Source organism: Pseudonocardia terrae, from assembly GCF_021343995.1.
GTDB lineage: Bacteria > Actinomycetota > Actinomycetes > Mycobacteriales > Pseudonocardiaceae > Pseudonocardia > Pseudonocardia terrae.
This window is the reverse complement of record NZ_JAJTTE010000001.1, coordinates 1-57,142: the sequence shown is the minus strand read 5'-3', so window position 1 is coordinate 57,142 and position 57,142 is coordinate 1. Positions and strand designations below refer to the sequence as shown.

The 57,142-nt window shown below is 72.6% G+C and carries 51 protein-coding genes, 1 tRNA gene and 2 pseudogenes (1 of these 54 cut by a window edge); 24 read left to right on the top strand and 30 right to left on the bottom strand.

Annotated features, from left to right (window positions below):
• A protein-coding gene (locus LWC33_RS00275) for an SDR family NAD(P)-dependent oxidoreductase (RefSeq protein WP_233302063.1) crosses the window boundary here: on the bottom strand, window positions 1–345 show its beginning. It extends 459 nt beyond the left edge of the window; only the first 345 of its 804 coding nucleotides appear in the window; its start codon is at window positions 343–345; the stop codon falls past the left edge of the window.
• Window positions 346–547: 202 nt separating this feature from the next.
• On the opposite strand from LWC33_RS00275, the gene LWC33_RS00270 reads away from it, so the two are divergent.
• The gene (locus tag LWC33_RS00270) at window positions 548–1,906 is read left to right on the top strand and encodes a metal-dependent hydrolase family protein (RefSeq protein WP_233302062.1); all 1,359 of its coding nucleotides are present in this window, start codon (window positions 548–550) and stop codon (window positions 1,904–1,906) included.
• Entirely contained in the window at window positions 1,899–2,894 is a 996-nt protein-coding gene (locus tag LWC33_RS00265; protein ID WP_233302061.1) for an amidohydrolase family protein, read from the top strand. Before LWC33_RS00270 ends, LWC33_RS00265 begins: the two co-directional genes overlap by 8 nt.
• 62 nt (window positions 2,895–2,956) lie before the next feature.
• On the opposite strand, the gene LWC33_RS00260 is transcribed toward LWC33_RS00265, so the two are convergent.
• The 7 genes from LWC33_RS00260 to LWC33_RS00230 all read right to left on the bottom strand — a co-directional run bounded on the left by LWC33_RS00260 (window position 2,957) and on the right by LWC33_RS00230 (window position 10,076).
• On the bottom strand, window positions 2,957–4,261 hold the full coding sequence (locus LWC33_RS00260; RefSeq protein ID WP_233302060.1) for an MFS transporter: 1,305 nt from the start codon (window positions 4,259–4,261) through the stop codon (window positions 2,957–2,959).
• 107 nt (window positions 4,262–4,368) lie between these two features.
• Complete coding sequence (locus LWC33_RS00255) at window positions 4,369–5,115, bottom strand: SDR family oxidoreductase (protein WP_233302059.1); 747 nt, start codon at window positions 5,113–5,115, stop codon at window positions 4,369–4,371.
• 23 nt (window positions 5,116–5,138) lie between these two features.
• Window positions 5,139–5,363, bottom strand: a complete 225-nt coding sequence (locus LWC33_RS00250) for a ferredoxin (RefSeq protein ID WP_233302058.1) — start codon at window positions 5,361–5,363, stop codon at window positions 5,139–5,141.
• Window positions 5,360–6,583: a cytochrome P450 gene (locus LWC33_RS00245; RefSeq protein WP_233302057.1), complete on the bottom strand. Its 1,224-nt coding sequence runs from the start codon at window positions 6,581–6,583 to the stop codon at window positions 5,360–5,362. Before LWC33_RS00245 ends, LWC33_RS00250 begins: the two co-directional genes overlap by 4 nt.
• Window positions 6,580–7,593: a Gfo/Idh/MocA family protein gene (locus tag LWC33_RS00240; protein ID WP_233302056.1), complete on the bottom strand. Its 1,014-nt coding sequence runs from the start codon at window positions 7,591–7,593 to the stop codon at window positions 6,580–6,582. Before LWC33_RS00240 ends, LWC33_RS00245 begins: the two co-directional genes overlap by 4 nt.
• Window positions 7,590–8,612: an LLM class flavin-dependent oxidoreductase gene (locus tag LWC33_RS00235; RefSeq protein WP_233302055.1), complete on the bottom strand. Its 1,023-nt coding sequence runs from the start codon at window positions 8,610–8,612 to the stop codon at window positions 7,590–7,592. Before LWC33_RS00235 ends, LWC33_RS00240 begins: the two co-directional genes overlap by 4 nt.
• A 9-nt stretch (window positions 8,613–8,621) precedes the next feature.
• On the bottom strand, window positions 8,622–10,076 hold the full coding sequence (locus tag LWC33_RS00230) for an FAD-dependent oxidoreductase (RefSeq protein WP_233302054.1): 1,455 nt from the start codon (window positions 10,074–10,076) through the stop codon (window positions 8,622–8,624).
• A 665-nt stretch (window positions 10,077–10,741) separates the two neighbouring features.
• Between LWC33_RS00230 and LWC33_RS00225 the strand changes: the two genes are divergently transcribed.
• Genes LWC33_RS00225 through LWC33_RS00210 form a run of 4 tightly spaced genes read left to right on the top strand, consistent with a single transcriptional unit; the run spans window position 10,742 to window position 13,807 of the window.
• Window positions 10,742–11,959, top strand: coding sequence for a cytochrome P450 (locus tag LWC33_RS00225; RefSeq protein WP_233302053.1), 1,218 nt, complete (start codon window positions 10,742–10,744; stop codon window positions 11,957–11,959).
• On the top strand, window positions 11,956–12,357 hold the full coding sequence (locus LWC33_RS00220) for a nuclear transport factor 2 family protein (protein WP_233302052.1): 402 nt from the start codon (window positions 11,956–11,958) through the stop codon (window positions 12,355–12,357). Before LWC33_RS00225 ends, LWC33_RS00220 begins: the two co-directional genes overlap by 4 nt.
• Window positions 12,354–13,331: an LLM class flavin-dependent oxidoreductase gene (locus LWC33_RS00215; protein WP_233302051.1), complete on the top strand. Its 978-nt coding sequence runs from the start codon at window positions 12,354–12,356 to the stop codon at window positions 13,329–13,331. Before LWC33_RS00220 ends, LWC33_RS00215 begins: the two co-directional genes overlap by 4 nt.
• Window positions 13,328–13,807, top strand: a complete 480-nt coding sequence (locus LWC33_RS00210; RefSeq protein ID WP_233302050.1) for a nuclear transport factor 2 family protein — start codon at window positions 13,328–13,330, stop codon at window positions 13,805–13,807. Before LWC33_RS00215 ends, LWC33_RS00210 begins: the two co-directional genes overlap by 4 nt.
• Before the next feature lie 26 nt (window positions 13,808–13,833).
• Here the strand turns inward: LWC33_RS00210 and LWC33_RS00205 are convergent, their stop codons facing one another.
• Window positions 13,834–14,643 carry an FAD-binding protein gene (locus tag LWC33_RS00205; protein WP_308190871.1) on the bottom strand — a complete coding sequence of 270 codons (810 nt, stop codon included), beginning with the start codon at window positions 14,641–14,643 and terminating at the stop codon, window positions 13,834–13,836.
• Window positions 14,644–14,903: 260 nt separating this feature from the next.
• Here LWC33_RS00205 and LWC33_RS00195 point away from each other — a divergent pair, with 260 nt between their 5' ends.
• The 5 genes from LWC33_RS00195 to LWC33_RS00175 all read left to right on the top strand — a co-directional run bounded on the left by LWC33_RS00195 (window position 14,904) and on the right by LWC33_RS00175 (window position 20,582).
• On the top strand, window positions 14,904–17,219 hold the full coding sequence (locus LWC33_RS00195) for a xanthine dehydrogenase family protein molybdopterin-binding subunit (RefSeq protein WP_233302049.1): 2,316 nt from the start codon (window positions 14,904–14,906) through the stop codon (window positions 17,217–17,219).
• Window position 17,220: 1 nt separating this feature from the next.
• Entirely contained in the window at window positions 17,221–17,796 is a 576-nt protein-coding gene (locus LWC33_RS00190) for a (2Fe-2S)-binding protein (RefSeq protein WP_233302048.1), read from the top strand.
• A gap of 58 nt (window positions 17,797–17,854) precedes the next feature.
• Entirely contained in the window at window positions 17,855–18,697 is an 843-nt protein-coding gene (locus LWC33_RS00185; protein ID WP_233302047.1) for an SDR family NAD(P)-dependent oxidoreductase, read from the top strand.
• Between the two features lie 92 nt (window positions 18,698–18,789).
• Window positions 18,790–20,070 carry a cytochrome P450 gene (locus LWC33_RS00180; protein ID WP_233302046.1) on the top strand — a complete coding sequence of 427 codons (1,281 nt, stop codon included), beginning with the start codon at window positions 18,790–18,792 and terminating at the stop codon, window positions 20,068–20,070.
• The gene (locus LWC33_RS00175) at window positions 20,067–20,582 is read left to right on the top strand and encodes a nuclear transport factor 2 family protein (protein WP_233302045.1); all 516 of its coding nucleotides are present in this window, start codon (window positions 20,067–20,069) and stop codon (window positions 20,580–20,582) included. The genes LWC33_RS00180 and LWC33_RS00175 overlap by 4 nt, the downstream gene beginning before the upstream one ends.
• Window positions 20,583–20,597: 15 nt before the next feature.
• Here LWC33_RS00175 and LWC33_RS00170 read toward each other — a convergent pair whose 3' ends face one another.
• Together LWC33_RS00170 and LWC33_RS35690 are read right to left on the bottom strand one after the other, a co-directional pair.
• Window positions 20,598–22,337 carry a helix-turn-helix domain-containing protein gene (locus tag LWC33_RS00170; protein ID WP_233302044.1) on the bottom strand — a complete coding sequence of 580 codons (1,740 nt, stop codon included), beginning with the start codon at window positions 22,335–22,337 and terminating at the stop codon, window positions 20,598–20,600.
• A gap of 339 nt (window positions 22,338–22,676) precedes the next feature.
• Window positions 22,677–23,876, bottom strand: a complete 1,200-nt coding sequence (locus tag LWC33_RS35690; protein WP_233302043.1) for a cytochrome P450 — start codon at window positions 23,874–23,876, stop codon at window positions 22,677–22,679.
• A gap of 130 nt (window positions 23,877–24,006) precedes the next feature.
• Here LWC33_RS35690 and LWC33_RS00160 point away from each other — a divergent pair, with 130 nt between their 5' ends.
• The 4 genes from LWC33_RS00160 (at window position 24,007) to LWC33_RS00145 (ending at window position 28,644) form a co-directional block, all read left to right on the top strand.
• Window positions 24,007–25,134, top strand: a complete 1,128-nt coding sequence (locus LWC33_RS00160) for an Rv3169 family protein (protein WP_233302042.1) — start codon at window positions 24,007–24,009, stop codon at window positions 25,132–25,134.
• The gene (locus LWC33_RS35685; RefSeq protein WP_233302041.1) at window positions 25,131–26,192 is read left to right on the top strand and encodes an aminoglycoside phosphotransferase family protein; all 1,062 of its coding nucleotides are present in this window, start codon (window positions 25,131–25,133) and stop codon (window positions 26,190–26,192) included. Before LWC33_RS00160 ends, LWC33_RS35685 begins: the two co-directional genes overlap by 4 nt.
• Window positions 26,193–26,363: 171 nt before the next feature.
• Window positions 26,364–27,614, top strand: coding sequence for a glucuronyl esterase domain-containing protein (locus LWC33_RS00150; protein ID WP_233302040.1), 1,251 nt, complete (start codon window positions 26,364–26,366; stop codon window positions 27,612–27,614).
• A 106-nt stretch (window positions 27,615–27,720) separates the two neighbouring features.
• Complete coding sequence (locus LWC33_RS00145) at window positions 27,721–28,644, top strand: alkaline phosphatase family protein (protein ID WP_233302039.1); 924 nt, start codon at window positions 27,721–27,723, stop codon at window positions 28,642–28,644.
• A 32-nt stretch (window positions 28,645–28,676) separates the two neighbouring features.
• Here the strand turns inward: LWC33_RS00145 and LWC33_RS00140 are convergent, their stop codons facing one another.
• The gene (locus LWC33_RS00140) at window positions 28,677–29,330 is read right to left on the bottom strand and encodes a DedA family protein (protein WP_233302038.1); all 654 of its coding nucleotides are present in this window, start codon (window positions 29,328–29,330) and stop codon (window positions 28,677–28,679) included.
• Between the two features lie 135 nt (window positions 29,331–29,465).
• Window positions 29,466–31,739 carry a transglycosylase domain-containing protein gene (locus LWC33_RS00135; protein ID WP_233302037.1) on the bottom strand — a complete coding sequence of 758 codons (2,274 nt, stop codon included), beginning with the start codon at window positions 31,737–31,739 and terminating at the stop codon, window positions 29,466–29,468.
• 339 nt (window positions 31,740–32,078) lie between these two features.
• Here LWC33_RS00135 and LWC33_RS00130 point away from each other — a divergent pair, with 339 nt between their 5' ends.
• Window positions 32,079–33,338, top strand: a complete 1,260-nt coding sequence (locus LWC33_RS00130) for a phosphatidylserine decarboxylase family protein (protein ID WP_233302036.1) — start codon at window positions 32,079–32,081, stop codon at window positions 33,336–33,338.
• Window positions 33,339–33,462: 124 nt separating this feature from the next.
• Here the strand turns inward: LWC33_RS00130 and LWC33_RS00125 are convergent, their stop codons facing one another.
• The 3 genes from LWC33_RS00125 to LWC33_RS00115 form a co-directional block, all read right to left on the bottom strand.
• Window positions 33,463–33,981: a hypothetical protein gene (locus tag LWC33_RS00125; protein ID WP_233302035.1), complete on the bottom strand. Its 519-nt coding sequence runs from the start codon at window positions 33,979–33,981 to the stop codon at window positions 33,463–33,465.
• A 308-nt stretch (window positions 33,982–34,289) separates the two neighbouring features.
• Window positions 34,290–36,755, bottom strand: coding sequence for an APC family permease (locus LWC33_RS00120; RefSeq protein WP_233302242.1), 2,466 nt, complete (start codon window positions 36,753–36,755; stop codon window positions 34,290–34,292).
• A 78-nt stretch (window positions 36,756–36,833) separates the two neighbouring features.
• Window positions 36,834–37,616 carry a DUF4118 domain-containing protein gene (locus LWC33_RS00115; protein WP_233302034.1) on the bottom strand — a complete coding sequence of 261 codons (783 nt, stop codon included), beginning with the start codon at window positions 37,614–37,616 and terminating at the stop codon, window positions 36,834–36,836.
• Between the two features lie 269 nt (window positions 37,617–37,885).
• Between LWC33_RS00115 and LWC33_RS00110 the strand changes: the two genes are divergently transcribed.
• Window positions 37,886–38,965 carry a magnesium transporter CorA family protein gene (locus tag LWC33_RS00110; RefSeq protein ID WP_233302033.1) on the top strand — a complete coding sequence of 360 codons (1,080 nt, stop codon included), beginning with the start codon at window positions 37,886–37,888 and terminating at the stop codon, window positions 38,963–38,965.
• 1,484 nt (window positions 38,966–40,449) lie between these two features.
• Here the strand turns inward: LWC33_RS00110 and LWC33_RS00105 are convergent.
• On the bottom strand, window positions 40,450–40,884 hold the full coding sequence (locus LWC33_RS00105; protein WP_233302032.1) for a MarR family winged helix-turn-helix transcriptional regulator: 435 nt from the start codon (window positions 40,882–40,884) through the stop codon (window positions 40,450–40,452).
• A gap of 73 nt (window positions 40,885–40,957) precedes the next feature.
• On the opposite strand from LWC33_RS00105, the gene LWC33_RS00100 reads away from it, so the two are divergent.
• The 6 genes and pseudogenes from LWC33_RS00100 to LWC33_RS00075 form a co-directional block, all read left to right on the top strand.
• A complete protein-coding gene (locus LWC33_RS00100; RefSeq protein ID WP_233302031.1) occupies window positions 40,958–41,599 on the top strand; it encodes a maleylpyruvate isomerase family mycothiol-dependent enzyme in 642 nt (213 codons plus the stop codon).
• A gap of 385 nt (window positions 41,600–41,984) precedes the next feature.
• Window positions 41,985–42,590 (top strand): hypothetical protein, encoded by a 606-nt coding sequence (locus LWC33_RS00095; protein ID WP_233302030.1) that lies wholly within the window; start codon window positions 41,985–41,987, stop codon window positions 42,588–42,590.
• A 70-nt stretch (window positions 42,591–42,660) separates the two neighbouring features.
• Window positions 42,661–42,843: a hypothetical protein gene (locus LWC33_RS00090; protein ID WP_233302029.1), complete on the top strand. Its 183-nt coding sequence runs from the start codon at window positions 42,661–42,663 to the stop codon at window positions 42,841–42,843.
• Between the two features lie 160 nt (window positions 42,844–43,003).
• A complete protein-coding gene (locus LWC33_RS00085) occupies window positions 43,004–43,351 on the top strand; it encodes a hypothetical protein (protein WP_233302028.1) in 348 nt (115 codons plus the stop codon).
• Window positions 43,352–43,707: 356 nt separating this feature from the next.
• Window positions 43,708–45,078: pseudogene (locus LWC33_RS00080) on the top strand (Lon-like protease helical domain-containing protein); the annotation flags it as partial.
• A gap of 83 nt (window positions 45,079–45,161) precedes the next feature.
• Window positions 45,162–46,398, top strand: a pseudogene (locus LWC33_RS00075) (cytochrome c oxidase subunit I); the annotation flags it as partial.
• A 372-nt stretch (window positions 46,399–46,770) separates the two neighbouring features.
• Here the strand turns inward: LWC33_RS00075 and LWC33_RS00070 are convergent.
• The 5 genes from LWC33_RS00070 to LWC33_RS00050 form a co-directional block, all read right to left on the bottom strand.
• A complete protein-coding gene (locus tag LWC33_RS00070) occupies window positions 46,771–47,166 on the bottom strand; it encodes a DUF302 domain-containing protein (protein ID WP_233302027.1) in 396 nt (131 codons plus the stop codon).
• Between the two features lie 38 nt (window positions 47,167–47,204).
• Window positions 47,205–47,471: a metal-sensitive transcriptional regulator gene (locus tag LWC33_RS00065; protein WP_233302026.1), complete on the bottom strand. Its 267-nt coding sequence runs from the start codon at window positions 47,469–47,471 to the stop codon at window positions 47,205–47,207.
• An 80-nt stretch (window positions 47,472–47,551) separates the two neighbouring features.
• Entirely contained in the window at window positions 47,552–48,460 is a 909-nt protein-coding gene (locus LWC33_RS00060) for a universal stress protein (protein ID WP_233302025.1), read from the bottom strand.
• Between the two features lie 374 nt (window positions 48,461–48,834).
• Window positions 48,835–49,116, bottom strand: coding sequence for a hypothetical protein (locus LWC33_RS00055; protein ID WP_233302024.1), 282 nt, complete (start codon window positions 49,114–49,116; stop codon window positions 48,835–48,837).
• 87 nt (window positions 49,117–49,203) lie between these two features.
• Window positions 49,204–49,680: a DUF1214 domain-containing protein gene (locus tag LWC33_RS00050; RefSeq protein ID WP_233302023.1), complete on the bottom strand. Its 477-nt coding sequence runs from the start codon at window positions 49,678–49,680 to the stop codon at window positions 49,204–49,206.
• 134 nt (window positions 49,681–49,814) lie between these two features.
• Here LWC33_RS00050 and LWC33_RS00045 point away from each other — a divergent pair, with 134 nt between their 5' ends.
• Window positions 49,815–50,150, top strand: coding sequence for a hypothetical protein (locus tag LWC33_RS00045; protein WP_233302022.1), 336 nt, complete (start codon window positions 49,815–49,817; stop codon window positions 50,148–50,150).
• Window positions 50,151–50,598: 448 nt separating this feature from the next.
• Here the strand turns inward: LWC33_RS00045 and LWC33_RS00040 are convergent.
• The 8 genes from LWC33_RS00040 to LWC33_RS00005 form a co-directional block, all read right to left on the bottom strand.
• Window positions 50,599–50,672 (bottom strand) — tRNA-Pro (locus LWC33_RS00040).
• Between the two features lie 404 nt (window positions 50,673–51,076).
• Window positions 51,077–52,279 carry a sensor histidine kinase gene (locus LWC33_RS00035; protein WP_233302021.1) on the bottom strand — a complete coding sequence of 401 codons (1,203 nt, stop codon included), beginning with the start codon at window positions 52,277–52,279 and terminating at the stop codon, window positions 51,077–51,079.
• Window positions 52,280–52,945 carry a response regulator gene (locus LWC33_RS00030; RefSeq protein WP_233302020.1) on the bottom strand — a complete coding sequence of 222 codons (666 nt, stop codon included), beginning with the start codon at window positions 52,943–52,945 and terminating at the stop codon, window positions 52,280–52,282.
• Window positions 52,946–53,003: 58 nt separating this feature from the next.
• Window positions 53,004–54,458, bottom strand: coding sequence for a ribosome biogenesis GTPase Der (gene der / locus LWC33_RS00025; RefSeq protein WP_233302019.1), 1,455 nt, complete (start codon window positions 54,456–54,458; stop codon window positions 53,004–53,006).
• On the bottom strand, window positions 54,458–55,135 hold the full coding sequence (locus LWC33_RS00020) for a lysophospholipid acyltransferase family protein (RefSeq protein WP_233302018.1): 678 nt from the start codon (window positions 55,133–55,135) through the stop codon (window positions 54,458–54,460). The genes der and LWC33_RS00020 overlap by 1 nt, the downstream gene beginning before the upstream one ends.
• Window positions 55,132–55,806, bottom strand: a complete 675-nt coding sequence (gene cmk, locus LWC33_RS00015; RefSeq protein WP_233302241.1) for a (d)CMP kinase — start codon at window positions 55,804–55,806, stop codon at window positions 55,132–55,134. Before cmk ends, LWC33_RS00020 begins: the two co-directional genes overlap by 4 nt.
• Window positions 55,807–56,011: 205 nt before the next feature.
• Window positions 56,012–56,374 carry a chorismate mutase gene (gene aroH / locus LWC33_RS00010; RefSeq protein WP_233302017.1) on the bottom strand — a complete coding sequence of 121 codons (363 nt, stop codon included), beginning with the start codon at window positions 56,372–56,374 and terminating at the stop codon, window positions 56,012–56,014.
• 9 nt (window positions 56,375–56,383) lie between these two features.
• Window positions 56,384–57,118, bottom strand: a complete 735-nt coding sequence (locus LWC33_RS00005) for a pseudouridine synthase (RefSeq protein WP_233302240.1) — start codon at window positions 57,116–57,118, stop codon at window positions 56,384–56,386.
• Window positions 57,119–57,142 lie beyond the last annotated feature (24 nt).

Below are 57,142 nucleotides of genomic sequence, written 5' to 3'. Positions count from 1 at the left end.
GGCCCGGCCGACCAGGAAGGTGCCGGTCAGGTTCACGTCGACCGCCGCGCGCCAGTCGGCGGCCGCGAGCGTGAGCAGCGGGCCGAACCGGGCGATGCCGGCGTTGTTGACCAGCAGGGCCGGCGCCTCCGGCAGCGCGGCGACGGCCGCGGCGACAGACTCCTCGTCCGCGACGTCGACGACGGTCGTGACGCAGGCCGGACCGAGGTCGGCAGCCAGCGCCTCGAGTCCGGTGGTGTCGACGTCCCAGGCCGCGACCCGGTACCCCTCCTTGACCGCGTGTCGGCTGATGACGGCACCGATCCCGTTGCCCGCCCCGGTGACCACGGCCCATCCACGCGTCACGGCACACTTCCCCTCGTCGGACGTCCGCCCCGGGGCCACGCGGCCCCGGTGCGGCGTTGGTTCACTGACGACGCTAGCCCCCACCCCGCCCGTCCGTCCATGATTCCGGCCCGGAAGGGCCGCTGCGCGCATAGTCGTCATACTTCTGACGGCGTAGGGTGCAGAGCGTCCCACCGACACGACGACGTTCCTGGGAGGTCCCGTGGGCGGCAGCATCCTGATCAGCGGCGGCACGCTCATCGACGGCACCGGCGCGGCGGCGCGTCCCGGCGAGGCCGTCCTCGTGCGCGACGGCCGGGTCACGGCCCTCGGCGCGCAGGCCCTGGCCGACGCCGAGGCGAGCGGGGTCGACGAGCGCATCGACGCGACCGGGAAGACCGTCATGCCCGGCCTGATCGACGCCCACACGCACCTGACCTTCGGCGAGCCCACCGGGAACGACGAGCTCTTCAATCACCGGACCGAGGCCTACAGCTCGATGCTCTCGGCCTACAACGCGCGCAAGGTGCTGCGCGCCGGCGTGACCAGCGTGCTCGACGCGGACTGCCTGTGGAACATCGGCTGCGAGCTCCGCGACGCGATCGAGGCCGGGATCGTCGAGGGCCCGCGGATGCGCGCGGGCGGCCAGGCCCTGATGACCATGCTGGGCGGCACGGCCGGCCGGATGATCAAGGACGAGGGCCGCACCGGCTACGCCACGGTGGTCACCGGCCGGGACGTGATGGTCAACGAGATCCGCCGGCAGATCAAGTACGGCGTCGACTGGATCAAGATCATGGTCACGGGGCTCATCCCGTCGATGAAGGGCCCCGAGGTCAAGGTCTGGAACCTCGACGAGCTGCGCACCGTCTGCGACACCGCGCACGAGCTCAACACCAAGGTCGTGGCGCACTGCCGCAACTCCGACTCCACGCGGGACGCGGCGCGGGCCGGCGTCGACCTCATCTACCACGCCTCCTACCTCGACGACGAGGCGATCGAGGCCGTCATCGAGGCGGGCGCGGCCATGTGTCCGACCTTCACGCTGCTCGGCAACCTCGCCGACTACGGCGAGAAGGTCGGCACCGCGCCCGAGCTGCTCGACGTCTTCCGGGCCGAGATCGAGGTGACGGCGAAGCAGCTCACGAAGGCGCACGCCGCGGGCGTCACGTTCCTGACCGGCTCGGAGACCGGCTTCGCCGTGACGCCGGTCGGCGAGTGGCACGCCCGCGAGCTGGAGATGTTCGTCGAGTACATGGGCATGACGCCGATGGAGGCGATCGTGGCCGCCACCCGCAACGGCGCCTTCGCCATGCGGATGGACGACGTCGGGACGCTCGAGCACGGCAAGATCGCCGACGTCCTGGTGGTCGACGGGGACCCGCTCGCCGACGTGCGCATCCTGCAGGACAAGCAGAAGATCGTCGAGGTGGTCAAGGCCGGGAAGCGGATCGACCTCTCGACGCCGATCCCCGAGCACAGGCCCCGCTCGTCGGACCAGGTGCGCTTCCTCGCGGCCTGCCCGCTCACCCGCTCGCTGGCCCTCACCGAGGAGCAGATCGAGCGGATGTCGCATGTCTGAGCCGTCCCCGCCGGTCGTCGACGTCCATGCCCACGCCGTCCTCGCGATGGCGGAGGGCGCGGCCGGGGAGGCCGGGCCGGAGCTGGGCACCTCCCCGGACGGCACGCCGTTCTACCGCGTCGGGGACTACGTCCTGCACGGCGTGCGGTACGCTGGCAGCCCGTTCATGGACGTCGACGTCCGGCTGGCGGCGATGGACGCCGCCGGGATCGACCTGCAGGTCCTGTCCCCCAACCCGATCACGTACTTCACCGGGTTGCCGGCCGCCGACGCGACCGCCTACGCGCGCCGGCACAACGACGCCCTGGCCGAGCTGGTGGGCAAGCACCCCGGCCGGCTCCTGGCGACCGCGCAGCTCCCGGTGCAGGACATCGCGGCCTCGGTGGCCGAGGCCCGCCGCGCCGTGCGCGACCTGGGCATGGTCGGGCTGTACATCGACACGGACCCGGCGGGACGCACGCTCGACGACCCGGCGCTCGACCCGCTGTACGAGGCGGTCGTGGACCTGGACGTCCCGCTGTTCGTGCACCCGTCGCCGTTGGGCAGCAACGGTCCCGCGGACGACCCCCGCCTGCGCCGCTTCGACCTGGACCTGATGCTCGGCTTCGCCTACGACGAGACGCTCGCCGTGGCCGCGCTCGTGTTCGGTGGGGTGCTGGACCGCCATCCCGGACTCGACGTCTGCCTGTCGCACGGCGGGGGCGCCGCGGCGTTCCTCTCCGGGCGCTTCGCCCGGGCCGTCGAGAAGCGGGCGTGGGTGGGCCGGGCGCTGCGCGACAACGGCTTCGACCACTACTACCGGCGGATCTGGTTCGACACGCACGTCCACGACGAGCAGTCCCTGCAGCTGCTCGTGGACCACGCGGGCGCCGACCGCCTGGTCTTCGGCACCAACTTCGCCGGCTGGGACTCGGGCGGGGCGGACCACCCGGGCGGCGCCCTCGCGGAGACCCTCGCGAGCAACGCCGCCCGGCTGCTGCGCCTTTGAGCACTATGGAGCCATAACGCCGATTCGAGGTCTCGGATCGAGCGTTATGGCTCCATGACGCATCAGGTGGTGCGCAGCGGACGGCGCGCGGTCTCCTTCGTGAACCACACGGCGGGAAGCGAGATCACCGCCAGGATCATCACGTAGACCGCGCCGACCATGCTGCTGCCGGTGACGCCGCCGAGCCAGGTCAGCAGGTACGGCGCGGAGCCGCCGAACAGCGCCACGGACAGGTTGTACGTGATGCCGTGCCCGCTGACCCGCACCCTGGTCGGGAACATCTCGGTGAGCGTCGAGTTGGTGACGGCGGCGTAGCCGCCCGCGACCAGCCCGAACACCACCAGGCCCACCGAGATCAGCCCGAACGAGCCGGAGGTCATCAGCAGGAACGCCGGGTAGGACAGCACCAGGAGCCCGGTCCCGCTGATCAGCAGCACCGGGCGCCGCCCGACCTGGTCCGACCACCAGGAGCCGGCCACCTCGGCCAGCAGGCACGCGGCGAGCGCGATGAGCGAGGGGGCGAAGGCCTCGTACCCGGTGAGCTTCAGGCTCTTCGTCGCGAACGTCGGCAGGTAGCCGACGATCATGTAGAAGGACGCCGCGTTGACCGCGATCAGCAGGAACGACTTCACCAGCAGCCGGACGTTCTCCCGGCCGGAGAGCGCCGCGCCGACCGGGTTCGCCTCCCGTGCACGCTCCTCCTTCAGCGCCAGGAAGTGCGGGGTCTCGTCGAGCCGGCGGCGGATGTAGAGGCCGATGATGCCCATCGGCAGCGCGAGCAGCAGCGGCAGGCGCCAGCCCCAGGCCTGCATCTGCTCCGTCGAGAGGGTGAGCAGCAGGATGCCGGGGAACAGGCTGCCCAGCAGGGTGCCGACGACCGAGCCGACCGAGATCAGCCCGACGTAGAGCCCGCGGCGGTGCAGCGGCGAGTGCTCGGCGATGAACGAGACCGCGCCGGAGATCTCGCCGCCGGCGGAGACGCCCTGCAGGAAGCGCAACACGATCAGCAGCACGGGCGCCGCGACGCCGATGGTCGCGTAGCCGGGCAGGACGCCCATCAGCGTCGTGGCGATCGACATCAGCAGGACGGTCAGGGCGAGCGTCCGCTTGCGGCCGATCCGGTCGCCGAGCGCGCCCCACACGAACCCGCCGAGGGGTCGGGCGAAGAAGGCCACGGCGAACACCGCGAGCGAGGACAGCAGCCCGGTGGTCGGGTCGGCCGCCGGGAAGAACACCGCGGCGAGGGTGGCGGCGAGGACTGCGTAGGCGGAGAACTCGTAGAACTCCACGAAGGAGCCCACCGTTCCGCCGAGGACGGTCCGTTGCACGGCGCGGGTGGTGGTGGGATCGGGGACGGTGGCGGTCACAGGTGCTCCGGAAGACGTCGTCGTCGATGGCGGGGGCACCCGCCGGATCCGACGTTAGAGAGCTGACGACTAGTCCGTCAACGGCTTCCGCGCCCGGCCCCCGGTGATCAGAGCAACGCCTGGTACGCCCCGCCGTCCAGCGGCACCGTGGCCCCGGTCAGGTAGCCCGCGTGGACCGAGCAGAGGAACGCGACGACGGCGCCGAGCTCGGCCGGCTGCCCGAGCCGGCCGGCCGGGACGCCGGCCAGGGCCTCGCCGAGAGCCGGGGAGTCGCCCTCGCCGTAGAGGCTGCGCACCCGCGCCGTCTCGTGCAGGCCCGGCAGGACGGAGTTGACCGTGACACCGTCGGCCGCGATCTCGCGGGCCAGCGTGCGCAGGAAGCCGGTCGCCCCGGCCCGGGCGGCGTTCGACGGGGCGAGGTTCGGGTACGGCTGCCGCACCCCGAGCGAGGTGATCGCGACGATCCGGCCCCAGCCCCGCGCCCGCATGCCGGGCACGGCGGTCTGGCACATCGCGATCACGGCGAGCAGGCTGCGGTGCACACCGGCCCGGTAGTCCGACAGCGAGGCCGACATCGCCGTGCCGGGGGCGGGTCCGGGGCCGTTGACGACCAGGATGTCCGGCTCACCCGCACGCCGGACGAACTCCTCCGCCCCCTCCGGCCCGGAGAGGTCGGCGACGAGCCACTGCGTGTCGGCGCCCAGCTTGCGCGCCGCGGCCTCGGCCCGGCCGGCGTCCGAGCCGCAGATCGTGACCCGCGCGCCCTCGGCGACGAGCGCGGCCGCGCTCGCGAAGCCCAGCCCGGCCGTCCCGGCGGCGACGGCCGCCCGCTTCCCCGTGATCCCCAGATCCATGGGCCGAGCCTGTCAGATGTCGATCAGAAGATGTCGATCTCCTCGCCGGTGTCCGCGTCGTGCACCGTCAGGGCGCCAGACGGACAGGCGCGGGCGAGGTCGAGGGCACGCTCGTCGCCCGGTTCCGGGGCGCCCGTGACCGGTGTGGCGATCTCCTCGTCGTCGAAGCGGAAGAGGTCGGGAGCGTCGGCGACGCACTTCCCCGAGCTCATGCAGACCTCGCGGTCGACGTCGATGCGGTAGCTCATGTGCCCTCCCCCAACAGGACCGGATAGGTGGCCCAGTACGGCCGCGCGGTGGCCGTGTCGCGCTGCGGCGGGTGGCCGGGGTCGCGACGCACCCCGGCCCGGAACATCCGCTGCACCGCGCCGGTGACCAGGCCGAACAGGTGCTCGTCCGGGTCCGTGCCCGGACGGGCGACGACGCCCGCGGCCAGGTCCTGCCCGATGCAGACGTGCATGCCCGCGGCGAAGCTCAGCCCGAAGGGCGCCACCCCGGGCGGCGGGACGCGGTGCGGGCGGAACTCGGCGGCGTCGGGCCCGAAGAGCTCGGGGTCCCGGTTGAGGGCCTGCAGGTCGATGACGACCGTGGCCCCCTCGGGGATCTCGACGCCGGAGCGCAGCCGCACGGGCGCGAGCGCGCGGCGCATGCCCGTGGGGCTGGACGGGTTCAGCCGCACGGTCTCGTGCACGGCGCGCTGCACGAACAGCGCGTCGTCGCGGGCCGCCTCCGCGTCCTCGGGGTGCTCCTCGAGCCAGCCCAGCAGGTGGTCGATCGTCCGCACGAACGCGGTCGCGCTCGTGTGCGCACCGGCGAGCAGGAAGAACGCGATCTCGCGACGGATGACCTGCCACGGCAGGTCGAGCTCGTCGGCGTGCCGGAGCAGGGTGGTCAGGACGTCGCGTGGGACGTCGACCTCCTCCCCCGCGGCCTCCCGCGCCAGCAGGGCGCGCCGGCGCTCCGCCGAGGGGGCGAGGAACTCCGCGTCCCAGTCCTCGAGGGCCTGCGCGACCGCGGCGCGCAGCGCCTCCCGGTCCCCGGTCGCGTGGACCATCGTGGCGCCCTCGATGAAGCGGGCGTTGTAGTCGTAGAGCCGGGTGGTCTCCTCGGTGGTGCCCCGCGGCCGGTCGATGCCGGCGGTGAGCGCGGCGAGGTTGAGCATCAGCTCGTGCCCGAGGTGGACGAGGTCGACGCCGCCCGCGGCCAGGTACCGCGCCAGGGTCTCCTCGGTGACCTGCGGGAACAGCTCACGCTCGTAGCGCTCGAACACCTCCCGGCGGAACATCCGGTTCTCCACCCGGCGCCGGTTGCGGTGCTCCTGGCCGTGCAGGTTCACGAGCACGCCGGACATGACGACCTCGCCGGCGTCGTACAGCGCCTGGCGGAGGTCCTTGCTCCGGTACGCGTCGTGCGCGTCGGCGAAGGTGCTGAGGACGATCGGTGCGGCCTCGCGGGCGGTGGTGGTCACGATCTCTCCTCGACGGCGGCGGCGACGCGGAGCGCGGCGAGCCCGTCCGCGAACGTGGGCAGGTCGGCGTGGTCGCCGGTGGCGACGGCCCGGATCAGGGTGGCGAAGGGATCGGTGGCGCCCCCGGTCGGCGGGACCAGCTCGTGCGGCGCGCCGGCGGCGCCGTCGCCGATCCGGGCCCCGGTGAGGCGGACCGGGAAGTGGCCGGTGTGCCCGGCCGCCTCGGCCCGCAACATCCCCTCCGAGCCGTGGACGACCATCCGGAAACCGGCGCCGAAGTGGGCCACCCAGGAGCTGTGGACGGAGACGACCGCGCCCTCCGCCGTCCGGGCGGTGAACGCGGCACTGTCCACGCTGGTCGCGCGCACCCCACCGGGCCACTCGGGTTCCCGGGTCGCGACGGTGCCGCGGACGTCGGAGAGCTCCCCGAAGGTCCATCGCAGCAGGTCGGTGGTGTGCAGCCCGTGCACGCGCAGCGAGCTCGCGCCGTACCGCGGGTCGGCGCACCACCCCGACCCCGCGACCGCCGCGGGCTGGGTGAACGTCGGGTAGAACGCCTGGACGGAGACGTTGTCCACCCGTCCGACGAAGCCGTCGCGCACGAGCCGGCGCAGCTCGGCGAGCCCCGGGCGGAACCGGGACTGCATGTCGACCACGGCGACTCGGTTCCCCACGGCGGCGGCCATCGCCTCGCCGTCGGCCACGGTCGGGGCGAGCGGCGCCTCGCACAGCACGTGCTTCCCGGCCGCGAGCGCCGCGAGGACCATCTCGCGGTGCAGGCTCGGCCGCGTCGCGACGTCGACGAGGTCCACCTCGGGGTCCGCGCACAGCGCCTCGAACCCGACGTGCGCGCGGATGCCGAACTTCTCCGCGACGGCGTCCGCCGTCTCGCGGTGCGCGGTCGCCACCGCCACCAGCTCGACGACGCCCTCCGCCGCGAGCTCGGCGTAGACGGGCAGGTGGGTGCCCTGGGCGTAGCTCGCCCCGACCACCCCGATCCGCAGGGTCACGCCGGCACCGCCTCCGCGTCGTCCTGCAGGGCGGGCAGCACCTCTGCCCCGAACAGCTCCATCGCCTCCAGGACGGCGGCGTGGTCCGGCCCCGTCGGGTACCGGAAGATCATCAGGAAGTCGTCGACGCCCGCCTCCTCGCGGAACCGGCCGATCGTCTGCACGCACTCCTCGGGGGTGCCGAACACGAACCGGTCCCGGACGAACTCCTCGAGGGTGATCTCCGCGGACGACGTGACCCCGGGCAGGTCCGTGATGGCGCCGTAGTCGAACAGCGTGCGCGCCATGGCGAGCGCGGTGTCGCCGAACTTCTCCAGCGCGGCCTCCCGCGAGGTGTACGGCCAGCAGAACCGGATCGAGGTGACGTGCGGGGTGCGGCCCGCGGCCTCGGCGGCGGCGCGGTAGTCCGCGGCCATGCCGGCCATGGTCGGCAGCGACATCAGGGCGTTGGTGATCCAGCCGTCGGCGAGCCTGCCCGCGCGGCGCAGCCCGCCCGGCGTCCAGGCGGCGAGGTGCAGGGGCACACCCTCGGGGCGGACCGGGCGCGGGATGACCGACACGTCGTCGAAGGAGTAGATCTCGTCGGCGAACGAGAACCGCTCCTGGGTGTGCGCGGCGCGCAGGATCCGGACGGTCTCGTCGAACCGCTGGGCCCGGTCCTCCCAGCTCACGCCGACCGTCGAGTAGTCGACGGGCATGTACCCGACGCCCAGCCCGAGCCATGCGCGCCCGCCGGAGAGCTGGTCGAGCATCGCGGAGTCCTGCGCGAGCTCGACGGGGTTGTAGAGCGGCGCGATCGCGATCGCCGTCCCGACGCGGACCCGCCGGGTGCGGGCGGCGATCGCGTACGAAAGGTGCAGCGGCGAGCCGAAGTACTCGTCGGAGTACTTGTGCTCGGTGGTGAGCGCGGCCGAGAAGCCGAGCCGGTCGGCGGCCTCGGCCTGTTCGAGGATCTCCCCCAGCACGGTGTGCGGGTCGCCCGTGACCAGGCCCTGCGTGAACAGCACTCCGACGGACATCGACGTCTCCTAGGCGCGGGTCGCGGACGGGTCGAGGTGGACCAGCTCGATGCGGGTGTCGAGCATGCTCGGCATCCCGGCGTGCAGCACCGTGCCGTGGTCCGACCGGTCGTCGGCGCCCCGCGCGGCGGCCCGCCCGGCCACCCGGCCGAGGGTCAGCCCGCCGCAGATGTGGATGCCGCCGAGGTCGGAGACCGGGTTCAGGCCGCCGACGCAGTCCCCCGCGGCGAACAGGCCCGGGATCGCCGCGCCGAACACGTCGACCACCTGCATGTCCCGGGTGACCCGGAAACCGCCGCAGCAGAAGTTGACGCCCTCGACCATCGGCACGGCCGTGAAGGGCCCGGTCGCGCAGCGGCGCCGGCCCGGCGGGAGGACGACGCGGCCGTGGTCGGGGTCGACCGTCGCGTCGGTGTCGAGGAAGGCGTTCCAGCGGTCGACGGTGGCCTGCAGGGCCTCGGCGGGGACGCCGATCAGCGCCGCGAGCTCCGCGAGCGTGGCCGCCTGCACCGGGGGCTCGGGCATCTGCCCGATCAGCCCCTCCTTCTCCCGCGCGACCACGTCGTCGACGACGTACCAGGCCCGGCGGCCGGGCTGGGCGTGCAGCCGCTCGACCCGCTCCTCGTAGGGACCCGCCTCGTCGTGGAAGCGCTCGCCGGCCTCGTTGACGGCGATCGCGTCCTCCACCACGGACGACGACACGATCACCAGGGGCGGCACGAAGGTCATGTTCATCAGGTCGCCCCCGACCGCCTGGCCGAGCAGGTGCCCGGTGCCGCGGCAGGTGTCGATGCCGAGGTACGGCGCGCGGGCGACGAACCCGGGCTGGTAGCGGCGGCGCAGCTCGGGATTGGACTGGTAGCCGCCGGTGGCCAGCACAACCCCGCGCCGGGCGGTGAGCAGGTACTCGGTGTCCGCGGAGTCCGCGGAGTGCGCGCGCACCCCGGTCACCCGGCCGTCCTCCGTGACCAGCCGGTCGGCGAGCGTCCCGTAGAGCGTGGTGGCCCGCTCGAAGTCCGGCACGAACGCCCGCCCGAGCATCCAGGTGTCCTCGACCGCGGCCATCCGGTCGACGGTGTGCTGCTTGGGCCGCGGGATGAACCGGCTGAACCGCACACCGCGCTCGGTGAGCAGGCGGTAGGTCTCGGCGCTCTCCCGCGCGAACAGCCGGACGAGGTCCTCGTCGCACTCCACGCCGAACTGGTCCTCGGCGGCCTCGACCATCGCACGGGCGTCGGCGACGAAGGTCTCCTCCGAGTCGACGATCCCCTGCTCGGCCTGCATGTCCGAGCCGACGAACGCCAGGTACCCGGTGGACCAGACGGCGTTGCCGCCGATGTGCGGCATGGCCTCGACGGCCACGACCTCCACCCCGGCGGCCACGGCGGCGGACACGGCGGCCATGCCGGCGGGCCCGGTGCCGAGCACCACGACGTCCGCCTCGATGTGTACGGGTCCGGCCACGGTGCCGCCTTTCTCGAGGTCCCCGGGGACGGTCCGACCCTGTCGTGCGCTCCGGGCGGCGTCAAGACCCTAACGACGCCAGAACCGGAAGGTCCGCCTCGTAGACCGTCACGGCGTCGAACCCCTACCGCTCGCGCAGCTCCGCTAGCCGCTCGGCGACGGCGGCGCGGGACCCGATCAGGGCGTGCGGCGAGGCGAGCAGCTGCTCCGGGGTGAGGGCGAGGCCGAGCGCGGCAATCCGCCGGCGACCGGCGTCGAGCGGGTCTGCGGTGATCTCGGCCCAGTAGGGGTCAGCACCCGCTTCCCGCCGCCCCGACCATCAGGCGGCCGAGTCGTCGGCGCGGGCACGATCCGCAACCCGCGAACCGCGGACCCGGGACCGTCGCAGCACGGCCGGCTGCCGGAAGTCGTTGTTGAGCACCAGCGTTGACCTGCGCCGCCGCGGCCAACGCGACGAGCGGGCTGACCCGGGGAGCGGTCGAAGTGGTCCGAGACCTGGAGGCTGGTGAGGCCGGCGTCGTCGACCCGGCGGACGGGGTCGCGCCACTGCGCGGCGGACCTGACCGGTTCCCTCATCAGCACGCCGAGCTCCACGGGGTCCCCCTCGCACGTCTCCGGTGCTAGCGTCGTTAGGACTATCACGCCGAGGTGAACCGGGGACACCGATGGAGACGATCACGCTCGACGGCTACGCCGACGTGCGGGAGGCCTACCGCCAGCACGACCTGGAGCAGGCCCTGTACGACGCGGGCGGCGTGGTCATGGCCGACAGCCTGCTCGTGCTCCACGGTGCCGACCACCGCAAGCGGCGCCGGGTGGAGAACCGGCTCTTCCGCCGCGGCACCTTCCGGTATTGGGAGCAGGCGTTCCTGCGCGACGTCGTCCGGGACACCCTCGCGCCCTTCGCCGCCGCGGGCCGGGCGGACCTGCTGGAGGTGGGCTACCGCACGATCATGAACCTCACGGCGATGGTGGCCGGGCTGGACAAGCCCACCGGCAGCGCCGCCGAGGTGAACGCCGCGGTCGACGCGCTCTACCGCTTCGCGAAGAAGTTCTCCGAGGGCGCCACGATCGTCCACACCACCCGCGATCCCGAGGAGGTCCGGGCCGAGGTCGCCGCGGCGCTGGAGGAGTTCGACACGGTCTTCCTCCAGCCGTCGATCGAGCGGCGGGAGGCCCTGCTCGCCCGGCTGGTCGCCGGCGAGATCACCGAGGACGACCTGCCGCGGGACGTGCTCACCGCGCTGCTGCGCAACTGGGACGAGCTGGGGATCGACCGGGACGTCCTGCGCCGCGAGTGTGCCTTCTACCTGCAGGCGGGCTCGCACTCCACGGCCGACGCCTTCACCCACGCCGCCGACGACTTCTTCGCCTGGGCCCGGCGCGAGCCCGAGGCGGCCGACAAGGCGCGGCAGGACCCCGCGCTGCTGCAACGCTGCGTCTACGAGACCCTGCGGCTGCACCCCGCGAGCCCGGTCGCGCAGCGCCGCGCGCTGGCCCCGATCTCGCTGCGGGGCGGCCGGGAGATCCCGGAGGGCGCGTTCGTCGTCCTCGACATCGCCGCCGCCAACCGCGACCCCGCAGTGTTCGAGCGCCCGGACGTCTACGACCCGCTGCGCGAGGTCCCCGCGGACGTCCCGCGGTGGGGGCACGCGTTCGGCGGCGGGATGCACGCCTGCATCGGCACCGAGCTGGCGGGCGGGGTCCCCGCCCCGGAGGGGCACCCGGTCAGCGAGTCCGAGCGGGTGCTCGGCACCGTCACCCTGATGCTGGAGGCGCTGCTCACGGCGGGTGGCCGCCCGGATCCGGACGCCGCCCCGCAGCGGGACCCGCACTCCGCGCGCGACCATTTCGCGTCGTACCCGGTGGTCTTCGAGGGATGAGCGGGCCGGGCGGGACGAGCGCGCGGGCGGCGGTCGAGCGGTTCCTGGCGGCGGTCGGCGCGGGCGACGCCGCGGCCGCCGCGGCGTGCTTCGCCCCCGACGCCACCTACGCGAACATGCCCCATCCGCCGGTCCGCGGGCCGGAGGGCGTGCGCGGGCTGCTCGCGCCGATCCTCGACCGCTCCGAGTACGTGGAGTGGGAGATCGTCACGGCGAGCTTCGCCGAGGACCGGGCGTGGCTGGAACGGGTGGACCGGTTCCGGATCGACGGGCGCGAGTACGCCATCGAGTGCAACGGCGTGGTGGAGGTCGACCCGGGGACGGGCCTGATCACCGCCTTCCGCGACTACGTCGACCTGCAGGTCTGGCGCGGGCGGCTCGGGGACGTCCTCGGATGAGCCTGCGGGTCGGCGTCGGGCTGTGGACCGGCCAGGGCGCCGACAGCCGACAGAGCTACGGCGAGGTCGCCGACGTGGCGGTGGCGGCCGAGGCGGCCGGCTTCGACTCGTTCTGGGTGACCGAGCACCACGGCCTCCCCGACGGCTACCTCCCCTCCCCGCTCACCGTGCTCGCGGCGCTCGCGCCCGTGACGAGCCGGATCACGCTCGGCACCGGCGTCGTGCTGGCGCCGCTGCACCACCCGCTCCGCCTCGCCGAGGACGCCGCGGTGGTCGACCTGCTCAGCGGCGGGCGGCTCGTCCTCGGCCTGGGGCTGGGTTACGCCGAGCACGAGTACCGGGCCTTCGGCGTGGACCCGCGGACCCGGGGCGCCCGGTTGGAGGCGCTGGTCGGCGCCCTGCGCACGGCCTGGACGGGAGCGAGCTTCTCCTGCCCCGTCCTCGGGCTCGACGACGTCCGGGTCACCCCGACGCCGAGCCGGCGGATCCCGATCTGGCTCGGCGGGTACGCGGCCGCCGCGGTCGCCCGCGCGGGGCGGATCGCCGACGGCCACCTCGTCGGCCGGGGCGAGCCCGGGATCGTCGAGGCGGCGTCGGCGCAGCTCGGGGCCCCGCGTGCCGGGTTCACCCGCGCCGTCAACGTCACCTGTGTGCTCGACGCCCCCGGCGGCGGCGCCGGCTCGGCCCGCGCCGCCTTCGCCGTGCAGCAGCAGGCGTACGAGGCGATCCAGACGGGCCGCACGGTCTACTCGCGCACGGTCGCCGTCGGCGCCGACGTCGACGCGTACATCCAGGTCAAGGGGAACGTCGACGAGGTCGTCGCCGGGCTGCGCGGGGTCCTGGCGGGGTTGCGGGACTGGCCGGAGGTCCATCTCGTCCTGCGCCTGCTGTTCCCGGAGCCGGTGGCGGTCCAGCGGGAACGGCTGGCGACCTTCGGCAGGGAGGTCCTGCCGCGACTCCGGGAGGGCACGTGAGAACCGGGGACCCGATGGGACTCGAGGACAGGGCCGCCGTCGCGGACGTGCTGGCGCTGTACTGCGAGCGGGTCGACGAGTACGACCTCGACGCCGTCGCCGCACTCTTCACGCCGGACTGCGTCACGGACTACGGGCCCGGCCGCGGCGGGCTCGTCACCGGGCGGCAGGCCGTCCGGGACCGCATCGCCGCAGGCCAGGCGCAGTTCCGCCGCACCCACCACCAGCTCGGGCAGAGCCGCGTGACGTTCGACCCGGAGGACGGCGACCGCGCCACCGCCGTGACCTACGTGACCGCGAGCCACGAGGAGTGGGAGGGCCGGCAGTGGCGCGCCCACCTGCGCTACGTCGACGTCCTCGCCCGCACCCCGGAGGGCTGGCGGCTCGCCGAGCGCCGGGTGCACGCCGCGGTGATCGAGAACCGGCCGGAGATCGACTGGGTCTGGGTGCCGCGCCGGGAGCCCGACCGGGGCTGAGACCCGCGCGGCTCCGCGAGCGGTGGTCAGCCGAGCGCGGTCCGCGCCGCGATGCGGCCGAAGCAGAACGCCTCGGAGAGGTTGGCGCCGTCGGCGGGATAGAGCATGCCGACCGGCTGCCCCAGCTCCCCCGCCGCGAACAACCCCGGGACCGGCTCGCCGTAGGGATCGAGCACGCGCCCGCCCGCATCGCGCACCGGGCCGCCGGAGGTGTTGGAACCGCCCGGGTAGAGCGGCACGCAGTAGTACGGCGGCTCGAGCGGGACGAGGGTCTCCGGTGCCCGGCCGAGCGGGTCCTCCCCCGCGGCGCACGCGGCGTTGTAGGTCCGCACGGCCTCGTCGAGGGAGGCGGGATCGGGCATCCCGACGGCCGCGCCCGCCTCCGCGGGCGTGCTCCCGCGGCCGATCCAGCTCCGCGCGATCTCCGCCGCGTTGTCCGGGCTCCACTCGTAGAGCCCGACCTTGCAGGCACCGAGATGGGTCAGCGTGAGGGGGCCCGCGGCGCGCCGGCGCTCGTCGAACAGCCAGTAGCTGGGGATCCGGCCGTACTCGGCGCGCTCGTAGTCGTAGGCGAGCATCTCGTAGTAGAAGCCGTGCAGCAGCTTCGCCTGCATCGTCTCGTCGGCGTACCGCCGCCCGTGCCGGTCCACGATCAGGTACCCGGCGGGGTTGATGTCGATCAGGAAGTTCAGCCGGCCGCCTGCGGTCCCCGGGGTGTGCGCCTCCGCAGGCTGCTTCTCCAGCACGACGACGGAGGCGCCCGCGTCGTGCGCGGTGATCGCCGCCGCCGCGCCCGCCCCGCCGAACCCGACGACGATCAGATCGGTCTCCACCACGGGGCCTCCCGTTCCGCAGGTGCGGCCGCACCGCCGGACACCCGCCCGCACGTACCCCGACGAGTCCGAACGGCGTTAGCCTACTGACGACGCGCGGCGACCCGCAACGGCCCGGAGGCCGGGTCCCCTTGCGACGGGCGGGCGCCCGACGTTAGGTTCCTAGCGTCGGTCGGTCGTGACCCGGGGCACATGCCTCCGGCCACCCACCGCACGGCCGGTAGGTACAGGACCGGTAGGGACAGGACGAGGAGGTCCGGATCATGGGCTCGATGGTCGGCGCGGCGGTGGTCCGCAAGGAGGACCCGGCCCTGCTCACCGGGCGCGGCACGTACGTCGACGACGTCCGCCTGCCCGGCACGGTGCACATGGCGTACGTGCGGTCCTACCTCGCGCACGCCCGCATCCTGTCGGTCGACACGACCGGGGCGGCGGCCATGCCGGGCGTCCTCGGCGTCTGGACGAACGCGGACCTGGAGGGCATGCCGCCCAACCGCTCGGTGCCCGGGATGGAGCGGCCCTGCCTGGCGAAGGACCGGGTGCACTTCGTCGGCGAGTGCGTGGCCGTCGTCGTCGCCACGGACCGTTACCTCGCCGCCGACGCCGCCGAGGCGGTACTCGTCGAGTACGAGGAGCTCCCGGTGATGGCCTCGGTCGCCGCGGCGACCGCCGAGGACGCCGTGCCGATCATCGAGGGCACCGCCTCCAACGTCGTCCTGGAGCAGGTGCTCTCGGCCACGGACGCCGAGGAGGAGCTCGCCGCCGCGCCGCACCGGCTCGCGATCCACCTGAAGAACCAGCGCTGCGCCGCCGTGCCGATGGAGCCGACCGTCTGCCTCTCGGACTGGCAGAACTCCGGGCTCACGATCTACGCCACCACCCAGACCCCGCACCACATGCGCAACGAGATGGCGCAGATGTTCGGGCTCTCCCAGCAGGAGGTCCGGGTCGTGGCGCCCGACGTCGGCGGCGGCTTCGGCGCGAAGGCCTCCTGCTACCCCGAGTTCCTCCTGACCGCGGAGCTGTCGCGGCGGCTGCGGCGCCCGGTCAAGTACGTCGAGACCCGCAGCGAGAACATGACCTCGATGGTCCACGGGCGGGCCCAGGAGCACGACGTCGAGGTCGGCTTCGACGACGACGGCCGGCTGCTCGCCCTGCGCGTGCGGATCACCCAGGACTGCGGCGGCTGGCCCGACGCGACCGGCATCGGGCTGCCCACGCTGACCTCGTTCATGTCCGGCGGCTGCTACAAGATCCCGGTCATCGCGCCGAGCTTCCGGTCGGTCGTCACCAACACCACGCCCGTCGGCTCCTACCGCGGCGCCGGCCGTCCCGAAGCGTCGTTCATGATCGAGCGGGTGGTCGACCACGTCGCCGCCGAGCTCGGGCTGGACCCGCTGGAGGTGCGGCGGCGCAACTTCGTCCAGCCCGGCGAGATGCCGTTCGCCACCCAGTTCGAGGGCATCGTCTACGACGAGGCGGACTTCCCCGGCGCGCTCGACAAGCTCCTCGAGCACGTCGACTACCCGCTGCTGCGCAAGGAGCAGGCCACCCGGCGGGACGACCCGGCGGCCCCGCTGCTCGGGATCGGGTTCTCCACGTTCGTCGAGATGGGCGGCTTCGGCCCCACCCCGCTGTTCGAGCAGTTCGGCTACGTCGGCGGCTGGGAGTCCGCGAACGTCCGGCTCAACGTCGACGGGTCCGCGGTGATCAAGGTCGGCACCAGCCCGCACGGGCAGGGTCACCAGACGGCGTTCGCCCAGATCGTCGCCGACGAGCTGCAGATCGACTTCGACCGGATCACCCTCATCCACGGCGACACGGCCACCGTGCAGGAGGGCATCGGCACGATGGGCAGCCGCGGCGTGCCGGTCGGCGGCTCGGCGGTGATGAAGGCCGCGATCAAGGTGCGGGAGAAGGCGGCGCGGATCGCCGCGCACATGCTCGAGGCGGACGAGTCCGACGTCGAGCTGGTCGACGGCGAGTTCCGGGTCAAGGGCGCACCGGGCAAGTCCGTGGGCATGGGCGAGGTCGCGGTGCGGGCGTTCAAGCCGCACCTGCTGCCCGACGGCTTCGACCTCGGCCTCGACGAGACGGCCTTCCACGAGCCGCAGAACCTGTCCTACCCGTCGGGTGCCCACTGCTGCGTGGTCGAGATCGACCGCGACACCGGCAAGGTCCGGATCGCCCGCTACGTCGCCGTCGACGACTGCGGCACCGTGATCAACCCGCTGATGGCCAAGGGGCAGATCCACGGCGGCGTCGCGCAGGGCATCGCACAGGCCCTGCTCGAGGAGGTCGCGTACGGGCCGGACGGCCAGCCCCTGTCGGGGACGCTCGTCGACTACACGCTGCCGAGCGCCGTCGACCTCCCCCACTACGAGACCGACCACCTGGTCACGAGGACCAGCTTCAACCCCCTGGGGGCCAAGGGGCTCGGCGAGTCGGGCGCCACCGCGGCACCGCAGTCCGTGGTCAACGCGGTGGTCGACGCGCTGTCCCACCTCGGCGTCCGCGACGTCGAGATGCCCTGCACCCCGCAGAAGGTCTGGCGGATCCTCCAGCAGAACGGGAGCTGAGATGTCCCACCACAAGGTCCGGATCACGGTCAACGGCACGGTGGGCGAGGGCGAGATCGAGTCCCGCCTGCTGCTGGTGCACTACCTGCGCGAGACCCGCGGGCTCACCGGCACGCACGTCGGCTGCGACACGTCCAACTGCGGTGCCTGCACCGTGATGCTCGACGGGAGGACGGTGAAGTCCTGCACCGTGCTGGCCGTGGCGGCCGACGGCGCCGACGTCCTCACCGTCGAGGGTCTCGCCGGCGGCGGCGAGCTGTCCCCCGTGCAGGAGGGCTTCCGGCAGTGCCACGGCCTGCAGTGCGGCTACTGCACCCCCGGCATGGTCATGGCCGCGACCGGGCTGCTGCTCGAGAACGAGGCGCCCGACGAGACCGAGATCCGCGAGGGCATCGAGGGGAACCTCTGCCGCTGCACCGGCTACGACATGATCGTCGACTCCGTCCGGTGGGCGGCGGCCAACGGCGGCGCGGGCGAGGCCGCACACCGGCACGTCCACGGGCGGGGCGCACCCGCCCCTGATGCAGCCGCTCCGGCCCCGTCGGGCACCCAGCCGGCCCCCGTCGTGACCCCCTGAGCGGAGCTTGCGGAGCGAACATCAGCACTGCCGCCGCACCATCACCGAGGAGGACCCCATGGCCGCCGTCCTGCGCGGGCTCGAGGGCAAGAACGTACTGATCACCGGGGCGGCGAAGGGCCAGGGCTTCAGCCACGCCAAGGCCTTCGCCGACGCCGGCGCCGACATCGCCGCGCTCGACATCACCGAGCCGATCGCCGACATCTACCCGCTCGCCACGGCGCAGATGCTCGACGACACCGTCAAGGCGATCGAGGACAAGGACCGGCGGGTCATCCCGCTGCCCTGCGACATCCGGGACGAGTCCCAGGTCGAGGCCGCGGTCGCCAAGGCGCTGGACTTCTTCGACGGGCGGATCGACATCCTCGTCAACAACGCGGGCGTCGCGGCGCTGGACACCATCCAGGGCATGCGGTCGCACGTCATGGACGCGGTGATCGACACGATCGTCAAGGGGCACATGTACGTCGCGAAGTACGTGGTGCCGAACATGATCGGCCGCCGTTCCGGGAAGATCGTCAACATCTCCTCCGGGGTGACCGGCTCGGGACACGCGCAGCTGTCGCACTACGTGGCCGCCAAGCACGCGATTCAGGGCCTGACCTCGGCCTGGGCCTTCGAGCTCGCCGAGTTCGACATCAACGTGAACTGCATCGCGCCCGCGACGATCCGCCCGGGCGAGGGCCAGGGCTCCGGCATGGTGCTCGGGCTGGCCGGCGAGGTCGACATGACCCCGGGCGCCGCCTACGAGATGTTCTCCGAGGCCGGCAACATGCCCGGGCCCAAGTGGCGCACCGAGATGCAGAACATCACCGACGCCGTGCTCTTCCTGGCGTCGGACAACGCCGACCAGATCACCGGCCACATCCTGCGCGTCGACGCGGGGCAGGGCGCCAAGTAGCAGGCATCAGAACAGCACGGGTCCGGACAGCACGGATCCGGACGGCCCTCATTCGGACAGCACCGAACCGGACAGCGACGTCGGGGGACGCGATGACCACCACGGAAGACCGACCGACCAAAGCAGTCTTCGACCAGGACCAGGAGGCGATGCGCTGCCCCTATCCGCACTACGCGGAGCTGCGGCGCACCGCCCCCGTCTTCCACGACCCGGAGTACGACATCTACGTCGTGACCCGGCACGCCGACATCGAGAAGGTCAACACCCAGCCCAGGCTGTTCTCCAGCCAGAACCCGATGGGCCCCACCGTGTCCGGGGCGATCGCGGCGATCACCCGGGCCATGACGGACGTGACGCCGGAGTTCGCCGAGCGGGTCCGGGTCGTGATGAGCCGCGGCGACGTCCTCTTCACCCAGGACCCGCCGCACCACAGCCGGCACCGGCGGATCCTGAACAAGGCGCTCACCCCGCGCTCCGTGTCGCGCATCGAGCCGCAGATCCGGCAGATGTGCCACGCCCTGGTGGACCGCTTCGCCGCAGAGGGACACGTCGACCTCGTGCCGGCCTTCTGCTCCCCCGCCCCGATCCACGCGCTGGCCACGCTGCTCGGCGTGCCGGTGGAGAACTCGGGGGACTTCCGGCGCTGGGCGGACGCGATCAACTCCACGATCGGCACCTCGATGACGGACGAGGAGCTGCTCGCCACGTTGGAGACGCAGATCGAGTTCTGGACGTTCTTCGAGAACGAGGTCGAGGACCGCCGGCAGAACCCGAAGGACGACCTGATCACCGCCGTCGTCCAGGCCCGCAACGAGGGCGACGCCCCGTTGACGCCCAACGAGATGGTCGGGTTCTTCAGCCAGCTCATCGGCGCGGGCGCGGACACCACGACCAAGCTCATCTCCTCGTTCATGCTGATGCTGTGCGAGGACTCCGCGCTGATGACCCGGGTCCGGGAGCACCCCGAGGACCTGCCCCGCTGCCTGGAGGAGGGCCTGCGCCTGGAGTCCCCGGTGCAGGGCCTGTTCCGGGTCGCGACGGCCGACACCGAGCTCGGCGGCGTCCCGATCCCGGCCGGCGCCCACGTCTGGGTGGTCTACGCCTCGGGCAACCGGGACTCCGAGGTCTTCGACCGCCCGGACGAGTACGACGCCGACCGGGAGAAGCTCCGCTCCCACCAGGCGTTCGGTCACGGACCGCACTCCTGCATCGGCGCGCCGCTGGCCCGGGCGGTGGCCCGGATCGGGTTCGAGGTCCTGCTCGAGCGGCTCGACGACATCCGGCTGGCCGAGGAGGGATTCGTCCCCCGCTACGACCCCAGCTACGTGATGCACGGGATGCAGTCGCTGCCGCTGACGTTCCGGGCCCGATGACCGACACCGCCGATCTCGCCGCCGAGCTCGCGGACCTGCGGCGGCGGGTGGACGTCCTCGAGTCGCAGGACCGGATCCGCCTGCTGCGCAACCGCTTCCACGACTTCGTCAACACCGACCGGTGGGCGGAGATCGGCGGGTTGTTCACCGAGGACGCCGAGCTCGACTACGACTACCTCGGCCGGGAGTCCGGCCGCGCGGCCGTCGGGGAGTTCTTCGCGGCCATCCCGCGGCTGCTCCCCGCCGACGCCGGGACGCCGTTCGTGCGGCAGTTCGTGCACGGACACTCGGTCGAGGTCGGGGAGGCGGGGGACACGGCCACGGGCACCAGCCACCTGTTCGCCACGCCGATCTACCACGGCACGAGCTTCCTGTTCGCCGGGCGCTTCACCGACACCTACGCCCGCGTGGCGGGCGAGTGGCTCTTCGCCTCGGTGCGGCTGGAGATCTGGTACTCGGTCCCGCTGGCGGAGGGGTGGGCCGGGGCGGCGCGGCACCGCATGGCGCTGTAGGTCTCTCCGCCCGTCCTACCGGGACACCCCGTCCTGGAGCAGGTGCCAGGCGCGCGCGGCCACGTGCAGGTTGAGCCGCGTGTCGACGGCCCCGAGGTCGAGCCCGCTGATCTCCCGGATCCGCCGGAGCCGGTACCGGAGCGTGCTCCGGTGGATCAGGAGCGCACGGGCGGTGGCGTCGTAGTTGCCGCCCTGCTCGAGGTACTGCCACACGGTGCGGACCAGGTCGGCGCCGTTCGTCGAGTCGTAGTCGAGCAGCGGACCGAGCCACTCCCGCACGTACCCGCGGACCTCGCCGTCGTCGCCGTCGACGGTGAGGACGCGGTAGATGCCGAGGTCCTCGTAGCGGGTCACCCCCACCGGCCGGCCGCAGCCGAGGCGCACCGTCAGGGCGCGCTGGGCCTCCAAGAAGGAGCGCGCGAGGCCGGCCGGGTCGTGGCACACCGCGCCGACCCCGATGGCCCCCGGGCTCCCGAGGGCGGCGGGCAGCCGCTCGGTCACGGCGCGGTGCAGCGCCTCCCAGGGGCACCGCCCGTCGGGCTCCTCGGGTCCGTCGGGCTCCGGGGCGACCAGCACGATGCCGTCCGGCCGTCGGGCGAGCAGCGGCGTCGCGCCGAGGGCGGCCCTGCTGGCCTGCTCCACGGCACGGACCAGGCCCTCCTCCGCGGGCCAGCGCAGCACCAACACCCGGTGCGGGCTCGTGAGGTCGTGGCCGAGCGCCTCGGCGCGGGACCGGGCCCCGGCGACGTCGGTACCGGCGAGGAGGTCGTCGACGAGGTCGCGGCGCAACCGCAGCTCGGACTCGACCAGGTTCCGCTGGTGGCTGAGCTCGACGGTCAGCATCAGGGCGCCGTGCTGCAATACGAAGGCCTCGTACTCCCCCGCCCGGCCGGCGGGGTCGACGAGCGCGAGCACCCCCAGGACCTCGTCGCGCGGCCGGGCCACGGCCACCAGCCGGTCGTGGTCGCGGACCGGCTCGGGGCTGCGGCACGCCTCGGCCAGCAGCGCGGTGCGGCGCCGGCGGGCGGTGCGGTCGACGAGATCGGGCCGGGGATGCTCGGGCCGGCCCGGCCCGGCCCAGGCCCGCAGCCCGCCGGCGGCGTCCTCGACGGCCACGGGCAGACCCGTCAGCCGGTGGACCTCGGTCGCGATGCCCGCCTCTCCCGTCTCCGCGGCCACCGCGCCGGCCAGCCGCTCGTGGGCCTCCCGCCGGCGTTGCAGGTCGACGACGGCGGCGGTGAGCCGGCCGTTCGCCTCCTCCAGCGACGCGTTGACCACCCTCATCTCCCGGGCGGCGGCGTGCTCGCGGCAACGCAGCCGCGCGGTGCCGAGCGCCAGGTTCGTCTGCTGCACCAGGAGCCGCAGCACCACGCGGTGCTCCCGGGACGGCGCGTGCCCGCACGCGACCACGAGGTGGCCGGCGTGGGCGTCCAGGGCCCGCACTGTATAGGCCATGGCCCACCGGGTGCCCACCTCGGCGGCGACGTCGCCGTCGGCGTCACCGAGCGCCGCCAGACGGGCCGCGAGGCCCGGCCGGTCGACGACCCGGCCGTCGGGCGCGCGGACGCCCACCTGCCCGGCGTCGAGCAGGGCGGCGACCGGGTGGCAGGGGGTGAGCGCCGCGACCGCGTCCAGGGCGCAGCCGACGATCTCGCCCTCGTCGAGCAGCTCCGCCATGGCCGAGGAGAGGGCGATCAGGCGGCGCAGGTTCGCGTTCTCCTGGAGCAACGCCCGGTCCGTACGGCAGCCCGCCATCGCCCCTCCTCACCATCGCAGCAGGTCCACGTACCCCAGGAGGGGCGAATCATGCGCGAGGTCCGAGCGACGCCGCCCCTCCCGTCCCACCGGGTCCAGGCCCGCCGGGCGGTTTGGCGTCCCGGGGCCGATTCCGCGACGCCGCCGACAGGGACACCCTTGTCGTATCGCCCGGCCCCGCCGGGAACCGCCGGTACTCGGTCAGGAGGTGGTGTTCTTCGAGATGCTCGCCAGGCAGCCAGGTTGGCGCCGGCCGGTCGAGACGCCCTTCGACCGACCGGCGCCCCTGTGTGTCCCCTGCCTCGGGACCGCCCCGGGCCGCCCCGCGTTCCCGTGCCCTCAGCGCGGGACGAACCGCACCGGCATCCGGCGGGGCCCGGTGATGAAGGTCGAGCGCTGCCACTCCACGGGCCCCGCGGGCTCCAGTCCGGGCAGCGCGAGGATCTCGCGGAGCATCGCGTCGATCTCCAGCCGGCCGACGTGCGCGCCGAGGCAGAAGTGCGGGCCGCCGCCGAAGGCGAGGTGGTCGTTGGGGATGCGGCGCAGGTCCAGCCGGTCCGGGTCGGCGAACCGGTCCGGGTCCCGGTTGGCCGCGCCGTAGTACAGGACGACCTTGTCGCCGGCGGCGATCTCCCGACCGCCGAGCACGGTGTCGCGGGTGGCCCGCCGGCGCATGTAGACGACCGGGCTGACCCAGCGCAGCAGCTCCTCGACCGCGGTGGGCAGCAGGCCGTCGGGGTCGGCGCGCAGCTCGGCGAGCTGCTCGGGGTGGGCGAACAGCGCGTCCGTCCCGCCCGCGACGAGGTTGCGGGTGGTGTCCCCGCCCGCATCGATCAGCAGCAGGAAGTAGAGGGCGAAGTCCAGCTCGTCGAGCGGGCGGTCGCCGGCCGAGGCGTGCACGATCCGGCTCGCCAGGTCGTCGCCGGGGTGCGCGCGCTTGCGCTCCCACAGCGCGTGGGCGTGCGCGAACATCTGCTCGACGGCCTCGGCGCCGGTCGGGCCGGCCCTCCCCTCGTCCGGGCTCGCGTGGATCGCCTCGGTGAGGTCGTAGAGCGCGACGCCCTCGGCGTGCGGGATGTCCAGCAGCTCGGCGATCACGTACGACGGCATCAGGCCGGCGAGGTCCGTGACCAGGTCGCACTCGCCGCGTCCCTCGACCGCGCCGACGATCTCGCGGGCCAGCTCCCGGATCCGGGGCCGCAGCAGGCGGGCCGCCCGCGGCACGAAGTCCCGCGCGGCGATCCGGCGCAGCCGGGTGTGGTCGGCACCGTCGGCCATCAGCATCATCTTGTGCACGCCGTCGCCCGGGACGCGCTCGTCCGCGATCATGATGGTCGGCTCCGAGGAGAACGTCTCCGCGTCGCGGCCCACCGCCCGCACGTCGACGTGCCGGGTCAACGCCCAGAAACCCGGGCCGTCCACCTCGGCATGGTGGTGGACCGGGTCGTGTTCGCGCAGCCAGCGGTACTGCTCGTGGGGGTGGCCGCCGGTGAACGCGGCGGGATCGAGCAGGTCCACGAGGGGTGACGTCGTCGGCACGTGATCGACCGTAACCGGCCGGACGCGCCGGGAGAAGCCTCGTTGATGCAGGTGTTTGACCGGGCCGGGTCCGGCTCGTAGCGTCCGGGGCGGGCACGCCGCAACGGGGCGGCGTGGAAGGGCGGTCCGCGTGATCACGACGTTCGACGACTATCCGCTGCACCAGACGGCCGAGCCGGTCGCGGTCCCCGGCACGGGCGACCGGAACTACTACGACCGGTACTTCTTCAACGGCTACGACCCCGAGGGCGGCTACTTCTTCGCCCTGGCCCTCGGCCTCTACCCGAACCGGCGGGTCGTCGACGCGTCGTTCAGCGTGCTCCACGCCGGGGTGCAGCGCTCGGTCCACTCGTCGGCCCGCGCGCCGCTCGACCGTGCCGCGGCGACGTCGGTCGGCCCGATCACGGTCGAGGTGGTCGAGCCGCTGCGGGTGCTGCGCGTCCGGGTCGACGCGCCCGAGCAGGGACTCGCCGCCGACCTCGTGTTCCGCGCCCGCACGCCCGCCGTGGAGGAGCCGCGCATCATCCGGCACACCGGTGTGACCGCGACGATGGACTACACGCGGCTGACCCAGTGGGGCACCTGGGAAGGCCGGTTCCGCACCGGCGACACCGAGCTGACCTGCGCCGGGACGCCCGGGACGCGGGACCGGTCGTGGGGCGTCCGGGCGGTCGGCGAGCCGGCCGGCGGGGCGCCGCCCGCGGAGCCGTCGCAGTTCTTCTGGGTCTGGGCCCCGCTGCACCTCGACGACCACTGCACGCACCTCGCCCTGGTCGACGACGCCGAGGGCCGGCACGTCTACGAGAGCGCCTGCGTGGTGCCGCTGCTGCCCGGGGCCGACGAGTCGACCCCGCTCGAGCACGCCCGCACCGCCGACGTCGAGATCGAGTGGGAGCCCGGCGCCCGGCTCGCCCGGGCCGCGACGCTGCGGACCGCGGGCTGGGACGGCAAGGAGCGGACCACCCGCGTCACCCCGCTGCTCACCTTCCGGATGCGCGGCATCGGCTACTTCCACCCCGCCTGGGCCCACGGCGTGTGGCACGGCGAGCAGGAGACCGGCGGCTCCGAGTGGCAGACCGAGGACCTCGACCCGGCCGCCCCGGAGAACGTGCACGTCCAGCAGCTGGTCCGGGTCGACAGCGACGGCCGCAGCGGGATCGGCGTGTTCGAGCACCTCGCCATCGGGCCGCACCGGCCGTCGGGCTTCACCGGGGCGTTCGACGTGCCGGCCACGCCGATCGCGCCGGCCGCGCGGTGAGCACCGCCGAGCTGCCCGCCCCCGTCGCCGCTCCTGCCGCCGTCACGCCCGAGTGGCTGACCGGGGCGCTCGGTGGCGCGGGCCGGGTGACCGCGGTGCGGGCGGAGCGGATCGGGACCGGCCTGGTCGGGCAGAGCGTCCGGTTCCACCTCACCTGGGAGGCCCCCGGCGCGGGCCCCGCGACGGTCGTCGGGAAGTTCCCGTCGCCCGACCCGAAGAGCCGGGAGCGCGGCCGCGCCGGCGGGGAGTACCGCCGCGAGGTGCGCTTCTACCAGCGCCTCGCCGCGGGCGCCGGGCTCCGGCTGCCGGCCTGCCGGCTCGCGTCGTACGACGAGACGACCGGCGACTTCACCCTGCTGCTCGACGACCTCGCCCCGGCCCGGCAGGGCGACCAGCTGGCGGGGTGCACGCCCGACCAGGCCGCCGCGGTGCTGGCCGAGGCGGCCCGGCTGCACGCGGCGTACTGGGCCGACCCGCGACTCGACGCCGAGGACTGGCTGCGTCGCCCACGGCCGGAGGGCGAGGCCACCGGCGCCCTGCTCGAGCGGCTCTGGCCCGGCTTCCTCGCCGAGTACGGACCGGACCTGCCGCCCGGCGGCGCGGACCTGGGTGCCCGGTTCGTCCGCGCCCTTCCCGCCTGGGCCGAACAGGACACCGCCCCGCGCTGCCTCGCGCACGGTGACCTGCGGGTCGACAACGTGCTGTTCGGCAGCGGGCGCCCGGTGGTCGTCGACTGGCAGACGGTGGGGCAGGCGAGCGCGGCGAGCGACGTCGCCTACCTGCTCGGTGCCAGCCTCACCGTCGCCGACCGGCGCGCCCACGAGGGCGCGCTACTGGCCGGCTACCACCGCGAGCTGGTCGCCCACGGGGTGCGGGACTATCCCCTCGCCCGGCTGCGCGAGGACCACCGCCGGGCCACCCTCTGCGGGGTCGGCATGGCGATCGGGGCGTCGATGCTCGTCGGAGTGGACGACCGCGGCCGGCGGATGTTCGCGACGATGGCCGAGCGACACCTCACCCACGCCCTGGACCTGGGAGCGGAGGAGTTCCTGTGCTGAGCGTCCGCAGTGCCGGTGGGCCCGATGCCGCCGGGACACTCTTTCGGTACACGCCACCGTCATCCGATCGACGCGTCTGTGCCGACAGTAGTTGCGACGTGATCGTCACTGCGTAGGTTCCGCCATGTGCGTACCCCGAGCCGCTCGCACCTCGCCAGCCGACTGCACGCCGTGACCAGGAACGCGACGTCCGTGTGCGTGGTCGTGGCGATGTGCGCCGCCGGCGGCGCGACGCTGCGGCCGGAGCCGCTCGCCGTCCGGACGGTGGCCGCGGCCCAGGCCGACGAGACCGTGACGATCGACGGCGAGAAGTATCCGAACCCGTTGCGGATGAACGACGGCACCGCCGTCACCGCGGCGCAGTGGGGGAACAGCCGGCGCGCCGAGCTGCTGGCCGACTTCCGGCAGAACGTCTACGGCCAGAGCCTGCCCACGCCGACCGCGCAGACCTTCGAGGTCACCCCGACCGACTTCCCCGGCGTCACGCGCAAGAAGATCACGATCACCGTCACCGGCCCCCAGGGGACCGGTGGCTTCGCCGTCGACCTGTTCGTCCCGAAGACGGGCGGCAAGCCGCGGGGGACGTTCCTGTTGATCGACCATCGCGGCCAGGTGGGGGACGATCCTGGCCAGACGTCGGGGTACGCGCCGATCTCGACCATCACCGAGGCGGGCTACGCCTTCGCGACCTTCGACGCCGGCCAGGTCGCCCCCGACGACAGCGGCAGCTACCGCAGCGGGATGATCAACCTGTTCCACCCGTCCGACCGCGAGCTTCCCGACGACGCGGGCCGGACGATCAGCGCCTGGGCGTGGGGGGCCAGCCGGGCGATGGACTACCTGCAGACGGATCCGGACATCGACCCCACGAAGGTGGCGGTCATCGGGCACTCCCGGAGCGGCAAGGCGGCGCTCTGGGCCGGGGCGCAGGACACCCGGTTCGCGGCCGTCATCACGAACGACTCGGGCTCGACCGGCACCAAGCTCGCGCGCCGCGGCGATGGCGGGGTCGGTGCGGAGACCGTCGCCCGCATCAACGACTCGTTCCCGCACTGGTTCCCGCAGACGTACAAGGCCTATGACGACCGGGTGGACTCCCTGCCGGTCGACCAGCACGAGCTGCTGGCGCTCGTGGCGCCGCGGCGGATCGTCGTCGCGAGCGCCACGGACGACGCGAACGCCGACCCGGAGGGCGAGTTCCTGTCGTACCTCGCTGCGGCACCGGTGTACCAGCTCTACGGGCTGGGCGACACCGGCCTGCCCTCGACGACGTGGCCGCCGGCCACCGACCAGGGATTCCGGGGCCCGGCGATGAGCTACCACCTGCGCTCCGGCGGCCACGGGCTCACCGCGACGGACTGGGGCATCTATCTGAAGGGTGACCTGTTCTCCCGCGACGCCGGTGCGCCCGGCGCCCGCTGACCCGCGGTGCCGCCGTCACCGCCCGCCTCGCAGATCCCGGCGCGCCGGCTCGACCTGCCGGATGCCAGGCTGGTGAACAGGACCGGCCAAGCACCAGGAGGCAGTGATGGATGGTCTTCGGCGCCCGTCGGGCCTGCTCGCCGCGGTGCTGGGCCTCGTGGTGCTCGTCGGATGTTCCACAGGGGACGCGGGGTCGGGGCTCGCGGCGTCCCGAGCGGCCGGTCCGTCATCGCCCACGACGTCGCCGTCACCGGCCCCCGCACCGGTGGCCGGGCTCCCCCGCCCGGACCACGTGCTGGTCGTGGTGCTGGAGAACAAGGATCAGGACGAGGTGATGGCCGACGCCCCGTTCCTCGCGTCCCTGGCGCGGTCGGGCGCCTCGCTGACCGACATGCACGCCGAGACCCATCCCAGTCAGCCCAACTACCTGGCGCTGTTCTCCGGCGACACCCACGGCGTCACGGACGACAGCTGCCCGCACACCTTCTCGGCGCCCAGCCTCGGCGGCGCACTGCTGAACGCCGGACTGACGTTCACCGCCTGGTCCGAGGACCTCCCCGAGGCCGGCTTCGCCGGGTGCGGTCACGACGGCTACGCCCGCAAGCACGCCCCCTGGGCCGACTTCACCGACGTCCCGGGGCACCTGCACCAACCGCTCACCGCGATGCCGACGGACTTCACCAGGCTGCCGACCGTCTCGTTCCTGATCCCGAACCTCTGCCACGACATGCACGACTGCTCGATCGCCCAGGGCGACGCCTGGCTGCGCGACCACCTGGCCGGCTACGCGGCCTGGGCCCGCGAGCACAACAGCCTGCTGCTGGTCACCTTCGACGAGGCCGAGGAGCACGGCGACCCCCAGAACCGCATCGCCACGTTCGCCGTCGGGCAGATGGTCGCGCCCGGCCCGGACCCGGAGCCCGCGGACCACTACGCCCTGCTCCGCACACTCGAGGATGCGTACGGGCTCCCTCGACTCGGCCACAGCGCCGACGCGGCACCACTCACCCGGCTCTGGCGCACCGACTGACCGGTGGCACCGAGGGTGGACGAGGGACGACCTCAGCGAGCCGGGTCGACGCGGCGGCGACGGCGCTCCTTGAGCAGCTCGCGAACGAGCGGCAGCAACGAGATCACGACGATCACCGCGATGACGGGGAGCAGATAGGTGTCGATGCCGGGCACGAAGCGGCCCAGGCCGTATCCGGCGCACACGAGACCGACGGTCCACACGAGCCCGCCGACCGTCTGCCAGAGGGTGAAGGTGGCGGCAGGTGTGTTGAGCGCGCCCGCGACCGGGTTGAGGACGGTACGCACGACCGGGATGAACCGGGCGAGCACGATCGCCTTGGCCGGACCGTACCGGGCGAAGAGCTCCTCGGAGCGAGCCATGCCCGCCTGCAGCCGCGGCCGGTCCGTGCGTCCGTGCAGGGCCCGTCCGGCGCGCCGACCGATCCAGAAGCCGACCTGTGCACCGAGCAACGCCCCGGCCGCCGCGGCCACGAGCACCCAGCCGAGCTGGAGACGCAACGCTCCGGCCCCGGTCGCGCACAGGAGCCCCGCGGTGAACAACAGGGAGTCGCCGGGCAGGAAGAACCCGATCAGGAGCCCGGTCTCGGCGAACAGCACCACCAGGATCCCCAGCGTGCCGAACGAGGTGAGTAGGTCGGTGGCGCTCAGCGGATTGATCGCCAGCAGCGTGGGAAGGTCGCTCATGTGATTCCTCGTCAGGGCGGCCCTCGGCGCCGCCGTCCGTGATCGACGATAGGCAGTCCTGGGCTCGCGCTCGGCCAAGTACGGGTAAACGCACGGCAAGACGACCTGTGGACAAGATCTCCATCGCCTCTCCCCTCAGTCGAGAGCGCCGGAGCTGACCAGCAAGGTCACCGGGGTGCCCGGGTCCGCATTGCCCTGCGGCGTCTGGCCCACGACCTGCCCTGCCGGCAGGGCCGAGGCGACCGAGGTGGTGCTCGGCGCGTAGCCCGCCTGCTGCAGCGCCGTCGTGGCGGCGGCCTGCGTCCGGCCCACGGTGTACGGGACGGTCGGGTGTGATCCCGGCTGGAGGTAGGCCGGGTCGGGCCCGGGCACCGGGACGTCCGGGGCGCCGTCGAGAAGCTGGTTCATCGTGGCGAACCAGGGCGGCGCCGCGACCGTCCCGCCGAACGCGCCGTGGCCGCAGTCGCCCAGGTGCACGGGGTTGCCGGGGCAGATCTCCTGCGGGTGCGGGCCGTCGGCGAAGACCATCGACGAGCCGGCGAACCCCGTGATCCCGCCGACGCCCCCGACGAACGCGACGGACTCGCTGGTGTTGGTCGTGCCCGTCTTGCCGATGTCGGGCCGGGTCCAGCCCGCCGCCCGGGCGGCCGCCGCGGAGGTGCCCGTGACGGTGTCCTTGCTCAGGCCGGCGGCGAGGGTGTGCGCGAGACCGGGCGCCACCACCTGTTGGCACGCCTCCTGCGACACGGCCACCGGCTTGCCGTTGCGGTCGGTCACCGACCGGATCGGGCTCGGCGGGCACCACACGCCGTCGCTCTGGATCGTCGCGGCCACATTGGCCATCTCCAGCGTGCTGACGGGGCTGTCGCCGAGGGTGAAGGACAGCAGGTTCTGGAAGTACTGCGACTGCGGCTGGTCGTACCGGGGATCACGGGAGCGCGGGTCGGCCGGGTCGGTGATCGGGGCCGAGCCGGCGTCGTTGGTGGTCAGGGTCCGTCGCAGCCCGAGGCGTTGGGCCATCTGCAGCACGGCGGGCATCCCGGTGCGTGCCTCGAGCCCGACGAAGGCCACATTGGGCGAGGTGGCGAGGGCGTCCTGCAGGCTGATCGGGTTCGGGTAGTTCGTCCCGTCGTTGGCCACCGGGTAGCAGGAGGTCCAGCGGTTGGCGTTCGGCGGGGTGAAGCAGTCGGAGCCGGGGTTCGTCAGCGGCGTGTCGTAGCCGACGGTGCCGGTCTCCAGCGCCGCGGCGGTCGTGAAGATCTTGTACGACGATCCGGCGCCGAAGACGTTGCTGGGGTCGGCCACGATGTTCGTCGATGTCTGTCCCTTCGCGGCGTCGGTGCCGTAGTCGCGGTTGGCCACCACGGCCAGCACCTCGTGACCGTCGTGCCCGGGCCGGACCAGGGCGAACGTATCGGCCACCCCGTCCTGGGTGGTCGGGACGTTGGCGTCGACGGCCGCCTTCGCGGCGGCGCCGACGGTCGGGTCCATCGTCGTGCGGATCGTGTAGCCGCCGGTCAGCAGCTGGTCGGCGGTGAACCCGGCCTGCTCGAGGTAGCTCACGACGTACTGGCAGAAGAAGCCGGCGTCGGGCGCGGCCGCCATGCACGTGCCTCCCGGGATCACCGGCCCGTTCGGGACGACGCCCAACGGCGCCGCGGTGGCCGCCGCGGCCTGGGCCGGCGTGATCGAACCGACCTGCTGCATCGCGCCGATCACGAGGTTCCGCCGGTCGAGCGCGGCCTGCGGGTGCCGGTACGGGTCGTACAGGTTGGGGTTGTTGACCATGCCGGCGAGCAGCGCGGCCTGCGGCACGGTGAGCGTCGCGGCGCTGGTGCCGAAGTAGGCCCTCGCCGCCGCCCCCACCCCGTAGACGTTCCCCCCGAACTCGACGACGTCGAGGTAGCCGGCCAGCACGTCCTGCTTCGAGGTGCCCTTCGCCAGCCGGGTGGCCAGTGCGGCCTCCCGGATCTTCCGCCCGACGGTGTCGGCCCGGTCGGCCTGCTGGGCGCCCGGGTCGTTCCGGTCGGCGACGTTGATCAGATAGTTCTTCACGTACTGCTGGGTGATCGTCGAGCCGCCCTGCACGGAGTTCCCGGCGGCGTCGCTGAACAACGCGCGCACCGTGCCGAGCGGGTCGACACCTCCCTCGTCGAAGAAGCGCCGGTCCTCGATCGCGACGGCCGCGGCGGTCATCGACGGCGAGATCTGCGAGTACGTCAGCGGCTCGCGGTACTGGTCGTACAGCATCGCGAGCGGGGCGCCGTTGCGGTCGAGGACGGTCGTCGCCGCCGGCATCGCACCCACCGACGGAAGGGTGGCGGTCGGGGGCGCCGTGACCCTGGCCACGAGGTCGACGCCGAGCGCAACGGGCGCGAGCAGGCCGGCCAGCACCACACCCCCGATCACGACCAGCACCGCAAGCCGGCGAGGCGTGGAACGGTCGGCGAAGCATGTCCTCCAACGAATCACCCGCACCTGCCCATCGTCCGTGCTGTCGCTGTGACCGAGCTGTGTGCGGCCCGTCGGACCGGCACCGCGGCGGGTCCGCCGGCCGCGGCGTGGGGGCGCGAGCCGACCGGCGGACCCTGGCCGATCCCCCGCACAACACACCGGAGCGGAGATCGCGGCCCAGATGCCGTCGGACTACGCCGGCGGCAACGGCGGTGCCGCGACCTACGCTGCCTGACGGGGCACGCCATGCGGCTTGCCGGGCGGAATCATGGCCGTGCCGTTAGCGTCCGGGGAATGACGTCTGCTCATCAGGGTGTCGACGTGCGGCGGCGGGCCGGGTGGCTACCGGCCGCTCAGGAGGACCTGGAGGCCTGGCTGACCGGCCACCGCGAGCGGGTGGAGGCCAAGGGCACACAGGCGCAGCTGCACCCGGCGCTCCTCCGGTTCCAGGAGCTGATCGAACGCGACGCGGTCGTGCGGATGTATCTCGAGCGGATGATCGCCGAGGTGCCCCGGGCCAAGCAGTACCGCGAGCGGCACCTGCACAGCGTCGACCAACTGCTCCGCCTGGTCGACGAGGTGCTCACGATGGCGCCGGAGTACGGCGACGCCAACGTCACCACGCCGCTGGGCGCGATCCTCGACTGGACGATGGGCACGCCGTCGGGGTTCGCCGCGTTCCGCGACCCGCGGATCAACGCCGCGCTCAGGGACATCCTCGACGCGTGGTCGCAGTTCCTGTGCAGCCCCGACTCGCTCTCCGTGCTCAACGACTCCCCCACCGGCTGGAAGTGCACCGCCGCTCAGCAGGCGGTCGGGATCGAACAGTTCCGGCACGATCCGGACGACGAGCACTGGGGCTTCGCCTCGTGGAACGACTTCTTCACCCGGCGCTTCCGCGACGGGCAGCGTCCCGTCGCCGCCCCGGACGACGACAAGGTGATCGTGAGCGCCTGCGAGGCGACCCCGTACAACATCGCCACCGACGTGCAGCGCCGCGACCGTTTCTGGGCCAAGAACGAGCCGTACTCGTTGCAGGACATGCTGGCCGACGACGAATCCGTCGAGCAGTTCGTCGGCGGCACCGTGTACCAGGCGTTCCTGAGCGCCACCGACTACCACCGCTGGCACAGCCCCGTGTCCGGCACGATCGTGCGGGCCTTCGTGCAGCCCGGCACCTACTACTCCGAGGCCGACTCGCAAGGCGCCGACGCGGTCGAGCCGACCTACTCCCAGGGCTACCTCGCCCACGTGGCGACCCGCGCGATCATCCTGATCGAGGCCGACGACCCGGACATCGGACTGGTCGCGTTCGTCCCGATCGGAATGTCGGACGTGTCGTCGTGCCTGCTCGGCACGCACGTGCAGCCCGGCGCGCACGTGACCAAGGGCGACGAGCTCGGCTACTTCCAGTTCGGCGGCTCGACCTACTGCCTGGTCTTCCGACCAGGGGTGATCGCCTACTTCGCCCTGGCCGCCCTGCCGCAACCGCACAACCCCGACGCACCGACGGTGCAGGTCTGCACAGAGCTCGCCACCGCCCATCCGGCATGACGAGATCCGACGTCCCACTCTCAGAGCGGGTGCCCAACACCTCCTCCGGCTGAGCAGCGGACGCCACAGGGCGCCCCCGCGGTACTCCCCCGGGGACGCCCTCGTGGCTCGGCCGAGCGCTGCCTCAGCCGACGCGAGCGGCCTGTTCCCGGCCGACCGCGGTCAGGCTCTCGCCGACGGCCACGATCTCTCCGATCACCCGCCGCTGTGCGGTGAACACCTGGTCGACGAAGCCGCGCTGGGTCGCCAGGGCCGTCTCGGCCATCCGGAAACCGTCGTCGACCACGTCCCGGGCCCCCGACGGGCGGACGTCGTCGCTCAGGCCGCGAACGGCCCGACCGAACAGGGCGACCGGATTGAGCTGGAGGGTCAGCTCGAGCAACGCATCCGCAGCTCGAGCGGCGGCCTCCTGGTTGTGCCGTGCGACCTCCTTGATGGCGGTACTCGCCTCAGCGGTCGTCTCTCGCCACCGCTCGCCCAGCTCGGTGGCGACCTGTTCGACGGGCGGGCCCTGCTCGGGTCCGGTCGGTCGCTCCTGCCGCGGACCGCTCGTACGGGCCTCCGTGGCCGTCGCGGCGTCTGCGGGGGTGCCGGTTTCCGTGTGGGCGGAATTACGTGTCTGGGAATGGGCAGAGGTCGGCATGTCCTGGGTCCCTCCGAGTGATCGTTCCCCGAGCGGTTCGCTCGACTAGGGTTGACCGCCAGGTCTCGTGTCGGCGCCGACACGGCCCGACGGTGGCCCTCGAACACCCTGCAGCGCAACCCGTCTCCCGCCGATTACTCCGCCTCGTCCCGACCAGCGGGCAACGGCGCCCACATCGTGAGGTCGGTCGGCCGGACGAGCGAGCCCGGAGGCCACACGTCTGCGCGACCAGCACAGTCCCCGGCCGGGCATCGCCCGAGCGTGGGACGGTCACTACCCCGGCCCGGGAACAGCCGGGCGTTGTGGGCTCACGCCGGCGGGTCTGTCGCCGGCGGCGGCTCGGGCTCCGGAGAATCGTCGGAGAGGCGGCGATACGTCGGGTCCGTCAGGACGAGTTCACCGGCGATTCGACTGATCCTGCCGGTCAGCTCCACGCGCGCACCGGGCTGAACGCCCTTGATGAATGCGCGCTGGTGGAACCGGGCGGTGATGGTGCCGGTGCCGTCGTCGACCCGGCATTGCAGCACGCTCGCCCCGGTCGTGTCGACTCCCACATTCGTCGTGTCGACTCGGCCGGCGATGGTGACCGTGCCGCGGTCGGTGAGCTCCGCGATCGGCACAGCCGCGTGCCGCGGGGTCGACTCGGTCCTGGGTTTCGCGGCAGGGCCAGTCGTGGTTCGTTCGCGTTCCGACGCCTCTCCGCGCCGGGCGGGGGCCGGTGCTGTTCTCCGTCCCACAGCCTCCTGAGAATGCGCGCCCAGCCGTTTCCCGGCCTGGAGGAACCGCTCCACGTCCTGTTCCGAGTGTCCGAGGCGGCGGATGGGCTCGTCGACATCGAACGGGATGATGGTGGCTGCCACGCCGCGGACGCTGCTGACGCGATGGGCGATGTGGTCCGCAGTCCGGTCGTGGAGCAGCCGCCCGAGAAGCGGGGCGTAGGTGCGCCGGGGCAGCAGTACCGACACCGCGGTGCGGCCGTCCGCGGTGAGCTGACTCAGCAGTTCGATCGATGCTCGCCCGAGCCGCCGGTCGGGGCATTCGCGCAGCTCCAGACCGATGTCGCCGCGCTGGAACCGGTCCCAGCGGTCCACCAGTCGTTTGGCGCGGACGTCGTCGAGGACGAAATGCAGGGCACGCAGTGTGGTCGGCCGCAGTGAGCGGGCGTAGCGGAGGGCCCGCAGGGTGGCCAGGTCGAGGGTGTCGACGAAGACGAGCACGACGTGGCGGGACCAGTTCGGCTCCGCGTCGAGCACCGAGGCGTACGCGGCGAGCGCGGCCTCTTCCGCGCGATAGCGCTGGTTCAGCCGGATGAGGGCGACGACGAGGACCGGGAACAGCACCACGACGGCCCAGGCGCCCTCGGTGAACTTCACCACCGCGAAGATCAGCACGACCAGCAGCGAAAGCGCTCCGCCCGCCACATTGACCGCGAGCTTGCGCCGCCACGCGTGTTCGCGCTTGCGCAGGTGATATCGAGCCATCCCGAAGCCGGCCATGGTGAAGCCGGTGAACACGCCGATCGCATAGAACGGAACCAGAGCGTTCACCGTGCCGCCGGTCACCACGAGCAGCACCACTGCCACGACGGCGAGGACGACGATTCCGTTGGAGAACACCAGCCGGTGGCCGCGCTTGGTCAGCTGCCGCGGCAGGAACGAGTCGGCGGCGACGAAGCTGGCCAGAAAGGGGAAACCGTTGAAGCTGGTGTTCGCTCCCGTGTAGAGGATCAATGCGGAGATCGCCTGGACGACGACGAACAGCACCGTTCCCACCTGGCCGCCGCCGAAAGCAGCCCGCGCCTCCTGGGAGATCACCGACGGATAGCCGCTGTCGTACGGGGCGGCGTGGGTGCGGAAGGCCATCCAGGACACACCCGAGACGAGGAAGCCGAGGATGCACGCCATCACCACCAGCACCCGGCGGGCGTTGAGACCGGCAGGCTTGCGGAAGGCGCCGACGCCGTTGGAGATGGCCTCCAGGCCGGTCAGCGAGGAGCCGCCGTTGGCGAACGAGCGCAGCAGCGTCAGCACCACCACGGCAGTCGTCAGCTGTGTACCGGGGGTGTACTGCACGATGCCCGGTGCACTCAGGTCGTAGGTCGGCAGCGTACCGAGCAGGTCACGTACCACCCCGGTCACGATCACCGCGCCGATCGCCACCGCGAACAGATAGGTCGGCAACGCGAACGCCCGACCCGCCTCACGCAGGCCGCGCAGGTTCACGTACGCCAACAGCGCGACCACCCCCACGGTGATCTCCAAGCTGTACGGGCCCAGCGCAGGCACCGCGGACACCACCGCCACGGTGCCCGCCGCGGTCTGCACGGCCACGGTCACCACGTAGTCGATGAGCAGCGCCACCGCGGCGACCTGCGCGACCCGTGGCCCGAAGTTCTCGCGCGCCACCACGTAGGAGCCACCGGCCCGGGTGTAGACCTGCACGACCTCCCGGTAGGACAACGTCAGCAGCACGAGAATGGCCAGGACCACCCCGGTGATCGGTAGCACCAGACTGAACGCGAGTACCCCGAACACCGGCAGCAGCTCGACCAGCATCTCCTCGGTGCCGTACGCGGACGACGAGATGCAATCCGGCGCCAGAACGCCCAGCGCGAGCACGTTCGACAACTTCTCGTCGGCCAGCCGCTCGGTCACCAACGGCTTGCCCAGGAAGATCCGCTTGAGCCGGTAGGCCGGCGGCTCTGCGATCTGCGGCGTCGCCTCCCCGCCCGGCGGCACCACGTCGCGTCCGGCCGTGCCCGGCGACTCCACCATCGCCAACCCCTACCCTCGCGTCACCGAATCGGTGCAGCACCCACCCGGGCCGCCCGGCCCGGCCGGGTCACTGTCGGCTCATGTCGGCGACCGCGTCCTCCCCGGCGCCGCCCCGTCCGGTGGCACCAGGGCGGGCCCGACCGTGTTGGCGAGCGCGACCGCGACCCGGAGCTGCTCCCGGGTCGGCCGGACGACCCGGCTCGTGGACACGAGCAGGAACCGTCCCCTCACCATCCCGCCGCTGCGGATCAACAGCGCGATCTCGGTGTCCGTGGGCAGCCCGGATCGGGAGACGTCGAGCGGGCGTCCGTCGTAGATCACGCTCGCGTCGTCGTGGAGCTCCGCGAGGATGGGTCGGCTGCCGTGGTCGAAGCGGCAGGCGTCGATCTGCAGCACGTCGACGAGCTGGCGAGACACGTGGTCGATCAACGTCGGCACCGAGGTGCGGCCGGCACCGACCGTGGCCGCCGTGCTTACCACGCCGACGAGATAGCCCTGTTCGCGGCTCGCCCGCGCCTGCTGCCGGCGGCCCCACAGCGCGATCTCGCTGACGGCGAGGCCGACGAGCAGGAGCAGCACCGCGGTCTCGATGTCCGCCCGCTTCGTGACCGCGAACCGGTTGTACGGCTCGGTGAGGAAGAAGTCGAACCAGACCGCGCTGGACAGCGCGGCGGCCGGGCCGGCGGCGCGGATTCCCGTCGAGGCCGCGGCCACGATCAGCAGGACCAGCCCGAGTGCGGCGTTGGTGTTGGCGACGTCGGGGCGGAACAGGCCCAGCACCGCACACGCCACGAGGGGCCCCGCTGCGGCGCCCCACACGACGAGGGCGCGGTGAGACTGCAGGAGCCGGTCGAACTGCACTTCAGGAGGGAACCGAACCGCAGGCCGGACCACGAGGTTCCGACGGCCTCGGCCGACCAGGCCCTTCGGCTCTCAACCGTCCCCGGCCCGGCCCTTCACCCCGCCGGCAGCGACCACGACCGGCGGAGTGCGGGACCGGTCACCGTCACTGCGAGAACGGACTTCTCGCGCAGCGTGCGCACGCGGACCGGCGTAAACGGGACGGCCGGGGGCGGGTCGGGCGCCTGAGCGAGCCGCCGGCCGCAGCCCGAGGTAGGACTGGCGAGGAGATGACGACCAGACCACCCGTTCCCAGACCCGAGCCCGCGGCCGGTGACGAACACACCGCGGGCCCACCGGCTCGCAGCGTCACCACGGTCGTCCCCCCGAAATGCCCGACCCGGACCCGGCAGTACCGACACGGAGAGCTCGTCGCGCAGGGTTTCGCCGCCGAGGAGATCAGCGAACGGCTCTGCGCGGACCCGTCCAGCGTGGTCTGGCTGGACCTGCACGACCCCGACGAGGCCGACCTCGGGATCGTGATCCAGGAGTTCGGGCTGCACCCGCTCGCGGTCGAGGACGCCCTCGCCGAGCACCAGCGGCCCAAGCTGGATCGCTACGCCACGCACCTGTTCCTCAACCTCTACGCGGTCGCCCTCGGTCCCGAGGACCAGGAGGTGCTCACCAGCGAGATGAGCGCCTTCATCACACCGCGTGCGCTGGTCACGGTGCGCAAGGCCGACTTCGACGTCGACGCGGTGCTCGCCCGGTGGGACGCCGCGCCCGCCCTGGCGGGAAGCGGCGTCGGCTTCCTGACCCACGGATGGGTGGACGCGGTGGTCGACGGCCACTACCGGACGGCCCAACAACTCGAAGACCTCGCCGACGAGCTCGAGGACGCTCTCTTCGAGCCAGGGCGCAACGTCGACGTTCGCCGGCGCGGGTTCGAGCTGCGCAAGAGCCTGGGCCGTCTGCGCCGCGTCACCGTGCCCATGCGGGAGGTGGTCGGGCGTCTGCTCCGGGAGGACGAGAACATCCCCTTGCTCAGCCCGGGGATCACTCCCTACTTCCACGACGTCTACGACCACGTCCTCGGCGCGGCCGAGACGGTCGACAGCACACGTGACCACGTCAGCAGCATCCTGGAGACGAACGCCACCGAGCAGGACAACGAGCTCAACGTCATCACGCGCAAGCTCGCGGCATGGGCCGCGATCATCGCGGTGCCGACCGCCATCACCGGTTGGTACGGGCAGAACGTCCCCTATCCCGGGTTCTCGCAGCCGTGGGGCTTCGCGACCAGCTCGATCCTCATCGTCCTCCTCGCGGGTCTGCTCTACCTCGCCTTCCGGCGCCGCAACTGGCTCTGAGGCTCCGGAACGAATCGCGCACGATCAGGCCCGCATCGGTTCCGACCAGACGTCCGGTGTCCTGGCTGGGGAACGGACTGGTGGTTCCGCTGGGCCGATCAACAAGAGCTGAGGGCCGCGAAGTCGCTCACGACTGCTGGTTCAGGGGGTGCCACCAGGGCAGCGCGTGGGCGCCCGCTCGGCGACGGCCGGACGCCGACGACACCGTCCGGGTCGCGGCCCTGACGATGCGCCTGGCGTCGGCGCCCTCACTGGCCTCCCTGCGCCGCTGTGTCGGCACGGCGGCTCGTCCCGGCTCATGGCCCAGTTCTCCGCACAATTGCGAGTAGATGTCGGGGTGACGAGGTGGCCCGGCGAGACGCTCGACAGCGCCTCGCCGGGGTCGAATGGAGACGCTGTCGTACACGGGAGTCTTCGAGATCATCATCGGGGAGCTCTCTCGGTCATACTCGAGGGGCATCACGCGCGCGGGGAAGGCAAGATCCCATCGCACGCAACGCAGGGGGAGCGGGCGTCGGCCGAACAGCGGGCCGATGCTCGGGAATCGCCGGTGCCGTAAGGCGTGTTAGCCGACGCCGTAACTCCACCGACCCTTTCGCTGAGATGGACCAGTCACAACGATGAAGTTGACCTGGTCGTCGGCTTCCGCCGCAGCACGTTGATCTGGAAGTCGCGGGCCCCCTCGACGGATGATCGAGTTGCCCCGGGGAACTCACCCCGGCTGAGGTCGACTCGGCGTGGCCGAGATGTCGGCGAAAACCTGGACCTCGCCCGCTGGGACTCGGCGCCGACGCCGCCGCGCTGGGCGCGAGCCACCGATCCGTCGACGCCCTCCGCGACCAGGCCGACGATGTCCGGCACCGCTGACCCGCCAAAAACGCTGACCCCCAACCGGCCGACCCCGCACCTCCCCATGGGGCCGGCCGGCCCACACTCCGAGGAGAACGCCCCGTCATGGCTGACCACATGAACGACACGCCGCCATGCTCCGGGGAGTTCGAGGCCGAGCACGAGCGGGAGATCCTGGATCCTCGCCCAGACCCTGCGCTGACTCCGCAGTTGCTCGCCGAGCGAGCCGGCGCGTTGTCGGAGGCCCTGGTCGCCCTGTCCACGGTCGCTCGCCGGTTCGCCGAGCAGTCGCAGAGCCTGCGGCCCGGCGAGCTCTCCAGCGACGACGAGCAGTCCGCGGGGACACACATGGGTTTCGCACAGTCGGCTCAACGCGATGGCCGTCCAGCTCGAGGACGCCGATCACGCCGCCGAGCAGGCACACGCCACGCTCGCCCGCCTGGGGACGCGGGATCCGCTCGAGGGATGAGTCGCTCGTCCCTCAACCCATTCGATCACCCTCGCCCCCGACGTGCAGCTCGACGGGCGCGGTCGACCTGCAAGCGCTGGCCGACCACGCCATCGTCACCTTCGAGGTGGGCCAGCACACACCGTGGTGATGACCAAGTCGGTCACCGAGGAGCCGGCGGAATTGGTCATCGCCAGGGATCGGTGATCTCCCGCAGGTCGGTCAGGATCCGGCGGAGCTGCGCCATCCGGCGCACGCCGAGGTGCGCGGTCCACTCCGCCTCCACCTCTGCGACGATCCCGCGGGAGACCTCCACGCTGCGTGCGCCCCGTTCCGCGACCCGCACCAGGCGGGCCCGCCCGTCCGCCGGGTCGGGCACGCGCTCGACGTACCCCGCACGTTCCAGCTGGTCGACGAGGAAGCCCGCGCTCTGCTTGGTGATCCCGGCCTGCTCGGCCAGCTCGGTCGGGCGGCTGCCGTCGGGGGCGATCCGCTGAAACACGCGTGCCTGGGCAGGGGTGAGGTCGTCGAACCCGGCCGCGGCCAGACCCTCGAACACCCGGGACTCGAGCGCCCGGTAGGGCAAGAACAGCAGCAGCCCGGTGTTCAACGGTTCGGTCACGCTTGACGACCCTACGAGATGGTAAGAGACTCTGACGAGATGGTCAGTCTTTCTGACTGAATCGGGGTGGGCGATGGACCGCGACGAGAAGTGGGCGGTGATCGCCGAAGGCCGGCGGGAGCTGGCCGACCTGCTGGCCGGGCTTTCCGAGCACGAGTGGGAGCGCCCATCGCTGTGCGCGCAGTGGCGGGTCCGCGACGTCGCGGCGCACGTCGCGCTCACCCCGCAGTCGCCGGGCATGTTGCGCATTGTCGCCGCGGGGATGCGCGCCGGCGGGGATCTGCAGGCGGTGAACAGGGACCTCGCGCTGGCACACGCGCGGCACCCCACCACCCGGCTCGTCGCCGAGCTGCGCGAGCTCGCCGACAGCCGCGCCCGCCCGGCGATCACCACCCTGGACAACCTGCTCTTCGACGTCCTGGTGCACGTCCAGGACGTGGCGCTGCCCCTTGGGCGCACGGTGCCGATGCCGCTCGCCGGCGCGCGCGAGGGGCTGGACCGGGTGTGGCGGATGGGCTGGCCGTTCTGGGCGCGGCGGCGGTTCCGCGGCACCCGATTCGTGGCGACCCACGCCGGCTGGACCGCGGGCGACGCCGCCGGTGCGGAGGTCCGCGGGCCCGCCGCGGCCCTGCTCCTGCTGCTCACCGGGCGCCACGCCGCCGCCCTGCCCCGGCTCGCCGGAGACGGGCTCGCCCACCTCGCCGAGCCCGCCTGATCGAGCGCGGCGCGCCCGCGAGGGGTCGGCCGCGCCGCGCATCCTCTAGGCTCGCGGATCCTGGAGAGAGCACCCGCCGATGGCGGGCTGTCGATGGCAGACCGGGGCGCAGGCGAGCTGGAGAAGCCGAGGTGGATCACCCGGCGCAGCCGGCCGATGCTGTCTGCGAGCCTGCCGTCGTGGGTCGAAGCCTGGTCGTCGCAGCTCCCATGGCGGCCGAAGGAGGCTCGCGTAACCTGGCCCGACTGTGGTGTGAGACGCGCGCGGCCGCGTCCCCTGTGGTAGACGGCACATCATCAGGGTCTAGCGCCTTCTGCCGAGGGCGCCCAGGTAGCGCGATAGTCAGCGGGCCTCACATCGTGGTGGGGCGATGAGGAGGATCTTGATGTACGCGCGGGTCAACACCATCTTCGGGCTGCGAGCCAAGATCGATTCCGGCGTCGCCCAGATCGAGGAGTCCGACCGGAGTGCGGTCGAGTCGGCGGACGGAAACCGAGGCCTGACCACGCTCGTCGACCCGGAGGGCGGCGTCATCGTCGCGATGTCCTACTGGGACGATCCACAGCATTCCTCCGGAGCCGCTCTGACCCGGGCCCGTGAGGGCGCTGCTGTGGCGGCGGGTGGTGAGCTGGTCGCCGAGAGCTTCGAGGTCGTCGTCGCCGAACGACCGACGGTTCCCGAGCCGGGCGCGATGGTGCGGATGACCCGCCTGCAACTCGAGCCGACGAGGCTCGACGCCGGATTGGCATTCGTCCGGGACGAACTCCTGCACCGCATGTCCGCCGGCTCGGGTCTCTGCAGCTCAGAGATGCTCGTCGATCGGAAGAACGGCCGTCTGTTACTCGTGACCACCTGGGCGGATCAGGATGCGGCGGACCGCGCAGACGCGCTCCTCAAGGAACTGCCCGCCGACGCCGCGGGGCAAGCCGGAACGACCTTCCCCCGGACGGAGTCGTACGTGCTGGTCCGACAGTCCCCACGCTCCGACTGAGCCGGCACGGTGCCACCGCAATCCGCGACGACTGCCGCAACACGCCGACGCGTAGAAGGAGACGATCATCGTGATCGAGGAGCTGCGGATACAGATCACCGCGGCCCAGGAGCGCCTCGTCGCCGCTCTCGAAGCCGATGAGCCACACGAGGCCGTGCGGCACCGCGCGCGCCTGGAGGACCTCATCGAGATAGCTGCCCGGCACGACATCGACGTCAGTGCCTGGGTGGACCGAACCCTGCTGCGTGGCTGACCGGTAGTCCGTCCGATCGCCGCCCAGCCATTCTCCGGAGGGCTGGATCATGGTCGACGTCCGCGTCGCATTACGACCGGCCACGTCGCCCTGCCCGGCGCACGACCCCGCTGCCGGGCCCGTGAGCCCCCGATCCGCCCCAGCGGAAGGGGAACGATTCGTGATCTTCAGTGTCGGTCATGTCGCACTCACCGCGGGAATCACCGCACTACTGGCGTTCGCGGTCGCACTCTGGCGGCTTCCGCGGGGCGCCTGGCCCGACGTGATCGCGGTGGCCGTGTTGTCGGGCATGGCGGTGCTCGTATGGCGACTGTCGGCGAACATGCCCCAACTCAACGACGACGGCCTACCCGGATTCTCGGCGAACGACTGGGCCGCCCCGGTGCTGACCTTCGTGGCGCTCGGCCTCTACGCGGACTTACGGCTACCCGCCGACGCTCTCCCCTACCGCCAGGCTCGTGCGCTGGCCACCCTCGGCGCTGTCGTCGTCAACGTCGTCGCCATCTGACTACGGGCCTACACGAAACAGGTGGATGTACGTCGACGCTCCTCCTCCGAGCACGGCGCGCTTCCGTCCACCGGACCGGGCGGCGTCAGCAGCGGCCCGGGCGGTGGTGGCAACGACCAAGGCATCGCCCCTCCGACATTGTCGAGCTGCACGTGGAGCAGGGGCGGTCCGAGTGGTGCGGTCCCGCGATCGGGCGGCCCCGGCGGTGTCGCGGGCGCGATCGCCACTGACCTGGCACTTCGGCGCCGGCTTGCTGGCGGGGGGGGGACACGAGGACGTGCTCCGAGGAGAGGTCGCTGGGACCCCGCGTTACGCACCGAGAGCCTGAGTGGTGGTCTGCGCAGAGGAGGAGCGCGATGCAGGCAGTGCGTGAGCGGTCGGCGGTGAGGCCGGAGGAGCTGCGTCGGCGGGTCGACCCCGCGATGCTGCCGTTCCGGACGACGGGCGAGGTAGCGCCGCTCGAGACGACGATCGGGCGGCCGCGCGCGGCCGAGGCGATCGCCTTTGCGCTCGAGGTCGGCGTGCGCGGCATCCACCTCTACGTTGCCGGTCCGCCGGGCACGGGGCGCGAGAGCACCGTTCTGACGGCCGTCCGTTCCTTCGCGGCGACGCGGCCGACACCACCTGGCTGGGTCTACGTCCACAACTTCACCGAGCCGGATCGGCCACGCACCTTCTCGGTCCCGGCCGGCCGCGCCCGGAGGCTGGCGACGGCGATGGCGTCGTTCCTCGAGGCGGCACAGCGGGAGATTCCTCGCGCCTTCGAGAGCGAGGACTACGCGCGGCGCCGAGAGCAGTCGTTGTCGGAGGTGGGAACGCGGCGCGCCGCGTTGATCACGGACCTGCGCGCCTTCGGGCAGGAACGTGGCTTCGCCGTGGTGATGACACCGACCGGTATCGGCAAGATCCCACTGCAGAGCGGCCAGCCGATGTCGCAACAGGTGTTCGAGCAGTTGTCACCCGAGGAGAAGGCGGATCTCGAGCAACGGGGCACGCAGGTCCAGAGCGAGGTCGGCGCGTTCGTGCGCCAGATGCAGCAGATCGAGAAGGAGGCCCAGGAGCGCGTGAGTGCGCTCGACCGTGAGGTGGCGCTGTACGCGGTCGGCCCGCTGATCACGGAGTTGCGCGAGGAGTTCAGCGAGCAGCCGGATGTCCTCGCCTTCATCGAGCAGATCGAGAAGAACCTGCCGGAGCATCTGCAGGACTTCCTGCCGACGATCGAAGCCGGGCAGGCGGGGCCCGTGACGGCACGGGTCTCGGTCGGGCTGGGGACGGTGCAGAGCATCGAGCGGGAGATCGAGAAGTCGGGCCCGATCCACTCGAAGGGGTTCCTGACCCTGACCGGTTACCTGCAAGCGCAGTACGCGCAGCGTTGGCCGCTCTCGTTGGGGGCGACGATCACCTTCGAACAGTCGTACGGCGGTATCGACGGCGACTCGGCCTCGACGACCGAGCTCTACGCCTTGCTGTCGGCCCTCTCCGATCTGCCGCTGCACCAAGGGATCGCCGTGACGGGCGCGGTGGACCAGCACGGCGAGGTGCAGGCGGTCGGGGGCGTGACGCGCAAGATCGAAGGCTTCTTCGACGTCTGCCGTGAGCGGGGCCTGACCGGCGAGCAGGGGGTGCTCGTGCCGACGTCGAACGTCAAGCACCTGATGGTGCGCGAGGAGGTCGTCGAGGCGGTCCGCGCCGGCCGGTTCCACGTCTGGGCGGTCAGCCACATCGACGAGGGGATCGAGTTGTTGACGGGACGGCCGGCCGGCGAACGGGCGGGTGACGGGGCCTTCCCGGAGGGGACCGTGCACCGGCGGTCGCCGGCCTGGGCACCATCCTCGGAGCGGTCAACTTCATCACCACGATCGTCTGCAATGCGCGCCCCGGGCATGACGATGTTCCGGATGCCGATCTTCACCTGGAACATCTTCATTACGTCGCTGCTGGTCCTGATCGCGTTCCCGGTGCTGACCGCGGCCCTGTTCGGCCTCGCGGCGGACCGCCACCTCGGCGCCCACGTGTTCGACCCGGCCAACGGCGGGGCGATCCTCTGGCAGCACCTGTTCTGGTTCTTCGGCCATCCCGAGGTCTACATCGTGGCCCTGCCGTTCTTCGGCATCGTGTCCGAGGTGTTCCCGGTCTTCTCGCGCAAGCCGATCTTCGGCTACAAGACGCTGGTCTTCGCGACCATCGCGATCGCGATGCTGTCGGGAGCGGTCTGGGCGCACCACATGTACGCGACGGGTGCGGTACTGCTGGCCTTCTTCTCGTTCACGACGTTCCTCATCGCGATCCCGACGGGCATCAAGTTCGTCAACTGGATCGGCACGATGTGGAAGGGCAAGCTCACGTTCGAGACGCCGATGTTGTTCTCCCTCGGCTTCCTCGTGACGTTCCTCTTCGGTGGGCTCACCGGCGTGTTGCTGGCCTCCCCGGCGATGGACTTCATGGTCTCGGACAGGTACTTCGTGGTGGCACACTTCCACTACGTCCTGTTCGGGACGATCGTGTTCGCGCCTTATGCGGGCATCTACTTCTGGTTCCCGAAGATGACCGGCCGGATGCTCGACGAGACGCTGGGCAAGTTCCACTTCTGGACCACGTTCGTCGGCTTCCACCTGACCTTCCTCGTCCAGCACTGGCTGGGCAACGAGGGCACGCCGCGCCGGTACGTCGACTACCTGCCCACCGACGGCTTCACCACGCTGAACACGATCTCCTCGATCGGCGCGTTCGTCCTCGGCGCCTCCACGCTGCCGTTCATCTGGAACGTGTTCCGCAGCTACCGCTACGGCCGCGTGGTCACCGTCGACGACCCGTGGGGTCACGGCAACTCGCTCGAGTGGGCCACCAGCTGCCCGCCGCCGCGGCACAACTTCACCGAGCTGCCGCGCATCCGCTCCGAACGCCCGGCGTTCGAGCTGCACTAACCACACCTGGCGGAACGCATGCGTGCCGAGGCGCACGTCGGCGGGCACCCGGCCCCGTCCGAGGTCGCCGCCCAGGCCGTCTCCAGGGAGACCCAACCCGACGACGACCCGCGCTCGCGCTGAATCGGGGACGCGAGACCGGCACGAGACGGACGCAGGAGGCGGTCGATGAGCATCGACGACCACGGGGGTCACCCCGCACCAGGTCGGTGCGGCCGCTGGCGCCGTAGAGCATCGACCCGCCGGTGAACACCCCGTGGGCCCGCCCGTCGCCGCCCGCCAGCACGTAGGTGGCGCCGGTGCTGCCGGCCAGCTCCAGCCCGCTGGAGACGTGGTCGTTGTGCACGTGGGTCTCCACCAGGCAGCCGCACCCCGCGCGCGTCGCAGGTTGGTGTTGGGCTGTGCGGTTGGGTCAGGTCGCAGTTGGTCAGGTCGCGATTGGTCAGGTCATGAGCAGGCCGGAGATCGCGCGGGCCGACCCCGATGCGGGAGCGGCTACTGCTGCAGGGTGGCCAGGACTGCGCTCATTCGCCGGTCGGCCTCCTCGGCGATCGGGGCGAGGTCGGGATTGTCGGTCGCCGCCGCGAGCAGCTGCGGGTTCATCAGCTGCACCATCGTGCCCGTGCCGTCGCTGGTCGCCCGGACGGCGACGTTGCACGGCAGCAGCACCCCGACCCGGCGGTCGATGTTCAGGGCCCGCTCGGCGAGCTCGGGATTGCAGGCGCCCAGGATGACGAAGTCCTCGATCTCGGCGCCGCGTTTCTGCTTCATCGTCGCCGTCATGTCGATCTCGGTCAGCACCCCGAACCCCTGACCGGCCAGGGCCTCACGGACCCGCGGCACCACCTCGGCGTAGGGCTGGCTGAGGGTGATGGTGCGGGCGATGTTCACCGCGCAGCTCCCTTCGTCTCCGGCCGCTCCGGGCCTGCTCAGGCCAACGAGAGGAACAGGCGTTCGAGCTCGGCCTCGTTCACCCGCTGCGTGCCGTCCGTGTCCTCGGCGATGCACTGCCGCAGCCCCGTCGAAATGATCTTGAAGCCGGCCTTGTCCAGCGCACGCGAGGCCGCCGCGAGCTGAGTGACCACGTCCGAGCAGTCACGGCCCTCCTCGATCATGCGGATGATCCCGCCGAGCTGACCCTGCACCCGCTTGAGCCGAGCCACCACATCGGTCAGCTTCGCCGCATTCACGTCCATGGCACTTCCCCTCCGTCGGGCCCGCCCTCGCGTACCCCAGGGGGTATCACGCCACGGTACCGCCAGCTATTCCGGCCTCGTCAGGGCTCCTGCGCCGGCTGGTCACCGGCCTCGGGTCGCACCACGGCGACCGGGGCCTCGGTGTGCGGCAGCACGGCCTGGCTCACCGAGCCCAGCAGTGGTCCGCGCACCCTGCCGCGTCCGCGCGAACCGACGACGACCAGCCCGGCACCCCGCGACCGGGCGACCAGGGCGGCCGCCGGGGTGTCGCGCAGCAGGACCTGCTCGACCGGCACCTCGGGGTATTCGGCGGTCCGGACGGCCAGGCATTCGTCGAGCAGCCGGCGCTCGCCGGTCTCGACCGCGTTCCAGTCGACGAAGCTGACCAGGTAGGGCTCGTGGACCGGGTCGCCCCAGGCGCGCACCGCGACCAGCGGGACCCGCTTGCGCGCCGCCTCGTCGAAGGCGAACCCGAGCGCGGCCTCGCCGTGCGGACTGTCGTCGACCCCGACCACGATCGGAGCGGCCGCCTCGCGCGGAGCACCCTCGCCACGGACGACGACCACCGGCGCCGCCGCCTGCGCGGCCACGGCAACGGCCACCGAACCGAGCAGCAGCCCGGCGAAGCCACCGCGACCGCGGAAACCGACGACGACCAACTGAGCGGTGGGCGACTCGTCGCACAGCACCACCGGGGCCTCCCCACTACGGACCTCGGTCGTCACCACGAGCTCCGGCGCGGTCTGCTGGGCCACCTCGGCGGCAGCCTGCAGGTCCTGCTCGGCGACCCGGGTCAGGGCCTGCAACTGGTACTCGGCGCCGAGCGCGGGAACGCCTATCGGCTGGTAGATCCTCGGTGCCACGGCCGCGACCAGCCGCACGGGTGTATCCCGTTCGTCCGCCTCAGCGGCCGCCCACCGGACGGCGGCGAGCGCCCTGTCCGAGCCATCGACACCGACGACGACGGCGGTGCGGGCGGTAGCGTTCATGGTTTCTCCTCGTCCTTCGTGCCCTTCACGGGTCCGCCGCGCCGGCTGCACCTCACCCAGCCGAGGTCGCTCGGGATGAGGCCCTCGGTCGTCGACCTGCGGAACCCCTGTCCTCCCACCGGGGCCTCCGCGCCGAACACATCGCGTCGTAGACGATCAGCGGGGGCGCCCTGTCCTGTGCCGACAAGAAGGCCCCTCATCCGTTCTCATGCCCCTCATCCGTTCTCATACTGCAACGGCATTCGGCGCGCTGTAAGAGGGCTGAGCCCGGAGAGGCCGGAGCACTGTCCCGGTACCAGCCGGTCGGTCAGTACCAGGTCCGGGCGCAGCAACCGCGCGGCGTGAACAGGCACCCGTGGCCCCCGGGGCTCGGTTCAGTCGAGGAACCAGACCTCTGCGAGCTCGCTGGCCGTCAGCCCTTGCTCGGCGGCGATCCGCTCCAGCGCGGAGGCCAGCCGAGATGCCAACTCCACGGCCGCATCCGTCACGCCGTCGGCTCCGGACTCGGCAACGACCGTCTCCAAGACAGCCCTTGCGGCTGCGAGGCCCTGGTCCGCGTTGTGGTCGTCGGAGAGGAATGCGAGCACGGCTTCGCGAGGAGCGGCCAATGCGGGCTGGTTGTCGAGCTCGTCGCGGGGGACGCCGTGTGCGTTCATCCTGCGCTCCTCACGGCGACGCGCCAACGAGGTGGTCGGCCAACCCCGGCCTACCCGGGCACTTGCGTCCGCAAACGCTCCCGCTCGTCACCCGCAACGGCACCCAGGCCCGAGGTGAAGTCCGCAGGGCTGTTCTGCCGGCTGAGGCCGAGAGGCAGCCCGACAGAAGACCAGCTGGCGGCCAACCGGTGGCCCCCGACTCAGTTCGACCACCGGGTCGCTGCCAAAAGGTGGCGAGCGCTCGGGTTGGACGAGGGCGAACCAAGTTGATCTCGCCGCCCGAGCGCCTGCCTGACGGATGGCTTCGTACGCGGCAGGCACAGTCGATGCGCTGGGCCCCTCGTCCGGGCGCTCTGCCTGGATGCAGATCACGATTTCGCCGTTGCCGACGGGCAGGTCGCCGCGGTCGAGCATGTAGCTGTTGATCGAGTAGCGGTCGATCAGGCTGGCGACGGAGTAGCCGTCGACGTCGTCGACCGACAGTTCCCGGTGGTTGCGCACCGGCGGCAGGTCGTCGGTCCGGAACGTGATGGTGTAGCCACGCCGACTCCGCAGCCGGCCCATCCGGGCCGCGGTGCTGGTCGCCCTCCACGCCCTATGCCGAGCGGCCCTGAACCGTCGGTCTCTCCGGCCCTAGCGACGCACAGCCGGGTAGCCCGGACTGGTGACGTATCTCGACTCGGAGCAAGGGGTGGCCCATGGGCGAGGACCGACATGTGGATCTAGGGGCCGTCGACCTGTACGGGCCCATCGAACAGCTCCTCGTCAGCGGGCCCGCTGCAGACGCCACGCATGCAGGCACGGGAGCGGCCCGTCGCGACGACGCGCTCGCGGCGGTGGCGAAACTCGCCCGCATGCTCGAGGTGCCGGCCGAGGCATCAGATGTCGACCTCGAGCAGGCGCGCTCGAGGGTGACGCTGCTGCTCGTCATCCGCGACTTCGTAGAACCCACCGGCGAGGGCGCCGACGAGCACGTGCAGCGTTATCTCGAGGAGGTACTGGATCGACTGCGCCGTGAGCGAGCCACCGGCTAGACGATGTGGAGGTGCGGGCAGCGCGCCGTCGGCCAGGCCGCCCCCGCACTCTGGCAACGACGCTCGGCTACAGCACTTCACCGCCGCGTCGTCGGCAAAGCTCGGCCGGGATCCCGCACTCGGAGGTCGCCTCCGACGAGGTGCCGCCATGGTGCAGAATCCTGCCGATCCGGACACTGACGTACCTGTGTCAGCCTGCTCCTCACCCGAGGCGTCCACCCTCGCGACGTCATGGAGATCGTCGCTTGCCCCTCCCCCACAGATCAGCGGCGGGTCCGAGGGGCGCTGCTGTCAACTCCTGCTGTCACCCGCCTCAGAGCTCGACACGAAGATCAACTGCATGATCGATGAGGCCGCTCGGTCCACGATCATGGAGCCAGGGCTTTCCACAGGGAGAAACGACGAAGGCCGGTGTCTCCGTCGAGTAGACACCGGCCTCCGCCGACCGTCGGGACGACAGGATTTGAACCTGCGACCCCTTGACCCCCAGTCAAGTGCGCTACCAAGCTGCGCCACGTCCCGGCCGCCCCCGTGAGGGCTCGATCAGCCTACCGCACCACCGATCGACTCCCTGCACCGACCCGGACCTCGCTCCCCCAACTCGTCCGCGAACGAACTCGCCGGGTGCCACACGGTGGGGCACCACCGTGACGGTCCCCGTCAGTCTGGTTCGGACGGCATGGTGACACCACCGCCGTCGGTCGCCCCGCGAAGGCGACTTTCGGGGGTACTCACCAGTAACCCCGTGCCGACCAGGGCTTTGTCGACGCCGGCGAACGGCTCGGTCGCCGGGTCCTCGGACGGAACCCGGCGGGAGGGGGTCGGCCGGACACGGCCGGTGATCGCGCCGATGACCGCGCCCGGGATCGCCACGACGATCGCCGCGGGTGATCGGCCGCAGCGCCGGACGAACCCGGTGGCGAAGATCACGAGGGGCGTACGGCGTCGGGCAGGGAGCCGGTATCCGTGTCCCGCTCCGCCGGGTGACCTGCCGCGACGTCGACCCGCCGCACCCCCGTCGGCGGCGTCTCGGGCGCGAGGGGCAGCACCGTGCACACCCGGAACCCGTCCGCGTCGGGTCCGCTCGTCAGTTCCCCGCCCACGGCACGGACCCGCTCGGCGAGACCGGCCAGCCCCGCCCCTCCGGTGCCGAAGGTGCCGCGTACCGGTCGCCGGGCGGGCCCGTTGCCGACCTCGACCCGGATCCGGTCGCTCGTCCGCCAGTCGACCTCGACCCGCACGGTGGAGCCCGGGCTGTGCCGGGCGGCGTTGGTGAGCGCCTCCTGGACCACGCGGTAGACGGTCTGGTCGGGCGCCGCCGGCAGGGTCCGGGCAATGCCGAGCGCGACGAGCTCCGCGTCGAGGCCGGCGTCGCGGGCCCGGTCGACGAGCTCGCCGAGCGCGGCGGCGCCCGCGGGGGCCGGCCCCACGAGCCCGAGCGCGCTGCGCATCTCCGCCAGCGCCTCCTTGGCGTGGGTGCGCAGCACGTCCGCGGCCTCGCGGGTCCGCTGCTCCTCGGTCGACGCGGACAGCGCGGCCGCGCCGACGGCGATGAGGGTGGCATGGTGGCCGACGGCGTCGTGCACCTCACGGCCGATCCGGGCACGTTCCTCGGCACGGGCGGCGCTCTCCCGGGCGGCGACGGTGGCCTCGCGGGCGTCCTCCAGCTCGCGCAGGCTCGTCGTCAGCCGCTCCCGGGTGGCCGTGAGCAGGCCGAAGCCGAGCGGACTGCCGGCGGACAGCACGGCGAAGACGATCGTGAGGATCACCGACTGCCAGCTGAGCACCTCCCGATGCAGCACCGGCACCACCGCCGCCACCACGACGGCCACGAGCCAGGGCACGGTGCCCGCGAGCCGGGTCCGGCGGCCGAGGACGTACAGCGCGACGATCTGCGCGGGCCAGCCGAGCCCGCCCCAGATCGCCCCCAGCGACCCGACGACCGCGAGCCACGGCCGTACGTGGCGCAGGGGCAGCAGCGCGCACCCGACCAGCCCGGCGGCGACCGACCACTCGTACGGGCCGGGCGCACCGAGCAGCACGAACACGGCCGGCAGCCCGACGGCGAGGATCTCGACCCCGAGCCGCCACACCGGCCCGCCCCGCCGAACCGGCACCCCCCGTGCCATTCACGCCCCCCAGCTCTGCGCGAGCAGCGCCGCCTGCACCCGGTTGTCCGCGCCCAGCTTCACCAGCAGCGCCGACACGTACTTCTTCACCGTGGCCTCGGCCAGCCCGAGCCGGCCACCGATGGCTGCGTTGGACTCGCCGTCGGCGAGCAACCGCAGCACCTGGGTCTCACGCAGGGTCAGGTCGGCCGGGCGCGGCGGCGCGGGTGCGGGCTCGGTGACGAGCCGCGGCAGCAGCCGCGCGGTGATCCGCGGGTCCAGCACCGCGCCCCCGGCCGCGAGGTCGAGCACGGCCCGGATCAGGGCGTCGGGCTCGGCGTCCTTGAGCAGGAAGCCCTGCACCCCGATCCGCAACGCCTCGGTGACGTACTCGTCGAGGTCGAAGGTGGTCAGCACGGCCGCCGGGACGGCGTCGGGCCGGGCACAGAGCACGCGCAGCGCGTCGAGTCCCGACCGGCCGGGCATCTGCACGTCGGCCAGCACGACGTCCGGCCGGTGCTCGTCGACGGCGGCGATCAGCCCGTCGCCGTCGGCCGCCTCCCCCACCACGACCACGGTCCCCCGCGCCTCCAGCACGGTGCGCAGGCCCGTCCGGAGCAACGCCTCGTCGTCCGCGAGGACGACGCGCACGGGTCCGGGAGGACCGCTGGGGGAGTCAACGGCCATGAAGGGGAGGGTAGTCCGTCGGCGTCCGCCGGAGGGAGGGCTCACCCTGCCGGGCCGGTCAGCGGCGCTTGCCCCGGCGGTCCCGCTTCTCCCGGACGCGCACCGACAGCCGGACCGGGGAGCCCTCGAACCCGAACTCCTCACGGAGCCGCCGCTCCAGGAACCGGCGGTAGCCTGCCTCCAGGAAGCCGCTCGTGAACAGCACGAACGTCGGCGGGCGGGTGCCGGCCTGGGTGACGAAGAGGACCTTGGGCTGCTTGCCGCCGCGCACCGGCGGCGGGGTCGCGGCGATCACCTCGGACAGCCAGCTGTTGAGCCGGCCGGTCGGGATCCGCTGGTCCCACGAGGCCAGGGCCGTCCGCATGGCGGGCGCGATCTTGGAGGTGGCCCGGCCGGTGAGGGCGGAGATGTTGATCCGCTCGGCCCAGCGGACCCGGACGAGGTCGCGCTCGAGCTCGCGCTTCATCGCGAGCCGGCGGTCCTCGTCGACGAGGTCCCACTTGTTGAACACGATCACGAGGGCGCGGCCGGCCTCCTCGACCATGGTCAGCACGCGCTGGTCCTGCTCGGAGATCGGCTCGCTCGCGTCGAGCAGCACGAGGGCCACCTCGGCGGCCTCGATCGCGGCCTGGGTGCGCAGCGAGGCGTAGTACTCCATGCCCGACGCCGTCTTGACCCGCTTGCGCAGGCCGGCGGTGTCGACGAAACGGAAGATCTCGCCGTCGAGCTCCACGAGGGAGTCGACCGGGTCGACGGTGGTGCCGGCGACGTCGTGCACGACCGAGCGCAGCTCGCCGGAGACCCGGTTGAGCAAGGAGGACTTGCCCACGTTGGGCCTGCCGATCAACGCGACCCGGCGCGGGCCGCCGGTCCGGCCCTCGAAGGTCTCGCGCGGGGTCTCGGGCAGGGCCTCGAGGATCGCGTCGAGCAGGTCGCCGGAGCCACGGCCGTGCAGGCCCGACACCGGGTACGGCTCGCCGAGCCCGAGGCCCCAGAGCGACGCCGTTTCGGCGACCATCCGCTCGTCGTCCACCTTCGTCGCGGCCACGAGGACGGGGCGGTCCGAGCGGCGCAGCACGCGCGCGGCGGCCTCCTCGACCGACGTGGCCCCCACCCGGGAGTCGACGACGAGCAGGATCGCGTCGGCCGTGCGCATGGCCAGCTCGGCCTGCGCGGCGACCTCCTTCTGCAGCCCGGTGGCGTCGGGCTCCCAGCCGCCGGTGTCGACGACGGTGAACCGCCGCCCGTTCCACAGCGCGTCGTAGGACACCCGGTCCCGGGTCACGCCGGGGATGTCCTGCACGACCGCCTCGCGGCGGCCTAGGAAGCGGTTGACCAGCGTGGACTTGCCCACGTTCGGCCGCCCGACGACGGCGAGGACCGGCGCCGGGCCCTGTTCGGCGGCACCCCCTCCGTCCTCGCCGAACTCCGCGTCGGCGGCGACGAAGTCGTCGGGGTCGAGCCCCAGCTCCGCCATGGCGGCACGGTCGCCGCCGGTGATCGTCTCGTCCATCAGGCACTACTCCGCATGTCTTCTGCTCGCATCGCGTCGAGGTCCGCGACCAGCGCGGCGAGGGCGCCGCGGAGGGTCTCGGTGGCCGCGGCGAGCTCCGCGCGGCCCCTCCCGGTGGGGGTCGGCAGCGGCTCGCCCACCAGTACGTCCACCCGCGGGCGCCACCGCCGCCCGCTCCCCTCCGGGCGCCGGGTCCCCCGGCAGACGACCGGGAGGACCTGCGCACCGGAGGTGCGGGCCAGCCACGCCGCACCCTTCTCGGCCGCCGCGACGTCGCCGTTGCCGCGCGTGCCCTCGGGGAACACGCCGACGAGCCCGCCGCCGCGCAGCACGCCGAGCGCCGCGGTCAGGGCCGCCCGGTCGGGCTCGCCGCGCCGCACGGCCAGCTGCCCAATCCTGCGCAGCCCCGTACCGAGGACGCCGGTGAACATCTCCTGCTTGACGAGGAACACCGAACGGCGCCCGAGTAGTCCGAAGAGCAGCGGCCCGTCGACGAGCGCGCTGTGGTTGGCGACCAGCACGACGGGACCGGTCGCCGGGACCCGCTCGTGGTGGTGGACGTGGACCCGGAACACGGGCCGGAAGCACCACGTCCCGATCCAGCGGGCCAGGTCGTGCACGGTCGGGTCGGCGCCGGCGGGGAGGTCGCCCGGTGCGGTGACCGAGGGGGCGCTCATGTGACGAGCCCACGCTCCCGCACGAGTCGCAGGAGCTCCTCCAGCACCGCGTCGACGGACAGGTCGTCCGTGTCGACGACGAGCGCGTCGGCCGCGGCGTGCAGCGGCGACGTCTTGCGGGTGGAGTCCAGCTGGTCGCGGCGCTGGACGTCGGCCAGCGTGGCCGCGAGGTCGCTGGCCCGGCCCGCCCGGGCGTCCTGGCGGCCCCGGCGCGCGGCCCGGACCTCCTCGGAGGCGGTCAGGTACACCTTCAGCTTCGCCTCGGGAGCGACCACGCTGCCGATGTCGCGCCCCTCGACGACGATCCCGCGGCCGCTCGCGAGGGCCCGCTCGATGTGCTCCCGCTGCCGCGCGACGAGGGCGCTCCGCACCGCAGGCACCGCGGACACCGCCGACACGGCCTTGGTCACGGGCTCGTCCCGGATCTCGGCCTCGACGTCCTCCCCCGCCAGCAGGATCCGCGGCGCGGCCGGGTCCGTCACGGACTCCAGCTCCGCCGCGACGGCGACCGCCGCGATCCGCTCGACGTCACTGTCCGCGGTGAGCCCGGCGCGCAGGCAGGCCAGCGTGACGGCCCGGTACATCGCACCGGTGTCGAGGTAGGCGGCGTGCAGCGTGCGGGCCAGCCGCCGCGAGACGGTCGACTTGCCGGTGCCCGAGGGCCCGTCCATCGCGACGACGTCGTTGAGGACGCCGTCCCCCGTCGCTCCCCTGGCTCCCGTCGACCCGGTCGACGCCGTGGACGCTGTCGGCCCGGTCATGCCTCACCCCTCGTGCAGATGTACTCCAGGCCCCGACCGGTTCGACGACCTGACGTGGGCCGCCGACCATTGTGCCTGGCGGGGCGGGCGCCACCCCGACCGCCCTCGGAGCCGGTCAGGAGGGGAGGTCGCGGCGCAGGGCGGCGGCCCCGCGCAGGTACACGTGCCGCAGGTCCGCCCGCGCGAGATCGGTCTCCACGTGCGCGAGCAGCCGCAGCACCCGCGGCATCGCGCCGGGGACCGCGATCTCGGTGGCACACATCAGCGGGACGTCCGTGAGCCCGAGCAGCCGGGCGGCGTAGGCCGGGAACTCCGCGGTGAGGTCCGGCGTGGCCGTGAACAGGATGGAGATGACCTCGTCGCTGGTCAGATCGTTGCGCTTGAGCACGGCGCTGACCAGCTCGGCCGAACCCTCGAGGATCTCCTCGCGGGAGTCGCCGTCGACCTGGATCGCGCCGCGGATCGCCCGGACCGCCACCGTCGCCCCCTACAGCCCGACGGCCTTGTAGAGCGAGCCCACCTCGGCCTGGTTGAGGGGGCGGAGCTTGCCCGGCCGCTGGTCACCGAGGCGGACCTCGCCGATCGCGGTGCGGACCAGCCGCTGCACCGGGTGCCCGACCTCGTCGAGCAGCCGCCGGACGACGTGCTTGCGGCCCTCGTGGATCACCAGCTCCACCATCGACCGGCCGGGCAGCGAGTCGACCAGCCGGAACGAGTGGACGCGCACCGGCCCGTCCTCCAGCTCGATGCCCTCGCGGAGCCGCTTGCCGACGTCGCGGGCGACCTGCCCCATGACCTCGGCGAGATAGGTCTTCTCCACCTCGAACGACGGGTGCATGAGCCGGTGGCCGAGCTCGCCGTCGTTGGTCAGCAGGAGCAGGCCCTCGGTGTCCTGGTCCAGCCGCCCGACGTGGAACAGCCGCCCGGCCTGGTTGAGCAGCTCGGTCCGCTGCATCACGAGGTCGCCGACGCAGGGGCGGCCCCGGTCGTCGGACATGGTGGAGAGCATCCCGGCGGGCTTGTTCAGGGCCAGGTACACCTGGTCGTCCCGGAGCTGGATGCGCGAGCCGTCGACGTGCACGACCGCGGTGTCCGGGTCGATGCGGCGGCCCATCTCGCGCACCACCTCGCCGTCGACGGACACGCGGCCGGCGGCGATCAGCTCCTCGGCCGCGCGGCGCGAGGCCACGCCGGCCTGGGCCAGCACCTTCTGCAGCCGCACCCCCTCGGCCTGGGCGGAGGAGGT

Bases quoted from the DNA above. Each gene is read 5' to 3' on its own strand.
- LWC33_RS00265 (WP_233302061.1), top strand. From the start codon at position 1,899: ATGTCTGAGCCGTCCCCGCCGGTCGTCGACGTCCATGCCCACGCCGTC.
- LWC33_RS00255 (WP_233302059.1), bottom strand. From the start codon at position 5,115: ATGGATCTGGGGATCACGGGGAAGCGGGCGGCCGTCGCCGCCGGGACG.
- LWC33_RS00250 (WP_233302058.1), bottom strand. From the start codon at position 5,363: ATGAGCTACCGCATCGACGTCGACCGCGAGGTCTGCATGAGCTCGGGG.
- LWC33_RS00235 (WP_233302055.1), bottom strand. From the start codon at position 8,612: ATGTCCGTCGGAGTGCTGTTCACGCAGGGCCTGGTCACGGGCGACCCG.
- LWC33_RS00225 (WP_233302053.1), top strand. From the start codon at position 10,742: ATGGAGACGATCACGCTCGACGGCTACGCCGACGTGCGGGAGGCCTAC.
- LWC33_RS00220 (WP_233302052.1), top strand. From the start codon at position 11,956: ATGAGCGGGCCGGGCGGGACGAGCGCGCGGGCGGCGGTCGAGCGGTTC.
- LWC33_RS00215 (WP_233302051.1), top strand. From the start codon at position 12,354: ATGAGCCTGCGGGTCGGCGTCGGGCTGTGGACCGGCCAGGGCGCCGAC.
- LWC33_RS00195 (WP_233302049.1), top strand. From the start codon at position 14,904: ATGGGCTCGATGGTCGGCGCGGCGGTGGTCCGCAAGGAGGACCCGGCC.
- LWC33_RS00190 (WP_233302048.1), top strand. From the start codon at position 17,221: ATGTCCCACCACAAGGTCCGGATCACGGTCAACGGCACGGTGGGCGAG.
- LWC33_RS00185 (WP_233302047.1), top strand. From the start codon at position 17,855: ATGGCCGCCGTCCTGCGCGGGCTCGAGGGCAAGAACGTACTGATCACC.
- LWC33_RS00180 (WP_233302046.1), top strand. From the start codon at position 18,790: ATGACCACCACGGAAGACCGACCGACCAAAGCAGTCTTCGACCAGGAC.
- LWC33_RS00175 (WP_233302045.1), top strand. From the start codon at position 20,067: ATGACCGACACCGCCGATCTCGCCGCCGAGCTCGCGGACCTGCGGCGG.
- LWC33_RS00170 (WP_233302044.1), bottom strand. From the start codon at position 22,337: ATGGCGGGCTGCCGTACGGACCGGGCGTTGCTCCAGGAGAACGCGAAC.
- LWC33_RS00145 (WP_233302039.1), top strand. From the start codon at position 27,721: ATGGATGGTCTTCGGCGCCCGTCGGGCCTGCTCGCCGCGGTGCTGGGC.
- LWC33_RS00140 (WP_233302038.1), bottom strand. From the start codon at position 29,330: ATGAGCGACCTTCCCACGCTGCTGGCGATCAATCCGCTGAGCGCCACC.
- LWC33_RS00130 (WP_233302036.1), top strand. From the start codon at position 32,079: ATGACGTCTGCTCATCAGGGTGTCGACGTGCGGCGGCGGGCCGGGTGG.
- LWC33_RS00125 (WP_233302035.1), bottom strand. From the start codon at position 33,981: ATGCCGACCTCTGCCCATTCCCAGACACGTAATTCCGCCCACACGGAA.
- LWC33_RS00120 (WP_233302242.1), bottom strand. From the start codon at position 36,755: ATGGTGGAGTCGCCGGGCACGGCCGGACGCGACGTGGTGCCGCCGGGC.
- LWC33_RS00110 (WP_233302033.1), top strand. From the start codon at position 37,886: ATGACGACCAGACCACCCGTTCCCAGACCCGAGCCCGCGGCCGGTGAC.
- LWC33_RS00100 (WP_233302031.1), top strand. From the start codon at position 40,958: ATGGACCGCGACGAGAAGTGGGCGGTGATCGCCGAAGGCCGGCGGGAG.
- LWC33_RS00095 (WP_233302030.1), top strand. From the start codon at position 41,985: ATGTACGCGCGGGTCAACACCATCTTCGGGCTGCGAGCCAAGATCGAT.
- LWC33_RS00065 (WP_233302026.1), bottom strand. From the start codon at position 47,471: ATGGACGTGAATGCGGCGAAGCTGACCGATGTGGTGGCTCGGCTCAAG.
- LWC33_RS00060 (WP_233302025.1), bottom strand. From the start codon at position 48,460: ATGAACGCTACCGCCCGCACCGCCGTCGTCGTCGGTGTCGATGGCTCG.
- LWC33_RS00055 (WP_233302024.1), bottom strand. From the start codon at position 49,116: ATGAACGCACACGGCGTCCCCCGCGACGAGCTCGACAACCAGCCCGCA.
- LWC33_RS00050 (WP_233302023.1), bottom strand. From the start codon at position 49,680: ATGGGCCGGCTGCGGAGTCGGCGTGGCTACACCATCACGTTCCGGACC.
- LWC33_RS00045 (WP_233302022.1), top strand. From the start codon at position 49,815: ATGGGCGAGGACCGACATGTGGATCTAGGGGCCGTCGACCTGTACGGG.
- LWC33_RS00035 (WP_233302021.1), bottom strand. From the start codon at position 52,279: ATGGCACGGGGGGTGCCGGTTCGGCGGGGCGGGCCGGTGTGGCGGCTC.
- LWC33_RS00030 (WP_233302020.1), bottom strand. From the start codon at position 52,945: ATGGCCGTTGACTCCCCCAGCGGTCCTCCCGGACCCGTGCGCGTCGTC.
- der (WP_233302019.1), bottom strand. From the start codon at position 54,458: ATGGACGAGACGATCACCGGCGGCGACCGTGCCGCCATGGCGGAGCTG.
- LWC33_RS00020 (WP_233302018.1), bottom strand. From the start codon at position 55,135: ATGAGCGCCCCCTCGGTCACCGCACCGGGCGACCTCCCCGCCGGCGCC.
- cmk (WP_233302241.1), bottom strand. From the start codon at position 55,806: ATGGACGGGCCCTCGGGCACCGGCAAGTCGACCGTCTCGCGGCGGCTG.